We start from the raw sequence: 41,843 nt of genomic DNA, 5'->3' as shown, positions 1-41,843 counted from the left end.
CCCCCCCCCCCCCCCCCCCCCCCCCCCCCCCCCCCCCCCCCCCCCCCCCCCCCCCCCCCCCCCCCCCCCCCCCCCCCCCCCCCCCCCCCCCCCCCGCGGCCGGGAAGGGGAGCGCTACTTCACCGCGCCCGCCATGACGCCCGCCACGAACTGGCGCTGGAAGGCGAAGAAGACGGCCAGCGGGATGACCATCGAGACGAACGCCCCGGGGCCCAGGATGTCGATGTTGTTGCCGAACTGCCGGACCTGCTGCTGCAGCGCCACCGTGATCGGCGGGTTGCCGCTGTCGGCGAAGATCAGGGCGACCAGCATGTCGTTCCAGACCCACAGGAACTGGAAGATGCCGAGCGAGGCGATAGCCGGGGCGCCCAGCGGCATGACGACGCGGAAGAAGAGCCGCAGCTCGCCCGCGCCGTCCAGCCGGGCCGCCTCCAGCAGCTCCCTGGGGATCTCGGCGAAGAAGTTCCGCAGCAGGAATATGGCGAAGGGCAGGCCGAAGGCGGTGTGGAAGAGCACCACACCGGTCGTCGTCTGGAAGATGCCGATCTCGCCGAAGAGCTTGGCCACCGGGATCAGGGCGACCTGGATCGGCACGACCAGCAGGCTGACGACGATCAGGAACCACCAGTCGCGGCCGGGGAAGTCCATCCAGGCGAACGCGTAACCGGCCAGCGCGCCGATGATGACCACCAGCAGGGTCGCCGGGACGGTGATGGCGAGGGTGGTCCACAGCGAGTCGGTGATCTGCTGGTTGCTCAGCAGCTTGTCGTACGCGTCGAAGGTCAGCTGCGACGGGTCGCTGAAGACCTTCCACCACCCCGAGATGTCCACCTGCGACGGGTCGCGCAGCGAGGACAGCAGCAGCCCCGCCGTCGGCATCAGCCAGAAGAGCCCGATGAGGACGAGGGCGACCTGCACCACCCCGCCCCCGGCCCGTTCCGCGATCCGCCCGACCAGGGACCGCTTCGCCTGTACGACCGTGTCCGCGCTGGTCATCGGCGGCTCTCCCTTCGAATCCGGCGGATGTTGACGAACATGACGGGCAGCACCAGCAACAGCAGCAGGACGGCGATCGCGCTGCCGAGGCCCTGGTTGACGTCGGTCCCGAAGGACGACTGGAAGAGCTGGAGCGCGAGGACGTTGGCGTCGTCCTGCGAGGGGCCCGGCGCGATGATGTAGACCAAGTCGAAGATCTTCATCACGTTGATCATCAGCGTGACGACGACGACCGAGAGCACCGGCGCCAGCAGCGGCACGGTGACCCGCCGGAAGACCTGCCACTCGTTGGCGCCGTCCATCCGCGCGGCCTCCATCAGCTCACGCGGTACGCCCGCGAGCCCCGCCGCGATGAGCACCATGGCGAAGCCCGCCCAGATCCAGACGTACGAACCGATGATGGCGGGGGTGACGAGGGACGGGCCGAGCCAGTCGATGCCGTTGTACGGCGCGGAGAAGTTCCAGGCGGGCAGCCGCAGCTGGGCGCCCTCGGCCTTGGCGGGCAGGGTGTACGTACCGTCCGCGGCCGAGGTCGCCTTCGCGACGACCTTGCCGTCCTTGACCGCCTCGATCTTGAGGTCGGCCATCGCCTTCTCGCCCTTGTCGATGGCGCCTTCCTTGCCGAGACCGCCCTTGGTGAAGTCGAACCAGACGGTGCCGGTGACCTTCCCGGCCTCGGGCCGCGCGGCCTTGGCGTCCTGCGCGCCGCTGATGTCGTCACGCTTGGCGGCGACCAGCGGAATCGAGGAGGGGGACCCGGCGCGGACGGTGTCCTGGGTGGTGAAGGAGCCGTTCTGGGATTCCGTCAGCCCGGCGGCCGGACGCGGATGGGCGCCGGGGAAGGGCGGCGAGGCGTTGAACGAGTCGTGCACGCCCACCCACATGGCGTTGGCCACGCCCTTGTCCGGATCCTGCTCGTACACCAGCCGGAAGATGATGCCCGCGGCCAGCATGGAGATCGCCATCGGCATGAAGACGATCAGCTTGAACGCGGTGGACCAGCGCACCCGCTCGGTGAGCACGGCGAAGATCAGGCCGAGCGCGGTGGAGATGGTCGGCGCCAGGATCAGCCAGATGATGTTGTTCTTGATGGCCGTCTTGGTCGCGTCGTCGGAGAACATCTCCGTGTAGTTGTCCAGGCCGACGAAGCCGTTGCCGCTCGCGTCGAAGAAGCTGCGGTAGACGGAGTAGCCGATCGGATAGACGACGAGCGCGCCGAGCAGCACCAGCGCGGGCAGCAGGAACACCGCCGCCAGCCAGGGCCGGGTGCCCAGGACGCCCTTCTTCTTGACGGTCGGTGTGGCCGGTGGGGCGGACGGTGCCCGGCCAGGTGTGGCCGCGCCGCCCGCTGTCGCGGTCGACATATGTGGATCTCCCGGTCGAGTCGTCAGTTCTTGTACGCCTTGGCGGCATCGGCTTCCAACTGGCGCTGGATTCCTTCCACGTTCCTCGGGTTCTTGAGGAAGTCCTGGAGCGCTTTCCATTCGCCCTGGGCGGGCTTTCCGCCGAAGGAGGCCGGGGCCTGGTCGGACATATCGAACCGGAAGTCATTGCCCGCCGCGATGAGCGCCTTGGCGATGTCGCGCATCGGGTCATTGGGATAGGCGCTGAATTTCACGTTTTTGTTCGCCGAGATGAACCCGCCGGACTGGGCCCAGATGGTCGCGGCGTCGGGCGACGCCAGGAAGGTCAGCAGCGCCTGCGCGGCCTTGCTGTTCTTCAGCGCCACGCCCACGTCGCCGCCGGTCACCACCGGTGGCTTGGCACCCACCGCCGGGAACGGGAACACCTTCGCGTCCCCGCCGAGTTCCGCGCCCGCGTCCGCGACATTCGCGGCGACGAAGTCGGCCTCGAAGACCATGCCCGCGTCGGGCTCGGCGGCGTTGCCGAACGCCTTGGTGACCGAGTCCGGGAACGCGGTCTGCAGCGCGCCGCTCCGGCCGCCCGCGACCAGGCCCTTGGTGCCCCACAGCTGGGCGAGGGTTTCCAGCGCCTTCTTGACGGACGGGTCGGTCCATTTGATTTTGTGCTGGGCGAGCTGGTCGTACTTCTTGGGCCCCGCCTGGGAGAGGTAGACGTTCTCGAACCAGTCGGTCAGCGTCCAGCCGTCCTGGCCGCCGATCGCGATCGCGTCGGTGCCGGAATCCGAGATCAGCTGGGCCTGGGCCAGGAATTGCTTCCAGGTCTTCGGTACCTTCGCGCCCGCGTAGTCGAAGGCCGAGGTGTTGTACCAGATCAGGGACTTGTTGCTGGCCTTGAAATACACCCCGTACTGCTTGCCGTCGTACGAGCCGAGATCCTGCCAGCCCTTGGCGAAGTTCTTGTTCACCTCCGCCTTGGCGGCGGGGTCGAGCGGTTTCGCCCAGCCCTTCTGCGCGAATTCGCGCATGACCCCGACCTGGCCGACCATCGCCACGTCCGGCGGGGAGCCGCCCGCGATCTTCGATCCGACGAAGCCCGCCATGTCGTCACCGCTGGGCACGAAGGAGACCTTGGCGCCGGTGCGCTTCTCGAACTCCTTCAGCACCTTGGTGAAGTTCTCCTGCTCGGTGCCCGTCCAGACGGCGGTGACCTGGAGCTTCTGGCCCTTGAGGCTGGGCAGTTTCACGGTGACCGGCGGTGGGCCGCCGCTGACCGTGTCCCCGTCGTCGCCGCCGCAGCCGGCGGCGGTGAGCATGAGCGCTCCCGCCGATGCCGCGGCCAGCGTGGCTCGTGCCGTTCGCTTCTTCCGCTTCCTGCGAAGCGATTTCTGCATCCCCGTTTCCTTCCGATGCCGACCGCCTCGCGCGCGGTCGTGTCCCGTGCGACAGTCCTACGCCCGGTCACCCAACGTGGCAATACCGTTTTCGGCGTTCACTCACGGTCGTGACCGGGCCGTGATGAACGCCGAATCACAAGGTGGCGCGGAAGGGGCAGATCCGATCGGTCAAGGCGTCAATTAATCGGTGGGGTGGACGAGGCCGTGAGGGGGGCGGCCGGTCAGATCAGGGCTGGCGCGGTCGGCGCGTCCGCGGACTGCGCGGCGCGCTGGAGCGCGCTGGCGAGCAGCGCCAGATCCGTCGGCCCGTTGCCCAGCTCGCGCAGCGGGCGGCGGGCCGGGGGATCGCCCATCCGCTCCCACTCCAGCGGTACGACCGTCGGCCGCTGGGTGGCGGTGCGCGGTATCCGCCCGGTGACCCGGCCAGCCTGGAACGGGGTCGTCGCCGCGTCGTCGGGGCGCAGCAGACGGCCGCGGCCGGGAGCGTGCTCACCGCCGGACTCACCGGACGCGTCGGACGCGTGGGTCTCCGCCTCCGGCCGCTCGGACGAGGCGGGCCCCAGCGGACGGGGCTCCAGCACGATCCGCAGCCCGGCCCGCTCGACCGCCGCCGTATCCGCCGTACGGTCCGGGCGGCCGGACGCCGCCACCAGATGGACGCCGAGATGGGCGCCGTCGCGGGCGATCGCCTCCAGCGCGCGCACCACCGAACCGGCCGCCGGGCGGCCCGGGCTGCCGAGGGCCGGGGCCACCAGCGCGTCGAAGTCGTCGACGAGGACGACGAGGCGGGGGAACGGGCGCGGGGCTTCCGCGGTGCGCCCTTCGGGGGCGTGCTGCTCGCCCTGGTCGTGCTGGTCGTGGCGGTCCTGGCGGCCGCGCTGGGGGCGCAGCTTCAGCGTCGTACTGGGCGGTGGGTCGATGTCACCGGCGGAGCGCGGCGCGACCACCCGCGGGGAGGCGCCACCGGCCGCGCTCGCGCCCGTACCCTCCCGGAACCGGGTGTGCCAGGTGACGAAGTCCAGTCGGCCCAGCAGCTCGGCCCGGCGCTTCAGCTCCGAGGTGAGCGCCTGCGCGAACTCCCGCATCCGCACCGGGTCGGAGGCGGCAAGATACGTCGACACATGCGGCAGATCGGTGCACACCCGCAGCCCTTCGCCGCGCTCCGCGCCGCCGCTCGCCCCCGCGCCGTCGAGGAGCACCAGCTCCAGCCGGTCGGGCCGTTCGGCAGCGGCGAGGGAGGCGGCCAGCGACCGCAGCAGCTCCGTCTTGCCGGTGCCCGCCCCGCCGTCGATCAGCAGATGCGGGCCGTCGGCGGCCAGATCGACGGCGACCGGCCCGCGCGGTCCGGCGCCCAGCACCGCGAGCGCCCGGCCGCCCGCCGGGACCTCGTCCGCGGCGGCCGCCCAACGCGCCATCAGCGAGGCGGGCGTGGCCCGGGCGAGCCCCAACTCGTCCAGCAGCCGGGCCGAGTCGGGCAGCGGGGCCGCCACCTGCCGCCCGGCCTCGTCGCCATGGCCGGAAGCGGCCGGGCGCAGGGGCGCGAGCGCCCGCGCGAACCGCTCGGCCCACGCCCCCGACACCGCGTCCACAGTGGCCGCCGTGGTGGCCCCGGCCACCCACATGGGCACGCCCGCGCCGCCGGTGGCGGCATCCCGGCGCACAATCTGCAGCCCGGTGGCCACATCACCGCTCAGCAGCGCCGCCACCTCGCACGACGCGAACGCCGCGGAGGCCGCGCACGCCGTCTCGTAACTCACCGACAGCGGTGAGGCGGGCGACGCGGCCGGGGCCTCGGCCAGACACAGCAGATGGATCCCGGCCTCCGGTCCGCCGACCGCCAGCCGCCCGAGCGCCTCGCGCAGCGCGGGCGGGCCCGGATCGCCGTCCACGATCACCACGGTGGAGGGCTCGGCCGGGCCCGCGGCGGCGTCGTCCAGCCGCCGGGTCAGCTCCGCCGTACGGGCCGTCACCTGCTCCGCGTCGTACGCCAGCAGCAGTCGGCAGTCCTGCCCGCGCAACGGCTGGAGCTGCGGCAGCCAGCCCAGCCAGGACCACTCGGCGGGCCGGTCCTCGGTGCTGAGCAGCACGATCTCCAGCGTGCCGGGCGCGTGCAGCGCCGCGAGCTGCGCCACGACGGACCGGGCGAGCCCGGCCAGCCGCCCGCGCGGCCCCGCCAGCCCCAGCGAACCCGCCTGCCGCAGATCTACGGTCACGGGCGCGGCGGGCAGCAGCCCGCCCGCGCCGGAGAGCCGGTCGGCGGAGCCGAGCCGCACGGTGAGCGTGTCCGGGTGGCCCGGCCCGCGCTCCCACAGCCGCGGCCCCGGCCCCAGCGCCGTCATCAGCACGGCGGCCGGGTCCGGCCACCGCCGGTGCAGCGCGGCGGCCTCCTCGGCCGCCCGCGCCGCCAGGTCCTCGGCGCCCACCGTCTGGTCCGCGCCCCGCTCGTCCCCGCCCCGGCCCCCGGTCAGCTGCCGTACCCAGGCCCCTATCCCGCGCCGCCGGACCTGCGCCCCGGGAGCGTCGTACGCGTACGCCCCCGCCTCGCCGATCCCCTCCGGCACGGTGGTCCCCTCCGGCACGGTGGTCCCCCGCAACGGCGTCCCCCGCCCGCCGCGCCCCACGTCGGGACCTGCGGCCCGGGGGTTTCCGCCCGCGGGCGTCCCGGGGCCCCAGCCATCTGCCGCGCCGCCGTACGGAGCGCCGGGGCGCGCGGGGGCGCCTGGCTGCCCGCCGGGGCGTTGGCCGGTCGCGCCGCGCGTCTCGGTGTCGGCCGCGCCGCCGCCCGCCGGGCCTGAGGTCCAGGGGGCCTGTGCGCCGCGCGGCCCACCGTCCGCTCCCGGGCCTCCGGCCCATGGCTCCTGGCTGCCACGCCCGGGGTCGCTGGCCGCGCCGTCGGGCGCTGGGGCGCCCGGCCGTCCGGCGGGGGCGCGGTCGGTTCCGCCGGGGCGGCCCGTGCCGCTGGCCGCGCCGCGATGGCTGCCGTCGCTCGGCCAGGGTTCCTGTCCGCCGGGGGCGCGGTTGCCGTGGGGCGGGTTGCCGCCCGCGTCGGGTCGTCCGGTGGGGCCGCGGTCATCGGCCGGGCGTCGGTCGGTCGCGCCACGCTGCCCGGGGAGCCCACCGCCCGCCGGGCCTCCGGCCGCGCCCGGCTGTCCGGTGGGGCTGTGGTCTGCGGGGTGCCTGCCTCCGCCCGTGCGGCCGTCGCCCGGCCAGGGTTCCTGTGCGCCGGGGGCGCGGTTGCCGTGGGGCGGGTTGCCGCCCGCGCCCGGTTGTCCGGCGCGGCCACGGTCGTCGGCCGCGCCGCGCGGTCCGGTGGCGGTCGGGCTGCCGTGCGGCGGGCCGCTGTCCGCTGCCGGACCTCCGGCCCGGGGGCCGCGGTCCGCGGGGTTGCCACCGCCCGTGCGGGCGTCGCCCGGCCAGGGTTGCTGCGCGCCGTGGGTGGGGGCCGCGGACCGCCCGCCGGGAGCGGGGCTGCCGTAGGGCGCGCCGCCGCCGTCGCCCGGCGGGCCCTCGGCCCAGGGGGGCCCTTCGCCGCCGGGGTGCGCCGGGGCTGCCGGGATCCCCGCGCCCGTGCCGTGGGTGGTGGGGGCCCCAGAGGTGATGCCCTGGGCACCGGCGTGGGTCGTGGCGTCCCACTGGCCCACCGGGGCCCAGCCCCGGCCGGGGTGGCGGGCGGGCTGGGTCGGGGCGCCGGTCCAGGGGCCCTTGGCGTGGGCCACGCCGTCCGTACGAGGAGTGACCCTCAGGTGGCCCTCGCCGTCCGGGTGGACGGGGAGGCGGGCGGGGGAGGACGGGGCCGCCCCCGGGGCACGCAGCCGCAGCGCGGATTCGCCGATCCGGAGCAGCGCGCCCGGCGCGAGCGGTACGGGGTCGGGGCCGACCGGGGCGCCGTCGGCGGCGGTGCCGTTCGTCGAGCCGAGGTCGGCGATGGTCACCCGGCCGTCCTCGGTGACCGTCACGGCGCAGTGCAGCCGGGAGACGTCGGGGTCGTCCAGAGGGACGTCGGCGTCGGCGGAGCGGCCGATGCGGACCTGGCCGCCGTGCAGCAGGTGGACGCCGCCCGCGTCGGGCCCCGCGATCACGTCCAGATGGACCGTGGCGTCGGACACCGCCGCCTCGGGCAGGCCGGGGTAGCCCGGATAGCCGGGGTAGTGATCGGGGTCGGCCGGGGCGTGGAGGGAGAGGACCGCGCCGTCCACCAGCGGCGGCTCGCCGAGCGCGCAGCGCTGGGGGTCCAGCCGCTCCGAGCCCGCGAAGACCACGACCGCGCCGGTGCCGCCCCCGGCGTCGTGCCCGGCCGCGGCGACGGCGGCGGCGAGGCCGCTCGTCACGGAGGCGAGGGCGGTGCCGACGGGAGCGGTCACGAGCACGTCCACCGCGCCCGCGAGGGCGTGCGGCGGCGGCGCGGGCGCAGGATGGCCGGAACGGCCAGGGTGGGCGCTGCGCGGCCCGAGGACGGTCAGCCGAATCTGCATCGCCGTCAACGGTCCCTTCTGTCCGGGGGGCCGGGCGGGGGTGCCAACCCCGCCGTCTCGCCCCCAGGCGCTTCGGCACGTACAGGTCCGTACGGGATCGTACGGATCACGGAGCGTGAGCCCCCCGCCGCTCGGCGCTTCCGTGCTGCGTGCATCCTCGCACCTGCCGCTGACACTTCGCCTGCCGCCCGGCGCCACATGATCTTGATTGGTCGGCTAGTCGGCCGAAACTGGCTGATTGCGACCGGATCCGCTGCGTCGGCACGACCGGATCGGCTGTGTTAAGAGGACGGGATCGGGCAACCGACTCCCCGGATCACGCGTCTTTCCCGGGGGTTCCGCGGTGGCCCGGCACACCCCGTCGTGCGCCGCTCAAGCGGTGATCAGCAGTGATCGGTACGGCACCTGGTCCGTCCCCATTACAGTGGGCGGACGAGCACGGCAGGCAGTACAAGCGATGCAGCAAGCGATGCAAGCGATATGACCACGACCAGGGAGCGCACGTGCGGCCGGTAGGCAGCAAGTACCTGCTCGAGGAGCCGCTCGGACGCGGAGCCACGGGCACCGTCTGGCGGGCCAGCCAGCGGGAGACGGCGGGCGCCGAGGCGGCCGTGGCCGGGCAGCCCGGCGAGACGGTCGCGATCAAGGTCCTCAAGGAGGAGCTGGCGAACGACGCGGACATCGTCATGCGCTTTCTCCGCGAGCGTTCCGTACTGCTCCGTCTCACCCACCCCAACATCGTCCGCACCCGGGATCTCGTCGTCGAGGGCGATATGCTCGCACTCGTCATGGACCTGATCAACGGTCCGGATCTCCACAACTACCTGCGCGCCAACGGCCCGTTCACGCCGGTCGCCGCGTCCCTCCTCATGGCGCAGACCGCCGACGCGCTCGCCGCCAGCCACGCCGACGGCATCGTGCACCGCGACCTCAAGCCCGCCAACGTGCTCCTCGCGGGCACCGGCGAGGGCGAGCAGATGCACCCGATGCTGACCGACTTCGGCATCGCGCGGCTCGCCGACTCGCCCGGTCTGACCCGGACTCAGGAGTTCGTCGGCACCCCCGCCTACGTGGCGCCGGAGTCCGCCGAGGGCCGTCCGCAGACGTCCGCGGTGGACATCTACGGCGCGGGCATCATGCTGTACGAGCTGGTCACCGGCCGTCCGCCGTTCGCGGGCAACACCGCGCTCGAGGTGCTGCACCGGCACCTCAGCGAGGAGCCGCGCCGCCCCACGACCGTGCCCGAGCCGCTGTGGACGGTCATAGAGCGCTGTCTGCGGAAGAACCCGGACGAGCGCCCGAGCGCCGAGAGCCTGGCCCGGGGCCTGCGTACGGTCGCCGCCGGTATCGGCGTGCACGCCTCGGCCGCGCAGGCGGAGGCCGCCCTCGGCGTCGCCGCGCTGCTCGCGCCGGATCCGGCACCGGCCCCGGTCCCGGACACCGCCCCGGGGGACGCGGGCGACGCGACCCAGGTGCTGCCGACGAACGCGCCGGGCAACCAGCCCTCGTACGACCCGGCCGCGGCCACCAACGTGCTCCCCACCACGGGCCCCGACGCCGACCCCACCCAGGCGATGCCCACGAACGGCCCGGGCGCCCCCGGGGCGGACCCCACCCGGGCCATGCCCCCGGTGCCGCCCGGCGGCGTTCCCGGGCAGGACGATCCGCACCCCTGGCAGAACCAGCTGCGCGCGGCCCGCGACCGCAACGAGCAGACGCAGGTCCAGTACCTCGACCCGAGCGAGGACCCGCTGCGCCGCCGCCCCACCCGCCCCGCGCCGCAGCAGCCGCCGCAGGGGTACGGCCAGCAGGGATACCAGCAGCAGGGGTACCAGCAGCAGCAACAGCAGCAGTACCAGCAACAGCAGTACCAGCAGCCGCAGCAGCCCCCGCAGCCGCCGCCGTCGCGTCGGCAGCAGCGCCGTCAGCAACAGCAGCAGCCGCAGCAGTACGCCCCGGCCCCGCAGCGCCCCCAGGAGCCGCAGCCGCAGCGCTACGCGCCGCCGCCGCAGCAGCCGGAGCCGCGCCGCGAGCCCCGGTCGCGCGGCTCCAACCCCAACAAGATGAAGATCCCCGGGCTCGGCTGCCTCAAGGGCTGCCTGTTCGTGATCCTGATCCTGGTGGTGGGTTCCTGGCTGATCTGGGAGCTGACCCCGCTCAAGGACTGGGTCGCGGAGGGCAAGGGCTACTGGGACGCGGTCTCGTCCTGGGTCACCGAGGTCAAAGACTGGATCTCCGCTCTCGGCGGCCCGAGCTAGCCCCGGCGGCCCGGGCCCGATCGGCGGCCCGGGCCGACCCTCGGCTGAGTCCGCCGGACCCTTCGGCACACCCCTCAACACCCCGACCGATGCGCCGAGTCAGGTGATTTGTCGACATCCAAGGGGTGTTTTCCGCTCAGAAGTGACAGTTGGCGCTGTCTGATGCCCCCAACGCGCCAGTAGCCGCGTAGCTTTGTCGCCAACGTGCCCCCTGTCGGAGGATTCGGAGCAGTCTTGTCACGGAAGATCGGCAGCCGGTACACCGCGCACCAGGTCCTGGGCCGCGGCAGCGCCGGCACGGTGTGGCTGGGCGAGGGCCCCGAGGGCCCGGTCGCCATCAAGCTCCTGCGCGAGGATCTCGCCTCCGACCAGGAGCTGGTAGGCCGTTTCGTACAGGAGCGCACCGCGCTGCTCAGCCTCGACCACCCCCGGGTGGTCGGAGTGCGCGATCTCGTGGTGGACGGCAACGACCTGGCGCTCGTCATGGACCTGATCCGCGGTACGGATCTGCGCACCCGGCTCGACCGCGAGCGGCGGCTGTCCCCGGAGGCCGCCGTCGCGATCTCCGCGGACGTCGCCGACGGGCTGGCCGCGGCGCACGCCGCCGGGATCGTGCACCGGGACGTCAAGCCGGAGAACGTCCTGCTGGACATGCAGGGCCCGCTCGGCCCCGGCCGCTCCCACCCCGCCCTGCTGACCGACTTCGGCATCGCGCGCCTGGTCGACGAACCGGGCCGGGCCCGCGTCGGCCGTCCGGCCCGCGGCCAGCAGTCGTCCCAGGGCCGCTCGCCCAACCCGCGCAGCGTGATCGGCACCCCCGACTACCTCGCGCCGGAGATCATCGAGGGGCTGCCGCCGCGCGCGAGCGTGGATGTGTACGCGCTGGCCACGGTGTTGTACGAGCTGCTGGCGGGCTTCACCCCGTTCGGCGGCGGCCACCCCGGCGCGATCCTGCGCCGCCATGTGACGGAGACCGTCGCCCCGCTGCCCGGCATCCCCGACGAGCTGTGGCAGCTGCTGCTCCAGTGCCTCGCCAAGGCCCCCGCCTCCCGGCTGCGCGCCTCCGAGCTGGCCGCGCGGCTGCGCGAGATCCTGCCCACGCTGGCCGGATACCCGCCGCTGGACATCGACGAGCCGGACGAGACCGACGAGGAGCAGGACGCCGAGGGCGCGTCCCCGGAGGGCGGGCAGCGGTCCGCTCCCGCCGGACCGGGCCAGGGGTACGGACAGGGATACGGCCAGGGCGGGCCGCAGCAGCAGCGGCGGCGCGGCGCCGTCCCACTGGTCCCGGGCACGGTCCCGGACAGCAGCCGGGAGACGCACACCAGCATGCGCGTGCCCAGCGCGGACGAGCTGGCGGGCGGCGCGCACGGCACCGCGCGCGCCCCGCGCGTCCACGGTCAGCGCCGGGCGGGCTCGGCGCGCCATCCCGCGGTCTCGGGGGCGCTGCGCCGCCGTCGGCTCAAGGTCGCCGCGGCCACGGTGGCGGCGCTGGTCGCCGTGGGCGTCGGATGGCTGGTCGCGAGCGGCGGTGACGGTGGCGATGCGCCCAAGGGCGGCGAGCACTCGTCCTCGCAGGACTCGGGGCAGTGATGCGGGCCGGTGACCAAGGACAGTGACTCAGGACAGTGACTCCGGGCAGGACCCCTGTGACGCCCTGAGAGCCCGCTGTCCCGGCGAGGGACCGACGGGCCGGAGATCCTTCTATAGCGGTTAGGCTGGTGCACGTGGCAGTCGTCGATGTATCCGAAGAGCTGAAGTCCCTCTCCTCGACCATGGGGTCGATCGAGGCCGTCCTGGACCTCGACAAGATGCGGGCCGACATCGCCGTGCTCGAGGAGCAGGCGGCGGCCCCGTCTCTGTGGGACGACCCGGACAACGCGCAGAAGGTCACCAGCAAGCTCTCCTATCTCCAGGGGCATCTGCGCCGGGCCGAGGAGCTGCGCGGCCGGATCGACGACCTCGAGGTGCTGTTCGAGCTGGCCTCCGACGAGGGCGACGAGGATGCCCGCGCCGAGGCCGAGACCGAGCTGCAGGCCGTGCGCAAGGCCGTCGACGAGATGGAGGTGCGTACCCTCCTGTCCGGCGAGTACGACGCCCGTGAGGCGCTCGTCAACATCCGCGCCGAGGCGGGCGGCGTCGACGCCGCCGACTTCGCCGAGCAGCTGCAGCGGATGTATCTGCGCTGGGCCGAGCGGCACGGCTACAAGACGGAGATCTACGAGACCTCGTACGCGGAGGAGGCCGGCATCAAGTCGACCACCTTCGCCGTGCAGACGCCGTACGCGTACGGCACGCTCTCCGTCGAGCAGGGCACCCACCGCCTGGTGCGCATCTCGCCGTTCGACAACCAGGGCCGCCGTCAGACCTCCTTCGCGGGGGTCGAGGTGCTGCCGGTGGTCGAGCAGACCGACCACATCGAGATCGACGAGTCCGAGCTGCGGGTCGACGTCTACCGTTCGTCGGGCCCCGGCGGGCAGGGCGTCAACACCACCGACTCCGCGGTGCGGTTGACCCACATCCCGACCGGCATCGTGGTCTCCTGTCAGAACGAGCGCTCGCAGATCCAGAACCGGGCGACCGCGATGAACGTCCTCCAGGCGAAGCTCCTCGAGCGCCGCCGCCAGGAGGAGCAGGCCAAGATGGACGCGCTCAAGGGCGACGGCGGCAATTCCTGGGGCAACCAGATGCGTTCGTACGTCCTGCACCCGTACCAGATGGTCAAGGACCTGCGCACCGAGTTCGAGGTCGGCAACCCGCAGGGGGTGCTCGACGGCGAGCTGGACGGCTTCCTGGAGGCCGGAATCCGCTGGCGCAAGCAGCGGGAGCAGGGGAACTAGACCCCCTCGCGACGGTCTTTCCGATCGCCAAGTGGTCGCCAAGTGGTCTCCCAGGGACCTTTTTTGGTCACAGTCCTGTACCCATGCGTCACACAAGCGCCTTCATAGCGGACATCTCGCACTCAAAGACGCTTGACGGTGCCATGAAAACTGGGAAGGCTGACGCGCGGCATGCGTATGACTGGGGCGCGTGTGAACGGGGACCGGCGGATCGCCTGAGCAGGCAGAGCTCGCGGAATCTCTCCCCCTGACGGCCGTGGCCCCGTGCATAGCTGCTCTCCATTACGAGTACAGCTACTGGGGGTAGCAGGCAGATGACGAAGAAGACGCGGCTGCGTGTCGCGCGCATAGCGGCCGCCGCGGTGATCGCCGCTGGTGCGTCGCTGACCGCCGCCGGCGCCGCATCGGCCGTGGGGATCGACGTGGGGATCGGTGGCGTCGACGCCTCGGTCAACGCGGACGAGAAGGGCCTCGACGTCGGCGTCGGCGTCCACAACCCCGACGACCCGACCGACGAGCCCACCGACGAGCCCACCGGCATTCCGACCGGTGATCCCACCGACGACCCGACGGACGAGCCCACCGGCCTGCCCACCGGGCTGCCGACGCTCCCGACGGGCGAGCCGACCGACGAGCCCACGGGCCAGCCGACGGACGAGCCCACCGACGAGCCGACGGACCAGCCCACGGGCCAGCCGACGGACGAGCCGACGGACGAGCCCTCCGGGCAGCCCAGCTCCTCGCCCAGCCAGGGCGGCGGCGCGGGTGGCGACGACTCCACGTGCACCGTGGACCTCGACTCCACCAACTGCGACGACAACACGGACACCGACAGCGTCGGCTCCAAGCCGGTCGAGCAGGGCAAGGCCAAGGAGGAGCTGGCCGAGACCGGTGCCTCCTCCGAGACCACCTTCCTGCTGATCGGTGCCGCGACCATGATCGCGGGTGGCATCGGCTTCCGCGTCGTGCCGCGTCTCGCGAGCCGCAACAACAACGTGGCCTGATCCATAGCCGCACGCACGTCGAGGGGCCCGGAGCGCTGCAGAGCTCCGGGCCCCTCGGGCGTCTGTGCTGTGCTGTTCCGTACCGGCCGGTGACCGGTAACGCTGCGTTACGCCGCGGCCGCCATCTCGTGAGCGAGCACGGCCACCGCGATCAGCGCCACCAGGAGCGCTATCAGGGCGGCGGGCGTCAGCCCGGCGAAGGGACCCTCCTGCTGCTGGAGGCGCTCCCTGCTGGCCCGGCAGACCGGGCAGCGGCCCTCGCTGACGGGGCTCGCGCAGTTGGCGCAGACGAGCCTGTCGTACGTCATGCGCTTTCTCCTCCCGCGCGGCGGTGCCGCAGTAGATATGGGGCCAACGCTCGGGGAAATGGGTTGGTTCCCCTTCCACTGTGCCAGCTTCCGCCCGGTTCGGCGCGCCCCGCACGATTCCGTGCCGCATCCGTACCGGTTCTGTGGCCGTTTCGGACGACTCGACGGCCGCTTTGTCAACCGTTTGCCCCCAATAGTGCCGTGAATAAACGCACCAAGCCGGATGGGCGCTGCGGACCCGTGCGCGGTTCGCGTATGGTCACGCTCACCGACGGGAGCCGCTCCGGCTGCAGCCCGTACCGCTACCCAGGTCACCGTGGTGCATCAGTGATCCGATTCGACAACGTATCCAAGACTTACCCCAAGCAGACCCGTCCCGCACTCCGGGATGTCTCGCTCGAGATCGAGAAGGGCGAGTTCGTCTTCCTGGTGGGCTCCTCGGGATCGGGAAAGTCCACCTTTCTCCGGCTGCTGCTCCGGGAGGAGCGTGCGAGCCACGGCGCGGTCCATGTGCTGGGCAAGGATCTCGCGCGGCTGTCCAACTGGAAGGTGCCGCAGATGCGCCGCCAGCTGGGCACGGTGTTCCAGGACTTCCGGCTGCTCCCCAACAAGACGGTCGGTGAGAACGTCGCCTTCGCGCTGGAGGTGATCGGCAAGCCGCGCGGCGCCATCCGCAAGACCGTTCCCGAGGTGCTCGACCTGGTGGGTCTGGGCGGCAAGGACGAGCGGATGCCCGGCGAGCTGTCCGGCGGTGAGCAGCAGCGCGTGGCCATCGCCCGCGCGTTCGTGAACCGGCCGATGCTGCTGATCGCCGACGAGCCGACGGGCAACCTCGACCCGCAGACCTCCGTTGGGATCATGAAGCTGCTGGACCGGATCAACCGGACCGGCACCACGGTCGTGATGGCCACGCACGACCAGCAGATCGTGGACCAGATGCGCAAGCGCGTGATCGAACTTGAGAAGGGCCGTCTCGTCCGCGACCAGTCCCGCGGCGTCTACGGCTACCAGCACTGAAAGGACGCCATGCGCGCCCAGTTCGTCCTGTCGGAGATCGGCGTCGGTCTCCGCCGTAATCTCACGATGACCTTCGCGGTGATCGTCTCCGTAGCCCTCTCGCTCGCCCTGTTCGGCGGGTCCCTGCTGATGAGCCAGCAGGTGAGCACGATGAAGGGCTATTGGTACGACAAGGTCAACGTCTCGATCTTCCTCTGCAACAAGAACGACAAGGAGTCCTCGGCCAACTGCGCGAAAGGCGCGGCCACCGACGTCCAGAAAAAGGAGATCCGCTCCGAACTGAACCAGATGAACATCGTCGACTCGGTTCAGTTCGAGACCAGCGAGCAGGCGTACAAGCACTACAAGGAGCAGTTCGGCGATTCTCCGCTCGCCGATTCGCTGACGCCGGACCAGATGCAGGAGTCCTTCCGTATCAAGCTGAAGGACCCGACGCGGTACGACGTCATCTCCACCGCCTTCGCCGCCCGGCCCGGGGTGCAGGAGGTACAGGACCAAAAGGCCCTGGTCGACGATCTCTTCAATCTGCTCAACGGCATGAACTACGCGGCGCTCGGCGTGATGACGCTGATGCTGGTGGTCGCGTTGATGCTGATCGTGAACACGGTCCGGGTGTCGGCGTTCAGCCGGCGCCGGGAGACCGGGATCATGCGGCTCGTCGGCGCGTCCAGCTTCTATATCCAGATGCCGTTCATCATGGAGGCCGCCATCGCGGGGCTGATGGGCGCGGGCTTCGCCTGCGTACTCCTCGTCAGCGGCCAGTACTTCCTGGTCGACAACTGGCTCGCGGGCAAGATCGACGTGATCAACTTCATCGGCTGGGACGCGGTGCTGGCCAAGTTGCCGCTCGTGCTGGCGATTGGGCTGCTCATGCCCGCCCTCGCGGCGTTCTTCGCGCTCCGCAAGTACCTCAAGGTGTGACATTCGCCTAGGGCGCCGTACCTCACAACCAGGCGTACGGCGCCCGGGCTTGCCCTACACTCACCGGCATGTCGGGCCCGTGTTTGTTCGTCCATCCCCGCCGCATTCGCCACGGGGCCGCCCTGACATTGGTCTTCGTGAGCGTGCTCGCCACCGGCGCCGCCACCGGCTCGTGGGGCGCGGATGGTCCCGCCCGGGCCGCCGACCGGGGCTCGTCGGCCGCGCGGATACCGATCCGCCCGGTCGCCGCGGGTTCCGTCGAGAGCGACCAGGTCGAGGCGGCGGCTGCCGCGGCCCAGGAGGACGGGAAGTCCGGTTCGCAGGCCGCCCGTGAAGTGGTGAGCCGCAGCGGGGACCGGTGGGGCGCGGTCTACAGCGCCCGTGAGTACGAAGGATTCCGCCAGCACCTCGACGGCGCCTACGTCGGCGTCGGGATCTCCGCGCGAGTGGGAACCGGCGGCCGGATCGAGGTCGATCACGTCCAGTCCGGCAGCCCCGCCGACCGCGCCGGGCTCCGGTCCGGCGACCGGCTGCTGACCGTCGACGGTATGAAGGCCACCGGCCGCCCCGTCACCGAGGTCGTCGCCCGGCTGCGCGGGCACACCGGCCGCTCGGCGGGCACCCCGGTGGCGCTCGGCCTGGAGCGCGACGGCCACCGCTGGCGGCAGACCCTGCACCGGGCGCGGCTGGCCACCGAGCCGGTCACGGTCGACCGCGTCGGCGATGTCGGCGACCAGAGACGGGGCGCCGTCCGCATCAAGGTCGACTCCTTCACCAAGGGGTCCGGCGAGGAGGTGCGCCGCGCCGTACGGCACGTCCCCGAGGGCGACGGCATCCTCCTCGACCTGCGCGGCAACTCCGGCGGCCTGGTCACCGAGGCCGTCACCGCCGCCTCCTCCTTCCTCGACGGCGGCCTGGTCGCCACGTACGACGTCCGGGGCGAACAGCGCGTCCTGGACGCCCGGCCCGGCGGCGACATCAACAGCCCGCTGGTCGTCCTCGTCGACGGCGGCACCATGAGCGCCGCCGAACTGCTCACCGGCGCCCTCCAGGACCGCGGCCGCGCCATCGTCGTCGGCTCCCGCACCTTCGGCAAGGGCTCGGTGCAGATGCCCAGCAAGCTCTCCGACGGCTCGGTCGCCGAGCTGACCGTCGGCCACTACCGCACCCCCGCGGGCCGCATCGTCGACGGCGAGGGCATCGCCCCCGATCTCGCGGTCCACGGCGACGACGGCCCGAGCGCCGAGGCACGCGCCCGGACAGTATTGAGTGGCCTCGGGGGCGGGTCCTAGTGCGAGAATGACCCTGCTATGGCTAAAGAGACGGGTCGCAAACTGATCGCGCAGAACAAGAAGGCGCGGCACGACTACCACATCATCGACACCTACGAGTGCGGTCTGGTGCTGACCGGGACCGAGGTGAAGTCGCTCCGCCAGGGGCGCGCCTCGCTCGCCGACGGCTTCGCGCAGCTCGACAACGGTGAGGCGTGGCTGCACAACGTGCACATCCCCGAGTACAGCCAGGGGACGTGGACCAACCACTCGGCGCGCCGCCGCCGCAAGCTGCTGCTGCACCGGGCGGAGATCGACAAGCTGCTCCACAAGACCCAGGAGACCGGCCACACGATCGTGCCGCTGGCCCTGTACTTCAGGGACGGCCGCGCCAAGGTCGAGGTCGCGCTCGCCAAGGGCAAGAAGGAGTACGACAAGCGCCAGACGCTCCGCGAGAAGCAGGACCGCCGCGAGACCGACCGGGCGATCTCGGCGGTCCGCCGCCGCGAGCGCGGCCGCGTCTGACCTCGGACGTCGCCGGGCGGGAATGATGTGGCCCCGTAGCGCGTTGTTCACCTATGATGGCGGTGCGCCCCCCACACGAGGGCGTGGCACCACCTTTGATAAAAAGACATGGGGATGATCGGTTTCGACAGCGGCTGTCGAAGCAGGGGAAGCGAGCCGAGGAAGCGGCAATGATCTCGTAAACCATATGTCGCAAACAATAATCGCCAACACCAAGCGCGATTCCTTCGCCCTCGCTGCCTAAGTAGCGACTTTGCGAAGTGTCAGCCCGGGGATGTTCCCGACCCGGATCCTGGCATCGACTAGGGAACTAAACCACTAGACCCGGTCACGGGGTGTAGTGGGAAATCAAACAGTGACTGAGCCCGTCGGAGACTTGTCCGCGTGATCTCCGGGGCCGAGAAAATCGCAGCGGACTGCGCTCGGAGAAGCCCTGATTCCGCACCGTTGGACGCGGGTTCGATTCCCGCCATCTCCACTCATCCCATGTACGACGAAGGCCCCGCCACCCGGCGGGGCCTTCGTCGTTACGCCCGCAGCCCGTCCACCGCCGTGTCGATCGCGGCCAGGGCCGCGCTCCGATCGAGACCCGCCCTCGATACGAGCGACAGGCCCTGGACGATGTAGAGCAGGAGCTGTGCCTGGGCCTCGGGGGAGGAGCCGGCCGTAACCTCGCCGGCGGCCTGGGCGCGGCGGAGCGCGTCGGTGACGATCTCGGTGAACCGGCGGTACGAGCGGGTCACGACCTCCGTGGCCTCGCTGTCCTGGGGGACGAGTTCGGCGGTGGTGTTGCCGACCAGGCAGCCCTGCGGCACGCCCACGTCGGAGATCAGTTCGTCCAGCCGCGCCGGGTGCGTCAGGATCTCGCGCAGGGCCGGCAGGAGCGGGGCGGTGTCGAGAGCAGTGGTCAGGTGCCGCTCGTACACCTCCCAGTAGAGCCTGACGGCGTCCAGGTAGAAGCGGCGCTTGTCACCGAACGCTCCGTAAAGGCTGCCGCGCTCGACATCCAGCGCGTCGACCAGGTCCTGGACCGACGTCGCCCCGTATCCCCGGGACCAGAACAGTTCGAGTGCGCGCTCCAGCGTCTGTTCCTTGTCGAACTCGCGGGGGCGTCCGGTTCGTGCCATGCGAGCAAGACTACGACTTCTTGACTGTACGTTCAAGAAGTCGTAGCTTCTGCTGCGTTACTTCTTGAACGGATGCACAGAAGTCGCTCGGCCAACGGCCGGCGTGAGGGGCGCAGAAATGGAATTCGCAGGCAAGACGGCACTCGTCACCGGGTCCGGCGCGATCGGCGGGCTGGGGCACGCGACGGCCAAGGTGCTGGCCGCGGGCGGGGCCGACCTGATCCTCACCGGCAGTGACGCCGAGCGCGGTGCTCAGGTGGTGGCGGACATACGCGCGGGCGGTGGCGGCTCTTTGGCCGGAACGGTGCGGTTCGTCGTCGCCGACCTGTCCGACCCGGCGGCTGTGCGGCAACTGGCCGACGGCGCCGGAACCGTCGACATACTGATCAACAACGCGAGTGTGATGACGTTCGCCCCGACCCCCGGGCAGGACCTCGCGGGCTACGACGCCGCCTTCGCCGTCAACGTGCGCGCACCGTTCCTGCTCACCGCGCTGTTCGCGGAGAAGATGGCCGCAAGGGGCGGCAGCATCGTCAACATCAGCTCCACCGCGGCCGGCCTCGGCATGCCGGGCATGGCCGTCTACGGCGCCACCAAGGCGGCGCTCGAATCGCTGACCCGCACCTGGGCGGCGGAGTTCGCCGAGTCGAACGTGCGGGTCAACGCCGTGGCCCCAGGGCCGATGCGCACTTCCAAGGTGGTCGCGGCGATGGGCCCGGACATGGGCGGCATGGGGCTGACCACCGCGCTCAAGCGCACGTCGGACCCGGCCGAAGTGGCTCAGGTGGTCGCCTTCCTCGCCGGTGACCGCGCCAGTTACGTAACCGGAGCGACCGTGGCCGCCGACGGCGGCCGGACCGCGATCTGAGGAGATCAGAACAGTGAATCGTCTTGCGGGGAAGCACGCACTGATCACCGGAGGAACGAGCGGCATCGGCCTGGAAACGGCCCGCCAGTTCCTCGCCGAAGGCGCGACCGTCGCCATCACCGGCCGCTCCCGGGAAAGGCTGGACGAGGCAGCCCGGCAACTGGAAGGCCCGTTGCTGACCATCGTCAGCGACGCCGGCGACGTACCCGGCCAGGCGGCACTCGCGGCACGGCTGCGGGCGGAGTGGCCGAAGCTCGACGTCCTGATGAGCAACGCCGCCGACGTCACCCACCTACCGCTCGACGCATGGACCGAGGAGGCGTTCGACAGGCTCGTCGCGACCAATCTCAAGTCGCCGTTCTTCCTGATCAGGGACCTGCTGCCGCTCTTCTCGCAGCAGTCCTCGGTCATTCTCGTCGGTTCGGTCTCCGCGTACATAGGACACGAGAACGCGACGGTCTACGGCGCGGCCAAGGCGGGGCTGCTCTCCTACACGCGCGGCCTGACCTACGAGCTGAAGGACCGGGGCATCCGCGTCAACGGACTGAGCCCGGGCCCGACCGTCACCAACGCGTTCGCCCCCCTCGGCCCCGAACGCCAGGCCGCCCTCTATGAGGAACTCCGGCGGACCGTACCCCTCCACCGCCTGGGAACCGCCACGGAGCTGGCCAAGGCGGCCGTGTACCTCGCCTCGGACGAATCCGCTTACACCGCGGGCACGGTGCTGCGGGTTGATGGGGGAGTCGGGGAGCTGGCGTATTGAGCAGCCTGAACAGCGAGGCGTTCGTCAGCCGATGTCGAGGACGGCCTTGCCGTGGAGGCGGCGTTCCATGAAGGTCGCGATGGCCTCGTCCACCCGGTCCCAGCCGCCGCGCCAGGCGATCTGGGGGTCCAGGTCGCCCGCGGTGAGTCGGGTGGCGAGCCAGGTGAGGTCCGGGCCGAGGTCGGGGCGTTCCAGCAGGAAGAACGTGACGATCGAGCGGTCGTGGCGGCCCGCGTCGCCGTAGAGGGCGCCGAAGGGGAACATTTCGGGCCGGCCCGTCACATGGCCTACGGAGACCAGGGTGCCGTGGGCGGCCAGGGTGTCGTACGCCGCTACGAGTTGGGGGCCGCCGACGAGGTCCACCACGCCGTACACCGGTTCGGCGATCTCCTCCGGGGCCGCGATCACCTCATGGGCGCCGAGGGCTCGTAGGGCGTCGCCGTGGGCGTCCGGGTCGCCGGTGGTGGCGATGACGTACGCGCCGCCGAGGCGGGCGAGTTGGACGGCGTACCGGCCGACGCCGCCGGTCGCGCCCGTGACCAGGATGCGGCGGCCGAGGGTGTCGCCGATCCGGCGCAGGGCGCGCAGCGCGCTGGCCGCCGCGACCGGGAGGGTGCTGAGCGCGCCCGGGTCGGCGCCTGCGGGCGGGGTGCCGATCATGCCGGTGTGTACGGCGCGCAGTTCGGCCCATGCGCCTGCCTCGCCCAGGGTGACGACGGGCGTTCCGGCGGCCGGGCCAGAGCCGTCGGCGGCGGCGCGCTCGACCACCCCGGCGGCGTCCCAGCCGAGCACCATGCCGTCGGGGGCCTCGGCGCGGTGGGCGGTCTCGCCGTAGTTGAGGGAGGTCGCGGTCACCCGGACGAGCGCCTCGTGCGGGGCGGGTACGGGGTCGGCGGTCTCGCCGAGGCGGAGACCGGAGGGGGCGGAGCTGTCGACGATCAGGGCGCGCATGGGGGCGTTCGCCTTTCCGGGAGGGGATGACGGCTCAGTTATGCCACTGAGTGGCATAAGCGCGCAAGTGGCATTCGCGTTCGCGTTACACTCGTCGTCGTGACTGCCGCCCCCACCTCGTCGCTGCGCGAACGCAAGAAGCGGCGCACCCGTCAGGCGCTGATCGACACCGCCCTGGAGCTGTTCACGGAGCGCGGCTTCGGCGGGGTCACGCTGGATGAGCTGTGCGAGGCGGTGGAGGTCTCCAAGCGCACGTTCTTCCGGAACTTCACCAGCAAGGAAGACGTCGCGATGGCCCCCCACCAGGACCTGTGGCGAGCCTTCCTGGAGGAGCTGGACACCGCGGACCCGGGCGGGCTGCCGCTGGTGGAGCTGGGGCGGGACGCGCTGCTGGCCGCGCTGGAGCGCGTGGACGACGAGGACTGGGCGCGCCGGTTCCTGCTCAGCAGCCAACTCGCCCTGCGGACCCCCTCGATGGGTGCGCACGGTCTCCAGTTCTGCGAGGTCACGACGCGGGAGGCGCGGGAGATCCTGCGGCGTCGGTTCGGCCTCGGCGGCGTGGACGACGTACGGCCCCGACTGGCCGTGGACATGTTGATCGCCGCGTTCCACTGCGCGGTCGCGGGCTGGGTGGACCAGGCAGGCAGTGCCACGCCCCCGGCCAAGCGGGACCTGGCCGTACGCCTCCGTGAGGCCGTCGCCGCCCTGCCGGGCAGCCTCACGATGTCCGTGGAGGGCTGACCGATGCGCGCGTGGACCCTGCCGGTGCTGCTGGTGCTCTGCGGTTCCGGTCTCGCGACCGGGCTGATCTTCAAGGGGAGCCCCGGTACGGCCGCGGCACTCCTGCTGGTGTTCGTGCTGCTCGCGGGCGTGAACTCGCCGCTCGTCTTCCCGCGGTCGATCGGCGCGCTGGAGGCGCAACGCCGCAGCGCGGCCGACGGCCGGCCCGTCGTCTACTGGCGGCCGGGCTGTGCGTACTGCCTCCGGCTGCGCACCCGGCTGGGCCACCGCGCCCGCCGGGCGCATTGGGTCGACATCTGGCGCGACCCGGAGGGAGCGGCGGCGGTGCGGGCGGCCAACGACGGCGACGAGACCGTGCCGACGGTCGTCGTGGCGGGCCGACCGCACACCAACCCCGATCCCGGCTGGGTGCGCGAGCAGCTCTCCAGCGCGGTCTGACGGCGGGCGTCAGACCGAGGCGATCACCAGGCCGAAGCCGAGGAAGACCGTGCCGATCAGGGTCATTCCTGCCATCGGGCCCACTATGTGGCGCCGCATCCAGACCCGGGCCTTCCGCGATTCGTCCGGGAGGTACATCACGTCCACCGTCCGGCCGGTCGCCAGCCCCAGGCCGACGCCCTGGATCGCGGTCCTGAACTCCACCTCGTGGCCCCGGTGGTCATGGAAGCGGATGACGGGCGTCGGGGTCGTATTCCGGTTCGCCTTCGGGCTCCCTTTTGGGTTCCCCTTCGGGTTCCCTTTTGGGTTCCCCTGCGGGTTCCGGTTCCGGGCCTGGTGGTCCATGGTGTTGGCGACCACGACCCCCTCCGTATGGATCCCCTCGCGACGCAGCCGTCGCACCAGCCGGGCGTCGCGCACGGCGCAGGCGTAGAGGAAGAGGCCGATCGCGATACACAGCAGACCGGCTCCGGGCATGGCCATCGTTGTACTCGCCTTTCGTCGTGTTCGGTTCCCCCGATCCGGAACTCAGGTTGTCACTTCCCGGCGCTCTGTCGCGAAGTGGCGGGGTGCGGGATCCTCCCGTGGCATGAGGAGACCCTTGAACCGTCGTGCGCGCGCCTGGGCCTGGCCCCTCGTCATCGGGCTGGTCTGCACCCTCACCTGGAGTTCCCCGGCCGGGGCCGATGCCTCGCGCGCCGGGATCGACACAGCTCTCGACACGATCCTCGCCGACCCCCTGCTGAAGGGCGGGGCCGCCGGGGTGGTGGTGGCCGACGCCGACTCCGGTGCCGTGCTGTACCGGCACCGGGCGGACGACCGGCTGATGCCCGCCTCCAACACCAAGCTGTTCACCTCGGCCGCCGCCATGGGCCTGCTCGGGCCCGACCACACCTTCCGGACCGACGTCCTGGGTGAGGGGACCCGCCACGGCCGCACCCTGCGCGGCGATCTGTATCTGCGCGGCACCGGCGATCCCACGATGCTCGCCGCGGACTACGACCGGCTGGCCAAGGACGTCGCCGACGCGGGCATCAGCCGGGTCACCGGGCGGCTGATCGCCGACGACACCCGGTTCGACGCGCAGCGCGCGGGCCGCTCCTGGGCGGCCGACGACGAGTCGTCGTACTACGCGGCGCAGATCTCCCCGCTCACCCTCGCCCCCGACACCGACTACGACGCGGGCAGCGTCATCGTCGAGGTCGCGCCGGGTGCCACCAAGGGGGAGCGGCCGAAGGTCACGGTCACGCCCGGGACCGCGTATGTACGTATCGACAACCGGGCGACCACCGGCAGCGGCGGCCTCACCGTCGAACGGCGGCACGGCAGCAACACCATCACCGTCAGCGGCGCCATCGCGGCCGGGGCGCAGACCGCCAAGGAGTGGGTCAGCGTCTGGGAGCCCACCGGGTACGCCGCGGCCGTGTTCGCCGACGCGCTCAAGAAGCACGGCGTACGCATGGAAGGGCCCACCCGGCTCGGCCGGGCCACGCCACAGGACGCGCGGCCGCTCGCCGCGCATCGGTCGATGCCGCTCAAGAAGCTGCTGATCCCGTTCATGAAGCTGTCGAACAACATCCACGCCGAGGTGCTGACCAAGGCCATCGGCTACGAGACGGCGGGCCGGGGCACCTGGGACGCCGGGCTGGCCGCCATCGCCGACTACCTCAAGAAGCTCGGCGTGGATACCGGAGCGGCGCGCCAGGTCGACGGGTCCGGGCTGTCCCGGATGGACAACATCGCGGCCGGGCAGCTCGCCGAGCTGCTGCTGTCGGTCCGTCAGCAGCCCTGGTACGCGGACTGGTACGGCTCGCTGCCGGTGGCCTGCGCCCCGGACCGCTTCGTCGGCGGCACGCTGCGCTCGCGCATGTGCGGCACCCCGGCGGCGGGCAACGCGCGCGGCAAGACCGGCTCCCTGACCGGCGCCTCCGGGCTCTCCGGCTACGTCACCGACGCGGACGGCCGGGAGCTGGTCTACAGCATCGTCCTCAACAACTACCTCGCGCCGTCCGTGAAGAGCCTGGAGGACGCCATCGTGGTGACGCTCGCGAAGTCCGGCGAGGGCCGCACCGAGGCGGTGCGACCCCGTGCCGTACGAGGTGGAAGCACGGCGGACCTGGAGTGCTCCTGGATCAAGCCCCGGCGCTGCTGAGCGCCAGCGTGAGGGCGGCCGTCCCCGCCTCCGCGTCGGCGGACGGCCCGCCCACCACCTCCACCCGCCACGGCGCCGAGGGCCGGTCGGCCTCGGCGCGCAGGGTCTCCCCGTCCCGTACGACGGTGAAGGCGACGGCCGTCGAGCCGTCCGGGGCCGGGACCCGCACGGTGACCCCGGTGCCGGGCAGGGCGGAGGGTTCGTAGACCCGCAGCGTGATGCCGTCCGCCCAGTCCGCGTCCGGCCGGTCGTACGCCGCGCCGAACGGGATCACCGCGCCCGGCCGCGCCAGCAGCGGCACGCTCAGGAAGCCGTGCCGCTCGTGCACCCAGCGCGGGCCGCGCACGGTCCGGCCGCTCAGCACATGGGTCCACACCCCGTCCGGTACGTAGTACGCGACCTCGCCCTCGTCGTCGAAGACCGGCGCGACCAGCAGATCGCCGCCGAGCATGTACTGCCGCTCAAGCCCCGCGCACCCCGGGTCGCCGGGGAATTCGAGGACCATGGCGCGCATCACCGGCACGCCCTCGCCGTGCGCCTGCCGCGCCGCCTCGTACAGGTACGGCATCAGCCGCAGCTTCAGCCGGGTGAAGAAGCGTAAGCCCGCGACCGACTCCTCGTCGAAGTGCCACGGCACGCGGTACGAGGACGAGCCGTGCAGCCTGCTGTGCGAGGACAGCAGTCCGAAGGCGATCCAGCGCTTGAAGAGCGCGGGGTCGGGGGTGCCCTCGAAGCCGCCGATGTCATGGCTCCAGAAGCCGAAGCCGGACAGCCCGAGGGAGAGCCCGCCGCGCAGCGATTCGGCCATCGCCTCGTACGTGGACTCGCAGTCGCCGCCCCAGTGCACCGGGTACTGCTGGCCGCCCGCGGTCGCGGAGCGCGCGAAGACGACGGCCTCGCGCTCACCCCGCCGCTCGCGCAGCGCCTCGAAGACGGTGCGGTTGTACAGGTGGGTGTAGTAGTTGTGCATCCGCTCGGGGTCGGAGCCGTCCGCGTACACCACGTCCAACGGCACCCGCTCGCCGAAGTCGGTCTTGAAGCAGTCCACGCCCATGTCGAGCAGCGCGGTCAGCTTCTCGGCGTACCAGGCGCGCGCGGCGGGGCTGGTGAAGTCGACCAGGGCCATGCCGGGCTGCCACAGGTCCCACTGCCATACGGAGCCGTCCGGCCGCTTCAGCAGATGACCGGCCGCCTTGCCCTCGGCGAAGAGCGGGGAGCGCTGCGCGATGTACGGGTTGATCCATACGCAGACGCGCAGGCCCCGGTCGTGCAGCCGTCGCAGCATGCCCGCCGGGTCGGGGAAGACGCGCGGATCCCAGGTGAAGTCGCACCAGTGGTGCTCGCGCATCCAGAAGCAGTCGAAGTGGAAGACGGACAGCGGCAGTTCCCGCTCGGTCATGCCGGCCACGAAGCCGGTGACCGTCTCCTCGTCGTAGGAGGTGGTGAAGGAGGTGGACAGCCACAGCCCGAAGGACCAGGCGGGCGGCAGCGCGGGGCGGCCGGTGAGGGCGGTGTAGGTGCGCAGGATGTCCTTGGGGGTGGGCCCGTGGATGACGTAGTACGTCAGCTCCTGGCACTCGGCGCTGAACTGGATCCGGGAGACCGCCTCCGAGCCGACCTCGAAGGAGACCTCGCCGGGGTGGTCGACGAAGACGCCGTAGCCCGCGTCGGTGAGGTAGAAGGGGACGTTCTTGTAAGCCTGTTCGGTGGCGGTGCCGCCGTCGGCGTTCCAGATGTCGACGGTCTGGCCGTTCTTCACCAGCGGGCCGAAGCGCTCGCCGAGGCCGTACGCGGAGGTGCCGACGCGTAAGAGCAGCCGTTCGCGCAGATAGTGGCGGCCGTCGGCGGTCTCCATGATGCCCGCGTCCTTCGGCCCGCTGCTGGTGAGCGTGCGCCCCTCCGCCTCGAAGGCGACGCGCCAGGGGCCGGTGCGGGCGATGCGCACGGTGAGGGCGCCGGAGGTGAGCCGGGCCTCGTCCTCGTCGCAGCACGCCTCGGCCTCGTCGTGCGCCGTGGCCAGCTCGAACGACGGGCCACGGTCCGTCCCGCCCGCGAAGTGGGTGAGCCGGACCCCGATCACGCCGGGCATCGGCGCGGTGCAGGTCAGGGTGAGGGCCGGGCCCTTGAGGAGGTCGCCGCGGTGGCGGACCGGATGGGTGGGGGCGTGCACGGTGAGGCTGCCGGGGCCGGTCTCCACGTCGAGGACCCCGGTCGGATACCCCGGGGTGATGCCCTCGCGCAGCAGCCAGTAGCCGTCGCTGAACTTCATGTGCGGCGCTCCTCGATTGCGTTACTTGACCGCGCCCGCGGCGATGCCGCGGGTCAGGGTCCGCTGGAAGATCAGGAAGAAGATGACCGCGGGGACCACGCCGAGCAGGGCGGCCGCGTTGGTCATGGTGGCGTCCATCAGCCGCTGGCCCTGGAGGACGCCGAGGGCGACCGACACCGTCTGGTTGTCGTTGGAGATCAGCATCACCAGCGGCAGCAGGAACTCGTTCCAGGTCCAGATGAAGAAGAACACCAGCAGCACCCCGATGGTCGGGCGGCTGACCGGCACCACCACCCGCCACAGCACCTGCCACTTGTTCGCCCCGTCGATCCGGGCCGCCTCGATGATCTCCCGGGGGAAGGCGCCGAGTACGGAGGAGAGCAGATACGTGCCGAACGCGGCCTGGATCACGCTGAAGACGAGGATCACGCTCAGCCGGGTGTCGTACAGCCCGACCTCCTTCGACAGGTAGTAGACGGGGTAGACCAGCGCCTCCTGCGGCAGCATGTTCGCCAGCACGAAGAAGGCCAGCACCCAGGGTCGGCCCTTCACCCGGCCGATGCCGATGGCGTACGCGTTGAGCACGGACAGCACGGCGGCGCCGATCGCCACCGACCCCGAGATCAGCACGGAGTTGATCAGCTTCCGCCCGAAGTCGACCCGCTCCCAGAAGTCCGTGATCCCGTCCAGATGGAGCCCCCGCGGCAGGCTCAGCGGCCCGTTCGCGGAGTACTCGGCGGGCGACTTGACCGCGTTGAGGGCGACCACCAGGAACGGCAGCACCATGAGGACGGCCGCCACGATCAGCGCGGCCAGCACCGGATATCGCCTTAAGGCCCTCATCGCTCCTGGTCCTCCGCCCTCGTCTGGAGGCGCAGGGCGGCCAGGGCCAGCGCCAGGATGATCACGGTGAGCACGGTCGAGACCGCGGAGCCGTAGCCGACCTGCGTCTTCTCGAAGAACGACTGGAAGGAGAAGTACGAGGGGACATTGGTCGCCCCGCCCGGGCCGCCCTTGGTGAGCACGTACACCGCGCCGAACACCTTGAGCGCGGCGATCGTGCACCACAGCAGCACGACGTAGATCTCGGGGCGGATCTGCGGCAGCGTCACGTGCCAGAACCGCCGCCACCACGAGGCGCCGTCCAGCTCTGCCGCCTCGTACAGCGCCGGGTCGACGCGCTGGAGGCCCGCCATGAACACCACCAGCGGAAAGCCCAGCTGCACCCACACCATCACGCCCATCACGCTGTACAGCGCGAAGTCCGGGTCGCCCAGCCAGTCGTGGCGCAGCGAGCCGAGGCCCACGGCCTTCAGCAGATCGTTGAGGGCGCCGTCCTCGGGGGCCAGGATCCAGCTCCAGACGATGCCCGCCACCGCGATCGGCAGCACCTGCGGAAGGTAGAAGCAGGCGCGCAGGACGCTCGCGGTGCGGGCGCCGAAGTACTTGCCGACGAAGTCGAACAGCGCGGCGGCCAGCACCAGCCCGAGCGCGGTCGGGATCGCCGCCATGGCCACCACCATGGCGAGACTGTGCCGGAAGGACTCCCAGAAGGCGTCGTCGTCCAGGAGGGTCCGGTAGTTCTCCAGCCCGGTCCACCGCGGGGTGCCGACGCCTTGCCAGTCGGTGAAGCTGATCCCGGTGTTCATCAGGAACGGGACGACGATGATGGCGAGGAACGCCAGCGCGCCGGGGATCAGGAAGAGGCTGTACGGATACTCGCGGCGTGCCTTCATCCCTTCGGCGCGCCCGCCTCGTACGCCTTCTCCAGCGCGTCCAGATAGGCGTCGGGCTTCGCGCTGCCCGTCATCAGCTTCTGGGTCTCGGAGACGAGGGTGTCGTAGAAGCCGGGCACCGGCCAGTCCGGGTAGAACGCGAGGCCGTCGCGGTCGGAGTAGGCGGTGAAGTCCTGGATCAGCTTCTTCGCCTTGGGGTCGGTGATCGCGGCCGGATCGGCGGCCACGGGCACGCCGCCCTTGTTGCCCAGGGTGTTCTGGATGCCCTTCTTCATCGTGATGTCGATGAAGTCGTACGCGAGTTGCTTGTTCTTCGCGCCCTTGGGGACGACCCACAGATTGCCGCCGGAGCCGAGCGTCAGCTTCGAGCCGGGGAAGGGGAACGTGCCCCACTCGTCCTTGATCTCCGACTTGAAGCGGCCGAACCACCAGCTGCCGGAGAAGAACATCGGATACTTCCCCGCGATGAACGCCGCGCCCGCGTCCTCGGCCTTGGTGCCGCTCGAACTCTTCGCGATCCAGCCCTTCTTCACCCAGTCGGCGAAGGTGGTGGCGCCGTACGTCCAGGCGGCGTCGTGGAAGTCGGGCTTGCCCTTGTACTGCTCGTACGCGTCCACCCAGGAGCGGTCGGCCTTGGTGAGGGCCAGCTGGTAGACGTACTGCTGGGCAGGGTACTCGGCGCCCGCGCTCGCGAGCGGGGTGACGCCCTTGCCCTTGAACGCCTCCAGCGCGGCGGTGAACTCCGCAGCGGTGGTGGGGACCTTCACCTTGTGCTTCTCGAAGAGGGTCTTGTTGTAGAAGACCATCGTGTACTCGGCGTAGTTCGGCACCCCGAACCACTTGCCGGAGCCCATCACGCCCTGCGCGTCGTACCGGCTGGTGGTGCGCACCCCGGGCTGGAGCGGCTTGTCCCAGCCGCGCTTGGTGACCTCCGGGGTCAGGTCGGTGAGCAGCCCCTGCTTGGAGAGCAGCCCGGTGGTGGCGTTGCCCTTGTTGTACTCCATGAGATCGGGCGCGCTGTCCGACCCCAGCACCATCGAGGCGGTCTTCTGGATCTGTTCGAAGCCCTTCTCCTCGAACTTCACCGTCACGCCCGGATGGCTCTTCTTGAACTCCTCGATCGCCTGGTTCCAGGCCGCGCCCATCGCCCCGTTGGGCGCCTCGTAATGCCATAACGTGAGCGTCTTGCCGTCCCCGGCCTCGTCCCCACCGCCCCCGCATCCCGCCAGGACCAGGGCCCCAGCGAGCGCGGCCGCGATGACGGGCCCCGTTCGGCTCGTCCGTCGTTCCGTCCGTTTCCGTGCCGTCAACATCCACTGCCTCCGGGAGGGTTGGGAGGAATGTGCACGTGCAACGTTCGTCGAAGCGCTTCGATGGGCAGAGGTATAGGTGGGCGCGGAGAGGTATGTCAATGGCGTTGACAAAATGCTGGGGAAGCCCGTGCGGCCCGAGCCCGTGTGGCTCGTACGCTCAGGCGCGGGGGAGGGACTCCGCCAGTCGGCTCCGGCCCGCCCAGGCCACGGCCAGCGCCAGCGCGGCGGCCGTCACGGGGGCGGGGTAGGCGGCGGCCGGGCCCAGGTGGTCGACGGTCCAGCCGCCCGCCGCCGCGCCCGCGGAGATGCCGGTGAGCAGGCCGGTGTAGGCGAGCGTCATGCCCTCGTTGAGACGGGCGGCCGGAACCAGCCGGTGGACCAGGGTCATGCCGGTGATCATCGTGGGGGCCGTGGCCATGCCCGCCAGGAACAGGAGCGGGGCCAGGACGGCGAGGCTGTCCGCGGTGAGCAGCGGGAGCACGGCCAGGGCCATGGCGGCGACACCGGCCACGAAGCGGTCGGCCGCCGAACCGCGCGGCGGGAGCGCGCCGAAGACCAGCCCGGCCGCGCCGGACCCGGCCGCCTGGAGGGCGAGGACCGCGCCGCTCGCCGAGGAGCCGCCGTACGCGCCGACCGCGGCGACCGTCACGACCTCCATCGAGCCGAAGACGGCGCCGGTCGCCAGGAAGGCCACCAGCACGACCCGCAGCCCGGGCGTGCGCAGGACGCGGGCCGGGGCGGCGGGGCGCGGGTGTGCCGGCGGCTCGGTGCGGCGCTGGGCGGCGAACAGCAGCGTGCCGGTGACCAGCAGTGCCGCCGCCGTCAGCAGCCCGGCCTCCGGGAAGGCCGCCGTGCACAGCACCATGGCCAGCGCCGGGCCCGCCATGAAGCAGACCTCGTCGACGACCTGCTCGAAGGAGTTCGCGGTGTGCCGTGCGGCGGGGTCGTCCCGGTGCAGCGCGGCCCAGCGGGCGCGGGTCATCGAGCCCAGGCTGGGCACGCCCGAGGAGCCCGCCGCGCAGCAGAACAGCGTCCAGGCCGGGGCGCCGCCGCGTACGCACAGCAGCATCGCGGTGGCGCCGAGCGCGAAGACGGCCACGGCGGGGGCCGCGATCCGCGCTTGCCCGTACCGGTCGGTCAGCCGCCCGAGCAGCGGCCCCGCGAGCGCCGTCGCGCCGACCCCCGTCGCCGAGACGGCGCCCGCCAGGGCGTACGAGTCGCGCACCGTGGCGATCATGAGCACCGTGGAGACGCCCAGCATGGCCCCCGGCAGCCGCCCGGCGAGCGCGCACAGCGTGAAGGCGAGCGTCCCGGGCGCACGGAAGATCCGGCGGTACGGGGCGAGCGGCGACCGACGGGGCGGCGCGGGCCGGGAAGGGGTGGGCCGGGGGACGACGGGTCGGGACGCGAGGAAGAGGATCACCCTTTTTACGGTCCCGGCCCCGCCCCGAGCCCGTCCAACACCTGATCCGGGCCCATTCACGCACTGCCGTTGTCAATTCCCGGGCAGGATGGGCCGCGTGAACCGGGACATCGAGCCGCGCCTGCTGCGCGCCTTCACCGCCGTCGCCGACGAACTGCACTTCACCCGCGCCGCCGCCCGGCTCTACGTCGCCCAGCAGGCGCTCAGCCGCGACATCCGCCGACTCGAACGCGAGCTGGGCGCGGAACTGTTCGTCCGCACCACCCGGCAGGTCGCCCTCACGGCGGCGGGCGAGCGGCTGCTCCCGTACGCCCGCCGGGCGCTCCAGGCGCAGGACGAACTGGCCGCGGCCTTCAGCGGGGCCGAGCGCCGCCCGCTGCTGGTCGATGTCGCCGCCCCGGTGTCCACCGGGAGCCGGGTGCTCGCCGAGGCGCGCCGCCTCGCCCCCGACACCGAGCTGGTGGCCCGCTTCCACAGCGGCCTCACCGGCGCCGCCGCCGAGCTCCTGGCCGGGCGGCTGGACGTCTCCTTCGGCCGCGCCCACGGCCTGGACCCCGCCGTCCTGGCCCGCCTCGACCACCGTCCGGTCCGCCACGAGCGCATCGCCGTACTCCTCCGCGACGACCACCCCCTCGCCCGCCTGCCCGCCGTACCGCTGTCCGCGCTCGCGGGCGAGACCCTGTACGCGGCGGCGGGCAACGAGGCCACCGCCGAGTGGACCGACCTGGCCGCCCAGCTCTTCGCGGGGCGCGGCATCGCGATGGCCGAACCGTTCCCGGAGATCGAGGGGGACGCCGAATTCATCCGCGTGGTGACCAAGCGCCGCTGGTCGGTCCTGGCCAGCGAGGTCTTCACCGATCTGCCCGGCACCGTGCTGCGCCCGCTCGCCGACCCGGTACCGCTCTCACCGGTCTCCATGGTCTGGCGCCGCGGTCTCGTCCACCCCGCGCTGGACGCCCTCCACGCGGCGGTACGGACCCTCGCCGCCGGGGGCCGCTGGCTCCACCGCCCGCCCGGCGCCTGGCTGCCGCGCCCGGAGGCGGGCCTCGGCGGCCTCTGAAGGGACGCGATCCGCGTTCAGCGCCTCACGGCACCCCGTCCCGGTGGGTGAGAGCAAGGTTTCGTGCCGGTCACCTGTCGGCACAGCTTGGTAATCCGTCGTGCCTACCGTCAGGAAGCGACACCGAGCACCGTGGAGGCGCGATGACTGCCCCGACCACCACCGCCGCCCGCAAGGGAGGCCGCTGGATCGAGGAGTGGGACCCGGAGGACGAGACGTTCTGGCGGGAGAAGGGGGAGCGGATAGCGACCCGGAACCTGGTCTTCTCCATCCTGTCCGAGCACATCGGCTTCTCCATCTGGAGCCTGTGGTCGGTGATGGTGCTGTTCATGGGCCCGGAGTACGGGGTCGACCCGGCCGGGAAGTTCTTCCTGGTCGCGATGCCCACCCTGGTGGGCGGGATCCTGCGCGTTCCGTACACCTTCGCCGTGGCCCGCTTCGGCGGGCGCAACTGGACGATCATCAGCGCCGCGATGCTGCTGGTGCCGTCGGTGGCGGCCGCCGTGGTGATGGAGCCCGGCACCTCGTACACCACGTTCATGGTGGTCGCGGCGCTCACCGGGGTCGGCGGCGGGAACTTCGCGTCCTCCATGACCAACATCAACTCCTTCTACCCGCTGCGGAAGAAGGGCTGGGCGCTCGGGCTCAACGCGGGCGGCGGCAACATCGGGGTGCCGGTCATCCAGCTGATCGGCCTGCTCGTCATCGGCACGGCCGGGGCCTCCCACCCGCGGATCGTGCTGGCCGTCTACGTTCCGCTGATCGTGGTCGCGGCCGTCCTCTCGGCGCTCTTCATGGACAACCTGGCGCCGGTGAAGAACGACGGCGGGGCGGCCCGGGAGGCGGCCCGGGACGGGCACACCTGGATCATGGCGCTGCTCTACGTCGGCACCTTCGGCTCGTTCATCGGCTACAGCTTCGCCTTCGGTCTGGTGCTGCAGAACCAGTTCGACCGCACCCCGCTCCAGGCCGCCTCGCTCACCTTCATCGGCCCGCTGCTCGGCTCCCTCATCCGCCCCGTCGGCGGGCGGCTGGCCGACCGCTACGGCGGCGCGCGGATCACGCTGTGGAACTTCGCCGGGATGGCCGCCGCCACGCTCGTGGTCGTCTACGCCTCCGCGCAGAAGTCGCTGACCGTCTTCCTCACCGGATTCATCGTGCTCTTCGTCCTCAGCGGGCTCGGCAACGGCTCCACGTACAAGATGATCCCCGGCATCTTCCAGGCCAAGGCCGCCGCCCGGGGGCTCATCGGCGAGGAGGCCGCGGCGTACGGGCGGCGGCTGTCCGGCGCGGCGATGGGGCTGATCGGGGCGGTCGGCGCGCTCGGCGGCCTCGGCATCAACCTGGCCTTCCGGCAGTCGTTCGGCAGCGCCCACTCCGGCACCCCGGCCTTCGTCTCCTTCCTCGCCTTCTACGCCCTGTGCTCGGCGGTGACCTGGGCCGTATACCTCCGCCGCACCCCGGCCGCGGCCCGGCCCGCGGGGGCCGGTGTGCCGGAGGAGCGGACGGCGCAGCAGCCCGCCTACGCGGATGTATGAGCCCGTGGTGTAGGCGTACGGTCGGTGGGTGCCCGTGACCGTACGCCCCGTTACACCCGGGAAACTTCCCGGAACCGCGTCCGTCACGGGACGGCGCCAGGATGACGACTCACCTCAAGGCGCGCATACGACACTGAACCGGGACGAGAGCCAGAGCCACATGCAGCGAGACCACCATCAGGCGACGACCGTCGGCCCCCTCGAGGGGTTCACCGTCGGCGTCACCGCCGCGCGCCGCGCCGATGAACTCGGCGCCCTGCTGCTACGGCGCGGCGCGGCCGTCGTGCACGCTCCGGCGCTGCGGATCGTCCCGCTCTCCGACGACTCCGAACTGCTCACCGCGACCAAGCAGTTGGTCGACCACGCCCCCGACGTGGTGGTCGCCACCACCGCCATCGGCTTCCGCGGCTGGGTCGAGGCCGCCGACGGCTGGGGGCTGGGCGACGCCCTGCTGAACCGGCTGCGCGACGTCGAGCTGCTGGCCCGCGGGCCCAAGGTGCGCGGTGCCATTCGGGCCGCCGGGCTCACCGAGAAGTGGTACCCGGCCTCCGAATCGATGGCCGAGGTGCTCGACCGGCTGTTGGAGGAGGGCGTCGAGGGGCGCCGCATCGCCGTCCAGCTGCACGGCGAGCCGCTGCCCGGCTTCGTCGAGTCGCTGCGCGCCGGGGGTGCGGAGGTGGTCGGCGTGCCGGTCTACCGGTGGATGCCGCCGGAGGACATCGGGCCCGTCGACCGGCTGCTGGACGCCACGGTCGCCCGCGCCGTGGACGCCCTCACCTTCACCAGCGCCCCCGCCGCCGCGAGCCTGCTGGACCGGGCCGAGCGGCGCGGCATGCGCGCGGATCTGCTCGACGCGCTGCGTCACGATGTGCTGGCCGCGTGCGTCGGGCCGGTGACCGCGCTGCCGCTGGAGGCCCTCGACGTCCCCACCAGCCAGCCCGAACGCTTCCGGCTCGGCCCCCTCGTCCAGCTCCTCACCGCCGAACTGCCGGGCCGTGTGCGGCCCCTGCCGGTCGCCGGGCGGCGCCTGGAGATCCGTGGCCACGCGGTGGTCGTGGACGGCGAGCTGCGCACTGTCCCGCCCGCCGGGATGGCCCTCCTGCGGGCCCTCGCCCGGCACCCGGGCTGGGTCGTGGCCCGTGCCGACCTGCTGAAGGTGCTGCCGGGGGCGGGGCGCGACGAGCACGCCGTGGAGACGGCGATGGCTCGCCTGCGCGTTGCGCTGGGCGCGCCGCAGCTGATCCAGACGGTGGTCAAGCGGGGGTATCGGCTGGCCCTGGACCCGGTGGCCGACACGAAGTACGGCGACGCGTAGGTGCGGGTGCGGGGTGGGTTGCTGCCCCTTGCGCTTGCGTCGCCGGGTGCGGCCCGGTGGCCGCGTTGTGCCCACCTGTCCCTCCCCCAGCTACCGCTGGGAGGTGCCCCGCGGCGGAACGGTTGCCCACAACGGGTCCGAACTCCAGCCCCTCCGGCGATTGAGGAGCGGGGGTTTGGGGGCGGAGCCCCCAACCTGAGGCCGGGGCGGGGTATCGGGCCGGGCTTGGGCCGGGCACTCTGGAGGGGAGCCCCGGGAGGTGACAGGAACATGGCGGTGGACGCCTTCGACCTGCGGTTCGACTCCGGGCGGATCTGCCTGGACCTGGTGGCCACCGTCGACGGACGCCTCAGCGAGACCCCCGTAGAACGCCTCGACGGCGTCGAACCCCTCAGGGCGTGGCTGCTCGGCACCGGGCTCATCCCCCGCGGCGAAGCCCTCGACGCCGTCGACAGCGCCTGGCTCACCCGCTTCCGGGCCGCCCGCGACCTCCTGCACCGCATCGTGCACACGGAGGTCGAGGGAAGGGCCGCGGGGCCGGACCTGGAGCGGGTGAACGCGCTCGCCGCCACCGCCCCGCCCGCCGTAAGGGCCGTACGCGCCACCGACGGCACCCTCGTCGCCCGGCTCGCCGCCGCACCCGACTGCGGGGCGCTGCTCGCGCAGATCGCCCGCGACGCCGTCGCCCTGCTCACCGACCCCGTCGCGCGCGGGCAGCTGCGGCACTGCGAGGGGGAGAGCTGCTCACTGGTGTACCTGGACACCTCGCGGGGGCGGCGCCGCCGCTGGTGCTCCAGCGAATTGTGCGGCAATCGGGAGCGCGTGGCACGCCACCGACGCCGTTCAAACCCAAAGCACGAGCAAAACATGAACGAGTTTCAGACATGACGCAGGCCCCGGATGGGGGGACCGGGGCCTGCGGGGCGGTGTTTGGGGAGGGAGCCCTTTATGGTGGCCGACGCCCGCCCGGCGCCGGGTTCTCGGGCTCAAGTACGTGCCGTGGCCCGGCAAATGTTCACCGCAGAAGTGGGAGGAATGTCACAGGGTTGTGAATGAACTGCGGATCATTCCAGCCCGTACGCCCCTCGACCCAGCGCCTTGCGTACGCAAAGATGCCCTCGTGACCGAGAGGACGACACCGGACGACGCGCTGATGCGCGCGCTCTATGCGGAGCATGCGGGCCCGCTTCTCGCCTTCGTCCTGCGCCTGGTCGCAGGCGACCGGCACCGCGCCGAGGACGTGGTTCAGGAGACGCTTTTACGGGCATGGCGCAACGCCGACCAGCTGCAGCGCAGCGGCGGTTCCGTACGCCCGTGGCTGGTAACCGTGGCTCGCCGCATCGTCATCGACGGCCACCGAAGCCGCCGTGCCCGCCCCCAAGAGGTCGACGCGGCCCCCCTTCATGTCATGCCCGCAGCAGATGACATAGATCGGGCGCTCCGTCAGATGACCATTTCCGATGCCCTGAATGACCTGTCCGATGCGCACAGAGAAGCGCTCGTCGAGACATACTTCAAGGGACGGACGGTGAGTGAGGCTGCGGGAGTGCTGCGCGTGCCGCCCGGGACCGTACGTTCCCGGGTTTACTACGCGCTGCGTTCGCTCAAGCTCTCACTTGAGGAACGGGGGGTCTCGGCATGATGCCGACAGCGGACGACCAGCAGCACACCGCCGTCGGCGCCTACGCGCTCGGCGTCCTCGACGCGGCCGACGCGGCCCGCTTCGAGGAGCACCTGATCGGGTGCGACCGGTGTGCGGCCGAGCTGGACGGGCTGATGGGCATCCCCCCGCTGCTGGCGGACTACGCGACCAACGCGGACGGCACGGCCGTCCGCGACCCCGCCGCTCTCACCGCCCGCCCCGGGCCCGAGATGCTGGGCCGACTGCTGGACGAGGTGACGGTCAGCCGCCGCGCGAAGAGCCGCAGGCGGCTTTTCCTCGTCGCGGCCGCGGGCCTTCTGATCGTCGGCGGCCCGCTCGCGGGCGCCGCGGTCAACTCGGGCGGCGACGACGGCGGTGGCGGCACGAATCCCCCGGCCGCCGCGGCCAACCCGGCGCAGGCGGCCTACGACCAGGGCAAGAAGTACAGCTCGGTGGACCCCGCGACCAAGGTGGACGCCTCGGTCTCGCTGGCCCAGAAGGGCTGGGGCACCGCCATCGCGCTCAAGCTGGGCAACCTCAAGGGGCCCAAGAGCTGCGATCTGATCGCCATCGGCAAGGACGGTCACGAGGAGACCGTCACGACGTGGGCCGTGCCCAGCGCGGGCTACGGGATCAAGGACGGCGACGGCTCCCGCTGGAACAAGGAGCCGCTGTACGCGCAGGGCGGCGCGGCGATGAACGAGAGCGACATCGCCCGCTTCGAGGTCCGCACCCTCGACGGCCAGCGACTGGCCGAAGTCAATATCTGAGTGGTCAATATCTGAGTGGCGCGCACGGGTGGGTGTACGGTTGACGGCTGCCCTATGTACACAGAAGGGGGCTTGGGTGGCCGCGCAGAACGCCACGCAGAACGTTACGCGGAACGTCACGCACGAAAGCCGGACGGCCCCGCCGCGTGACGGTGGGGACGGAATCCGGGACCGTGAGATCCGGATCGAACAGACCCATCTGGACCGTGTGTACCGCCGTCTCGAGGAGAAGATCCACGAGGCGGAGTTCCTCATGAACGACGCCGCCAAGCGCGGCCAGGTCGGCACCCCGGGCGCACTCGCCGAGCGCGACGCCCAGGTGTTCCGGGCCGGGGTCCACCTCAACCGGCTGAACAGCGAGTTCGAGGACTTCCTCTTCGGCCGCATCGATCTGCTCCTCGGCAAGGACGGCGAGCGCGGCCCGGACGGTGCGTACACCTCCGTGGATCCCGCCGACAACGCCATCCGGCCGGGCGAGGACGGTGCGGGCGGGGACCGCGCGGAGATCGCGGAGACCCTGCACATCGGCCGCATCGGAGTGCTGGACGCCGACTACTCCCCGCTGGTGATCGACTGGCGGGCCCCCGCCGCCGCCCCCTTCTACCGCTCCACCCCGGTCGCCCCCGGCCGGGTCGTCCGCCGCCGCGTGATCCGCAGCAAGGGCCGCCGGGTGCTCGGCGTCGAGGACGACCTGATGCGCCCCGAGCTGACCGCGACCCTCGGCGGCGAGGTGCTGCCGGTGGTCGGCGACGGCGCGCTGATGGCCGCGCTCGGCCAGGCCCGCGGCCACACCATGCGCGACATCGTCGCCTCCATCCAGGCCGAGCAGGACATGGTGATCCGCGCCCCCGCCGCCTCCGTCACCGAGGTCGAGGGCGGCCCCGGCACCGGCAAGACCGCGGTCGCGCTGCACCGCGCGGCGTATCTGCTCTACCAGGACCGCAGGCGGTACGCGGGCGGCATCCTGGTCGTCAGCCCCACCCCGCTGCTCGTCGCGTACACCGAGGGCGTGCTGCCCTCGCTGGGCGAGGAGGGCCAGGTGGCGATCCGCGCGGTCGGCTCCCTGGTCGAGGGCGCCGAGGCCACCACGTACGACGAACCGGCCGTGGCCCGGATCAAGGGCTCCTCGCGCATGCTGAAGGTCCTGCGCAAGGCGGCCCGTGGCGCCCTGGAGCTGCCGCCCGCGGACCCGGCCACCGACGGCGGCGGCCAGCTGAGTCTGGACGACATGACCGAGACGCCCGGCAGAGGAGAGAGACCCGGCGGGCCGCCCGAGCGTCTGCGGGTCGTCGCCTTCGGCGCCCGTATCGAGCTGGACGCCGAGGAGCTGCGCCGCATCCGGCAGAACGTGCTGGGCGGCACCGCGCCCGTCAACCTGCTGCGCCCGCGCGCCCGTCGGCTGCTGCTGGACGCCCTGTGGGCCCGTACAGGAGGCCCGCGGCGCTATACGGACCCCGAACTGGCCGCCGAGGCGCGCGAGGGCTTCGACGAGGACATCTCAGGCGAGGACGCGTTCGCCGACTTCCTCGACGCCTGGTGGCCCGAGCTGACCCCGCGCTCCGTGCTCGCCGCGATGGCCGAAGAGAAGCGGCTCATCCGCTGGTCACGCCGGGTGCTGAACCCGCGCGAGGCCCGGCTGGTGGCCCGCTCCCTGGCCCGGCTGGGCCCGGCCGGGCACGGCCCGCTGTCGGTGCACGACGTGGCGCTGCTGGACGAGCTGTACACCATCCTGGGCGCCCCGGCCCGTCCGGCGAAACCCCGCGAGGTCGATCCGCTGGACCAGCTCACCGGGCTGGACGAGCTGACCACGTTCGCCGACCGCTCCGCCCCCCGGCGCGGCCGCGCGGACCGGGCGGAGCAGGAGCGCGCCGACTACGCGCACATCATCGTCGACGAGGCCCAGGACCTGACGCCCATGCAGTGGCGGATGGTCGGGCGGCGCGGCCGTCACGCCACGTGGACGGTGGTCGGCGACCCGGCGCAGTCCTCCTGGTCCGCTCCGGACGAGGCGGCCGAGGCCCGTGACGAGGCGCTGGGCACCCGTCCGCGCCGCCGCTTCACCCTCACCGTCAACTACCGCAACCCGGCGGAGATCGCCGAGCTGGCCGCCAAGGTCCTCGCGCTCGCGATGCCCGGCACCCCCTCGCCCCGCGCGGTCCGCTCGACCGGCGCCGTCCCGCGGTTCGCGCCGCTCCCGGCGCAGCCGGACGGCGACCTGGGAAGCCACGTCCGCGGCGAGGCGGCCCGGCTGCTGGACGAGGTGGACGGCACGGTCGGCGTCGTCGTCGCCATGGGCCGCCGGGAGCAGGCCCGCCGCTGGCTGGCCGGGCTCGGCGAGCGGGTGGTGGCGCTGGGCAGCCTGGAGGCCAAGGGGCTGGAGTACGACGCGACGGTGGTGGTCTCGCCCGCCGAGATCGCCGACGAGTCACCGGCCGGGCTGCGGGTGCTGTACGTGGCGCTCACCCGGGCGACCCAGCGGCTGACGGTCGTCCCGGGGGAGCGCGACGACCCGGACCGGGACGGCGTCCCGGACCTGCTGAGGGCCGACTGAAGGCCGACTGAGGGACGGCCGGGGGCCGATCGAGAGCCGTCCCGGGGCCGACCGGGGGACGTCGCGAAATCGGCCCGTCCGGCGGGGAATCGCTTCCGGGGATGGTTTGTTAGCCTTGCTGTGGCACCGGCTCGATCCAAGCCCCCGGGCCCAACCATCGTCGCTACGAGCGACCACTTGCCGCGAGGCGAGCATGGCGGGTCGGTGCCACCTACAACGTCATAGCGAAGAGGTCCGCGTCCTCAGCCGAGGACGCGGACCTCTTCGGCTTGTGGCCCCTTACGGCCCTGCACGATCTGGAATTCGACCCGCTGGTCGTCCGCCAGGCTGCGGTAGCCGTTGCCGTTGATCGAGCTGTAGTGGACGAAGACGTCCGGCCCGCCGCCCTCCTGGGCGATGAAGCCGTAGCCCTTCTCGGCGTTGAACCATTTGACGGTGCCCTGAGCCATGCCCGCTGCTCCTTGTGTTCCTCGACGCCGGTGGACGTCGTTCGGCGCTGTGCGCGCCAGAGCCTAGGGCCGTGGGCTGCGGGAACGGCCCGCCTCGCCCGGCGTTCCCGCGAAGGAGTGGGGCTTTCCACTCGGCTGACCCCACCCTGGTATGTCAGAACAATATGTCCGAAAGTCGGGCCGGGTTACCTGGTACCAGAAGGTAGGTGCAACCATCTGAGGGCGTGGCCCGGCCATAGCGGGCCCCGGAACACCTGGCACAAGGGAAAGCAGAGGAAGACGGTCATGGCAACGGCGCCCAGCGTCTCGTACTCGATGACGGTCCGGCTGGAGGTTCCCGCGAGCGGTACCGCGGTCAGCCAGCTGA

At 72.0% G+C, this 41,843-nt stretch carries 34 protein-coding genes and 1 other RNA gene; 21 read left to right on the top strand and 14 right to left on the bottom strand.

The genetic code is table 11. The features are described from left to right. Nucleotides 1–114: 114 nt before the first annotated feature. From ACZ59A_RS43910 to ACZ59A_RS43895, 4 genes are all read right to left on the bottom strand, one after another. Nucleotides 115–996: a carbohydrate ABC transporter permease gene (locus tag ACZ59A_RS43910; protein WP_468055153.1), complete on the bottom strand. Its 882-nt coding sequence runs from the start codon at nt 994–996 to the stop codon at nt 115–117. Beyond that, the gene (locus ACZ59A_RS43905; RefSeq protein ID WP_470971221.1) at nt 993–2,360 is read right to left on the bottom strand and encodes a carbohydrate ABC transporter permease; all 1,368 of its coding nucleotides are present in this window, start codon (nt 2,358–2,360) and stop codon (nt 993–995) included. The genes ACZ59A_RS43910 and ACZ59A_RS43905 overlap by 4 nt, the downstream gene beginning before the upstream one ends. Nucleotides 2,361–2,383: 23 nt before the next feature. Next, a complete protein-coding gene (locus ACZ59A_RS43900; protein WP_470971218.1) occupies nt 2,384–3,751 on the bottom strand; it encodes an ABC transporter substrate-binding protein in 1,368 nt (455 codons plus the stop codon). A 224-nt stretch (nt 3,752–3,975) separates the two neighbouring features. Continuing rightward, nucleotides 3,976–8,226 (bottom strand): FtsK/SpoIIIE domain-containing protein, encoded by a 4,251-nt coding sequence (locus ACZ59A_RS43895; protein WP_470971216.1) that lies wholly within the window; start codon nt 8,224–8,226, stop codon nt 3,976–3,978. 503 nt (nt 8,227–8,729) lie between these two features. On the opposite strand from ACZ59A_RS43895, the gene ACZ59A_RS43890 reads away from it, so the two are divergent. From ACZ59A_RS43890 to ACZ59A_RS43875, 4 genes are all read left to right on the top strand, one after another. After that, on the top strand, nt 8,730–10,484 hold the full coding sequence (locus ACZ59A_RS43890; RefSeq protein ID WP_470971213.1) for a serine/threonine-protein kinase: 1,755 nt from the start codon (nt 8,730–8,732) through the stop codon (nt 10,482–10,484). Between the two features lie 234 nt (nt 10,485–10,718). Further along, nucleotides 10,719–12,077, top strand: a complete 1,359-nt coding sequence (locus ACZ59A_RS43885) for a serine/threonine-protein kinase (RefSeq protein WP_470971210.1) — start codon at nt 10,719–10,721, stop codon at nt 12,075–12,077. Between the two features lie 134 nt (nt 12,078–12,211). Next, nucleotides 12,212–13,324, top strand: coding sequence for a peptide chain release factor 2 (gene prfB / locus ACZ59A_RS43880; RefSeq protein WP_470971207.1), 1,113 nt, complete (start codon nt 12,212–12,214; stop codon nt 13,322–13,324). A gap of 314 nt (nt 13,325–13,638) precedes the next feature. Further along, nucleotides 13,639–14,328 carry a hypothetical protein gene (locus ACZ59A_RS43875; protein WP_470971204.1) on the top strand — a complete coding sequence of 230 codons (690 nt, stop codon included), beginning with the start codon at nt 13,639–13,641 and terminating at the stop codon, nt 14,326–14,328. A 107-nt stretch (nt 14,329–14,435) separates the two neighbouring features. Here the strand turns inward: ACZ59A_RS43875 and ACZ59A_RS43870 are convergent, their stop codons facing one another. Continuing rightward, entirely contained in the window at nt 14,436–14,636 is a 201-nt protein-coding gene (locus ACZ59A_RS43870) for a hypothetical protein (RefSeq protein ID WP_055555454.1), read from the bottom strand. A 327-nt stretch (nt 14,637–14,963) separates the two neighbouring features. On the opposite strand from ACZ59A_RS43870, the gene ftsE reads away from it, so the two are divergent. The 5 genes from ftsE (at nt 14,964) to ssrA (ending at nt 18,851) form a co-directional block, all read left to right on the top strand. After that, on the top strand, nt 14,964–15,653 hold the full coding sequence (gene ftsE, locus ACZ59A_RS43865) for a cell division ATP-binding protein FtsE (protein ID WP_201857601.1): 690 nt from the start codon (nt 14,964–14,966) through the stop codon (nt 15,651–15,653). A 9-nt stretch (nt 15,654–15,662) separates the two neighbouring features. Beyond that, complete coding sequence (gene ftsX / locus ACZ59A_RS43860; protein WP_468055135.1) at nt 15,663–16,574, top strand: permease-like cell division protein FtsX; 912 nt, start codon at nt 15,663–15,665, stop codon at nt 16,572–16,574. A gap of 68 nt (nt 16,575–16,642) precedes the next feature. Further along, nucleotides 16,643–17,866 (top strand): S41 family peptidase, encoded by a 1,224-nt coding sequence (locus ACZ59A_RS43855; protein ID WP_470971200.1) that lies wholly within the window; start codon nt 16,643–16,645, stop codon nt 17,864–17,866. A gap of 18 nt (nt 17,867–17,884) precedes the next feature. Continuing rightward, nucleotides 17,885–18,370 carry an SsrA-binding protein SmpB gene (gene smpB / locus ACZ59A_RS43850; RefSeq protein WP_470971198.1) on the top strand — a complete coding sequence of 162 codons (486 nt, stop codon included), beginning with the start codon at nt 17,885–17,887 and terminating at the stop codon, nt 18,368–18,370. Between the two features lie 110 nt (nt 18,371–18,480). Next, nucleotides 18,481–18,851, top strand: a transfer-messenger RNA (tmRNA) gene (gene ssrA, locus ACZ59A_RS43845). Between the two features lie 46 nt (nt 18,852–18,897). Here the strand turns inward: ssrA and ACZ59A_RS43840 are convergent. Further along, nucleotides 18,898–19,497: a TetR/AcrR family transcriptional regulator gene (locus ACZ59A_RS43840; protein WP_470971195.1), complete on the bottom strand. Its 600-nt coding sequence runs from the start codon at nt 19,495–19,497 to the stop codon at nt 18,898–18,900. A 118-nt stretch (nt 19,498–19,615) separates the two neighbouring features. Here ACZ59A_RS43840 and ACZ59A_RS43835 point away from each other — a divergent pair, with 118 nt between their 5' ends. Both ACZ59A_RS43835 and ACZ59A_RS43830 read left to right on the top strand, forming a co-directional pair. Continuing rightward, nucleotides 19,616–20,365 (top strand): SDR family NAD(P)-dependent oxidoreductase, encoded by a 750-nt coding sequence (locus tag ACZ59A_RS43835; RefSeq protein WP_470971193.1) that lies wholly within the window; start codon nt 19,616–19,618, stop codon nt 20,363–20,365. Between the two features lie 13 nt (nt 20,366–20,378). Beyond that, on the top strand, nt 20,379–21,128 hold the full coding sequence (locus ACZ59A_RS43830) for an SDR family oxidoreductase (protein WP_470971190.1): 750 nt from the start codon (nt 20,379–20,381) through the stop codon (nt 21,126–21,128). A 24-nt stretch (nt 21,129–21,152) separates the two neighbouring features. Here the strand turns inward: ACZ59A_RS43830 and ACZ59A_RS43825 are convergent, their stop codons facing one another. After that, nucleotides 21,153–22,079 (bottom strand): zinc-binding dehydrogenase, encoded by a 927-nt coding sequence (locus tag ACZ59A_RS43825; protein WP_470971187.1) that lies wholly within the window; start codon nt 22,077–22,079, stop codon nt 21,153–21,155. Nucleotides 22,080–22,178: 99 nt separating this feature from the next. On the opposite strand from ACZ59A_RS43825, the gene ACZ59A_RS43820 reads away from it, so the two are divergent. Continuing rightward, the gene (locus tag ACZ59A_RS43820) at nt 22,179–22,820 is read left to right on the top strand and encodes a TetR/AcrR family transcriptional regulator (protein WP_470971185.1); all 642 of its coding nucleotides are present in this window, start codon (nt 22,179–22,181) and stop codon (nt 22,818–22,820) included. Between the two features lie 3 nt (nt 22,821–22,823). Further along, a complete protein-coding gene (locus ACZ59A_RS43815; RefSeq protein ID WP_470971182.1) occupies nt 22,824–23,258 on the top strand; it encodes a glutaredoxin domain-containing protein in 435 nt (144 codons plus the stop codon). Between the two features lie 9 nt (nt 23,259–23,267). Here ACZ59A_RS43815 and ACZ59A_RS43810 read toward each other — a convergent pair whose 3' ends face one another. After that, on the bottom strand, nt 23,268–23,735 hold the full coding sequence (locus ACZ59A_RS43810; RefSeq protein WP_470971179.1) for a DUF3592 domain-containing protein: 468 nt from the start codon (nt 23,733–23,735) through the stop codon (nt 23,268–23,270). Between the two features lie 112 nt (nt 23,736–23,847). On the opposite strand from ACZ59A_RS43810, the gene dacB reads away from it, so the two are divergent. Further along, nucleotides 23,848–25,410: a D-alanyl-D-alanine carboxypeptidase/D-alanyl-D-alanine endopeptidase gene (gene dacB, locus ACZ59A_RS43805; protein WP_470971177.1), complete on the top strand. Its 1,563-nt coding sequence runs from the start codon at nt 23,848–23,850 to the stop codon at nt 25,408–25,410. Here dacB and yicI read toward each other — a convergent pair. From yicI to ACZ59A_RS43780, 5 genes are all read right to left on the bottom strand, one after another. Then, on the bottom strand, nt 25,391–27,679 hold the full coding sequence (gene yicI, locus ACZ59A_RS43800) for an alpha-xylosidase (protein WP_470971174.1): 2,289 nt from the start codon (nt 27,677–27,679) through the stop codon (nt 25,391–25,393). The genes dacB and yicI overlap by 20 nt on opposite strands. A 21-nt stretch (nt 27,680–27,700) precedes the next feature. Further along, nucleotides 27,701–28,522 (bottom strand): carbohydrate ABC transporter permease, encoded by an 822-nt coding sequence (locus ACZ59A_RS43795; RefSeq protein ID WP_470971172.1) that lies wholly within the window; start codon nt 28,520–28,522, stop codon nt 27,701–27,703. After that, nucleotides 28,519–29,415 carry a carbohydrate ABC transporter permease gene (locus tag ACZ59A_RS43790; RefSeq protein WP_470971169.1) on the bottom strand — a complete coding sequence of 299 codons (897 nt, stop codon included), beginning with the start codon at nt 29,413–29,415 and terminating at the stop codon, nt 28,519–28,521. The genes ACZ59A_RS43795 and ACZ59A_RS43790 overlap by 4 nt, the downstream gene beginning before the upstream one ends. Next, nucleotides 29,412–30,728 (bottom strand): ABC transporter substrate-binding protein, encoded by a 1,317-nt coding sequence (locus tag ACZ59A_RS43785; RefSeq protein ID WP_470971167.1) that lies wholly within the window; start codon nt 30,726–30,728, stop codon nt 29,412–29,414. The genes ACZ59A_RS43790 and ACZ59A_RS43785 overlap by 4 nt, the downstream gene beginning before the upstream one ends. 157 nt (nt 30,729–30,885) lie before the next feature. Next, a complete protein-coding gene (locus ACZ59A_RS43780) occupies nt 30,886–32,151 on the bottom strand; it encodes an MFS transporter (protein ID WP_470971164.1) in 1,266 nt (421 codons plus the stop codon). Between the two features lie 88 nt (nt 32,152–32,239). Between ACZ59A_RS43780 and ACZ59A_RS43775 the strand changes: the two genes are divergently transcribed. The 7 genes from ACZ59A_RS43775 to ACZ59A_RS43745 all read left to right on the top strand — a co-directional run bounded on the left by ACZ59A_RS43775 (nt 32,240) and on the right by ACZ59A_RS43745 (nt 41,027). Beyond that, the gene (locus tag ACZ59A_RS43775; protein ID WP_470971162.1) at nt 32,240–33,211 is read left to right on the top strand and encodes a LysR family transcriptional regulator; all 972 of its coding nucleotides are present in this window, start codon (nt 32,240–32,242) and stop codon (nt 33,209–33,211) included. Between the two features lie 143 nt (nt 33,212–33,354). After that, the gene (locus ACZ59A_RS43770; RefSeq protein ID WP_470971159.1) at nt 33,355–34,749 is read left to right on the top strand and encodes a nitrate/nitrite transporter; all 1,395 of its coding nucleotides are present in this window, start codon (nt 33,355–33,357) and stop codon (nt 34,747–34,749) included. Nucleotides 34,750–34,909: 160 nt separating this feature from the next. Then, the gene (locus ACZ59A_RS43765; RefSeq protein ID WP_470971157.1) at nt 34,910–36,064 is read left to right on the top strand and encodes a uroporphyrinogen-III synthase; all 1,155 of its coding nucleotides are present in this window, start codon (nt 34,910–34,912) and stop codon (nt 36,062–36,064) included. Nucleotides 36,065–36,334: 270 nt separating this feature from the next. Next, entirely contained in the window at nt 36,335–36,952 is a 618-nt protein-coding gene (locus ACZ59A_RS43760; protein ID WP_470971154.1) for a CGNR zinc finger domain-containing protein, read from the top strand. A gap of 265 nt (nt 36,953–37,217) precedes the next feature. After that, a complete protein-coding gene (locus tag ACZ59A_RS43755; protein ID WP_234365368.1) occupies nt 37,218–37,706 on the top strand; it encodes a sigma-70 family RNA polymerase sigma factor in 489 nt (162 codons plus the stop codon). Continuing rightward, nucleotides 37,703–38,476 (top strand): anti-sigma factor family protein, encoded by a 774-nt coding sequence (locus tag ACZ59A_RS43750; RefSeq protein WP_468055099.1) that lies wholly within the window; start codon nt 37,703–37,705, stop codon nt 38,474–38,476. Before ACZ59A_RS43755 ends, ACZ59A_RS43750 begins: the two co-directional genes overlap by 4 nt. Before the next feature lie 163 nt (nt 38,477–38,639). Next, complete coding sequence (locus tag ACZ59A_RS43745; RefSeq protein ID WP_470971223.1) at nt 38,640–41,027, top strand: HelD family protein; 2,388 nt, start codon at nt 38,640–38,642, stop codon at nt 41,025–41,027. Nucleotides 41,028–41,269: 242 nt separating this feature from the next. On the opposite strand, the gene ACZ59A_RS43740 is transcribed toward ACZ59A_RS43745, so the two are convergent. Next, nucleotides 41,270–41,476, bottom strand: coding sequence for a cold-shock protein (locus ACZ59A_RS43740; protein ID WP_009717477.1), 207 nt, complete (start codon nt 41,474–41,476; stop codon nt 41,270–41,272). Nucleotides 41,477–41,843 lie beyond the last annotated feature (367 nt).

The organism is Streptomyces sp. NPDC040405 (genome assembly GCF_055595765.1).
The sequence above is the reverse complement of the archived record's forward strand: the minus strand, read 5'-3'. Positions and strand labels throughout refer to the sequence as shown.

What these genes read in the sequence shown, in the direction of transcription:
- ACZ59A_RS43750 (WP_468055099.1), top strand. Translation starts at nt 37,703, where the DNA reads ATGATGCCGACAGCGGACGACCAGCAGCACACCGCCGTCGGCGCCTAC.
- ACZ59A_RS43835 (WP_470971193.1), top strand. Translation starts at nt 19,616, where the DNA reads ATGGAATTCGCAGGCAAGACGGCACTCGTCACCGGGTCCGGCGCGATC.
- ACZ59A_RS43910 (WP_468055153.1), bottom strand. Translation starts at nt 996, where the DNA reads ATGACCAGCGCGGACACGGTCGTACAGGCGAAGCGGTCCCTGGTCGGG.
- ACZ59A_RS43790 (WP_470971169.1), bottom strand. Translation starts at nt 29,415, where the DNA reads ATGAAGGCACGCCGCGAGTATCCGTACAGCCTCTTCCTGATCCCCGGC.
- ACZ59A_RS43855 (WP_470971200.1), top strand. Translation starts at nt 16,643, where the DNA reads ATGTCGGGCCCGTGTTTGTTCGTCCATCCCCGCCGCATTCGCCACGGG.
- ACZ59A_RS43825 (WP_470971187.1), bottom strand. Translation starts at nt 22,079, where the DNA reads ATGCGCGCCCTGATCGTCGACAGCTCCGCCCCCTCCGGTCTCCGCCTC.
- ACZ59A_RS43870 (WP_055555454.1), bottom strand. Translation starts at nt 14,636, where the DNA reads ATGACGTACGACAGGCTCGTCTGCGCCAACTGCGCGAGCCCCGTCAGC.
- ACZ59A_RS43795 (WP_470971172.1), bottom strand. Translation starts at nt 28,522, where the DNA reads ATGAGGGCCTTAAGGCGATATCCGGTGCTGGCCGCGCTGATCGTGGCG.
- smpB (WP_470971198.1), top strand. Translation starts at nt 17,885, where the DNA reads ATGGCTAAAGAGACGGGTCGCAAACTGATCGCGCAGAACAAGAAGGCG.
- ACZ59A_RS43900 (WP_470971218.1), bottom strand. Translation starts at nt 3,751, where the DNA reads ATGCAGAAATCGCTTCGCAGGAAGCGGAAGAAGCGAACGGCACGAGCC.
- ACZ59A_RS43810 (WP_470971179.1), bottom strand. Translation starts at nt 23,735, where the DNA reads ATGCCCGGAGCCGGTCTGCTGTGTATCGCGATCGGCCTCTTCCTCTAC.
- ACZ59A_RS43765 (WP_470971157.1), top strand. Translation starts at nt 34,910, where the DNA reads ATGCAGCGAGACCACCATCAGGCGACGACCGTCGGCCCCCTCGAGGGG.
- ACZ59A_RS43895 (WP_470971216.1), bottom strand. Translation starts at nt 8,226, where the DNA reads ATGCAGATTCGGCTGACCGTCCTCGGGCCGCGCAGCGCCCACCCTGGC.
- yicI (WP_470971174.1), bottom strand. Translation starts at nt 27,679, where the DNA reads ATGAAGTTCAGCGACGGCTACTGGCTGCTGCGCGAGGGCATCACCCCG.
- ACZ59A_RS43775 (WP_470971162.1), top strand. Translation starts at nt 32,240, where the DNA reads ATGGGCCGCGTGAACCGGGACATCGAGCCGCGCCTGCTGCGCGCCTTC.
- dacB (WP_470971177.1), top strand. Translation starts at nt 23,848, where the DNA reads ATGAGGAGACCCTTGAACCGTCGTGCGCGCGCCTGGGCCTGGCCCCTC.
- ACZ59A_RS43875 (WP_470971204.1), top strand. Translation starts at nt 13,639, where the DNA reads ATGACGAAGAAGACGCGGCTGCGTGTCGCGCGCATAGCGGCCGCCGCG.
- ftsX (WP_468055135.1), top strand. Translation starts at nt 15,663, where the DNA reads ATGCGCGCCCAGTTCGTCCTGTCGGAGATCGGCGTCGGTCTCCGCCGT.
- ACZ59A_RS43840 (WP_470971195.1), bottom strand. Translation starts at nt 19,497, where the DNA reads ATGGCACGAACCGGACGCCCCCGCGAGTTCGACAAGGAACAGACGCTG.
- ACZ59A_RS43755 (WP_234365368.1), top strand. Translation starts at nt 37,218, where the DNA reads ATGCGCGCGCTCTATGCGGAGCATGCGGGCCCGCTTCTCGCCTTCGTC.
- ACZ59A_RS43815 (WP_470971182.1), top strand. Translation starts at nt 22,824, where the DNA reads ATGCGCGCGTGGACCCTGCCGGTGCTGCTGGTGCTCTGCGGTTCCGGT.
- ACZ59A_RS43905 (WP_470971221.1), bottom strand. Translation starts at nt 2,360, where the DNA reads ATGTCGACCGCGACAGCGGGCGGCGCGGCCACACCTGGCCGGGCACCG.
- ACZ59A_RS43785 (WP_470971167.1), bottom strand. Translation starts at nt 30,728, where the DNA reads ATGTTGACGGCACGGAAACGGACGGAACGACGGACGAGCCGAACGGGG.
- ACZ59A_RS43740 (WP_009717477.1), bottom strand. Translation starts at nt 41,476, where the DNA reads ATGGCTCAGGGCACCGTCAAATGGTTCAACGCCGAGAAGGGCTACGGC.
- ACZ59A_RS43760 (WP_470971154.1), top strand. Translation starts at nt 36,335, where the DNA reads ATGGCGGTGGACGCCTTCGACCTGCGGTTCGACTCCGGGCGGATCTGC.
- ACZ59A_RS43770 (WP_470971159.1), top strand. Translation starts at nt 33,355, where the DNA reads ATGACTGCCCCGACCACCACCGCCGCCCGCAAGGGAGGCCGCTGGATC.